Genomic DNA, 57,671 nt, shown 5'->3' with positions numbered 1-57,671 from the left:
GAAGCTGCCGGCGATCAGGTCCAGGGCATCGCGGTCATCCGCCAGTTCACCGGTGACGCTGCTCACCAGGTGGTGCACGTTCGGATAGCTTTCCAGGCTGAACAGTTCCGGCACCCGTACCGAGCCGGTGCGGCAGGTGCGACCGAGGTCATTGCGCAGCAGATCGACAATCATCAGGTTTTCCGCGCGGTCCTTGGGGCTGGCCAGCAGTTCGGCGGCGTTCGCAGCGTCTTGCTCAGGCGTCAGGCCCCGCGGGCGAGTGCCCTTGATCGGGCGGGTTTCCACATGGCCCTGGCTGACTTTGACGAAGCGTTCCGGCGACAGGCTGAGTACGGCATCGCCGTCAGGCAGGCTCTGGAAACCGGAAAAAGGCGTCGGGCACGCTGCGCGCAGCGCGCAGTAAGCGGCCCACGAATCACCCTGGCAGGGTGCGCGAAAGCGTTGGGCGAAATTGACCTGATAACAGTCGCCGGCCTGAATGTACTGCTGGATGCGCTCGATGGCCTGTTGATACTCATCGGCGCTCAACTCGGCAGTCATCGGGGTGAGCAGTTTGAAGGGCGCGACCACTCCCGGCGCAGATTGGCTGAACAGATCGATCAGGCGCTGACGCTCGCTGTCGGGCAGGGTCGGGTGGAACACCAATTGACTGGTCAGCGAAAGGTGATCGCTGATCAATGCCCAGTTGTACAAACCGAAACGTGCGTCAGGCAGCTGCAGGTCGTCACGGGCCTGGCTCGGCAGGCGCTCCAGATGTCGGCCGAAGTCGTAACTCAGGTAGCCGATCAATCCACCGGCAAACGGCAACTCATAAGGTGCTGGCAGGGTGGCTTCGCCCAGGCGTGTCAGGTTATCGCGCAGGCGTTGCAGGAAGGCGTCGCCACTTTCGTCGGGCGATACCGTCAGTTGTTCCAGCGGCCAGGCGCTGAGCAGGTCATAGCGGCCGCGGTCGGCGCTGGGGCGGCCACTGTCGAGCAGCACGGCGCCAGGGGCATGGCGAATCGCCGCGAAATATTCGGCGGGGTTGGCGCGATAGGGCAGCGGGTGTACGGAGCAGGTCAACATGGGCGGGGGAAGTCAGCCATCGAGGCGGGGTGGCGATTGTAGTCCTCTGCAGGACTTGGTCCTAGAGGGATGTCGGAAAGATGCATGTTGATAACGGCCGAAATAAAACTCTGTGGCGAGGGAGCTTGCTCCCGCTCGTCTGCGCAGCAGACGCATGATCCAGCTGGCACACATGGGAGAAGGGGGGGCTGCTGCGCACCCCAGCGGGAGCAAGCTCCCTCGCCACAAAAGATCAGCCTTCGACCGCAGGAATATGTCCAAACATCTCCTGTACAAACGCCACGCGCTCTTCGACCGATTCAGTCACGCCACGAGCCTTGAGGTCTTCCAGCCGCGCCTCGACCGCATGAGTACGCAACGTCAGCCCGCAATCGTTGGCAATCTGGATATTCAGCCCCGGCCGGGCGTTGAGTTCCAGAATCAGCGGGCCTTTTTCCTGGTCCAGGACCATGTCGACACCGATGTAGCCCAAGCCGCACAACTCATAACAACCAGCGGCGAGTTTCATGAAACCGTCCCAGTAGGGCAGTTGCACGCCATCCACTGCGTTCGTGGTGTCCGGGTGTTTGTTGATGATGTTGTTCAGCCAGGTGCCGCGCAGGGTGAGGCCGGTGGCCAGGTCCACGCCGACACCGATGGCGCCCTGGTGCAGGTTGGCTTTGCCGTTGGACTGGCGCGTCGGCAAGCGCAACATGGCCATCACCGGGTAGCCCATCAAAACAATGATGCGAATGTCCGGCACGCCTTCGTAACTGATGCTCTTGAAGATCTGGTCCGGGATCACGCGGTATTCGATCAGCGCCCGGTCGCGGTGCCCGCCCAGGGAGTACAGGCCGGTCAGGATGCTGGAAATCTGATGCTCGATTTCTTCATGGCTGATGATCCGGCCGGACACCGTGCGATAACGCCCTTCAAAGCGGTCGGCGATGACCAGGATGCCATCGCCGCCAGCGCCCTGGGCCGGTTTGATCACGAAGTCGCTGCGCCCGCCGATGATCTCTTCGAGATTGTCGATTTCCTTCTCGGTGGAGATCACGCCATACAACTCGGGCACGTGGATGCCGGCGGCGATGGCGCGTTCCTTGGTGATGATCTTGTCATCGACGATTGGGTACAGGCTGCGCTTGTTGTACTTGAGCACGTAGTCTGCGTTGCGTCGATTGATCCCCATGATGCCCCGAGCTTCCAGGGCCTTCCAGGTCTTCCAGAAGCCGAACATCACGCATCAGCCTTTTTCAGGAAGGCCTTGAAACGCACGAGTTCGGTCAGGCGATAACCGCGATAACGACCCATGGCCAGCATGAAACCCACCAGGATCAGCAGGATCGCCGGGAACGTGAACACGAAGTACACCAGTTCCGGCACGGTCATGATCAGGTGCGCCAGAGACGCGGCGAACAGCGTACCGATGGCCACTTTCATGGCATGGCCACCGCCGCGCTCTTCCCAGGTGATCGACAGGCGTTCGATGGTCATGGTCAGGATCACCATCGGGAACAGCGCCACCGACAAGCCGCGTTCCAGGCCGAGTTTATGGCTGAACAGGCTGATCGCCGCAATCAGCACCACCACGAACGTCAGCACCACCGACAGCCTCGGCAGCATTTGCAGTTTCAGGTGTTCAAGGTAGGAGCGCAGCGACAGGCCCAGCGCCGTGATGATGGTAAACAGCATGATACCGAAGCCGAGCTGGGTTTCGCGGAAGGCCAGGGCGATCAGCACCGGGGTGAAGGTGCCCAGGGTCTGGATGCCGATCAGGTTGCGCAGGATCAGGATCACCAGCACGCCGATCGGGATCATCACCATGATCATGAAGGTCTGCTGGGTTTGCAGCGGCAGGCCGTACAGCGAATATTCGAGGAAGTTGGCGTCGGTGTTTTCGTCGGTCAGCTTGGCCAGGCGAATGGCGTTCATTTCGCTGTTGTTCAGGCTGAAGGTCACATTGGCTTTCTTGCCGCCATCGACGGTGATCAGGTTTTCGTCGCCGGTCCACCACAGCAGGCGATCGGTCGGCAGGCCCTGTTCACCGGTTTCCGGGTTGAAGTACATCCAGTCGGTGCCATTGAAACTGCGCAGCCACAGTTCCGGCATTTGCGGCTGGTCGGCCACCAGGCGGATGGTGTGGACCTTCTCGATCGGCACGTGGGCGATGGACAGCAGCAACTCGACGATTTTCGCCTTGTGCGCGGCGGATGGATCACCGGCCAGCAGCAGTTTCACGTTGTCGTCGTTGAGGTTGTTGACCCGCTTGATGGCTTCGCCGACGAAGGTCTCGACGTCGGCCGAGTGTTGGCGAATCGGTGCGAGCAGGGCTTCGGCGGCGATTTTTTCCGGGCCCTCGATGGTCATGCTGTCGCGAAAGGTCGGGCCTTTGATCTTGGCTTTCTCGCCGGAATAACGCTTGGTCAGCACCAGGCGGTAATACAGCGTCTGGTTGCCTTTGGCCCGGCGTGCCGACCAGGTGACCTTGCGGTTGCCGTCGACCCGGTTCACGGCCACGCCGTAGTTATTGGAGATAAAGCTCTCGTTGAGGCTGACGAAGTCGCGGCTCAGCGGAGGCACGAACATCTGAATCTTGACCGGGTCCTTGGCACTGGCGACGAACTCGACCTTGGCGTCGATGTTCCACAGGTCGTCGGTGGCGTCTTCGGTCACCGGGATGCCCAGCACGAAGATCTGATAGGCCGTAACTGAAATGCCCAGCACCACCAGGATGGCGATCAGCAGTTTCAGGTGAAGGGTAAGAGAGCGCATTTGAATTACTCGGCGGTATGAGCGTCGGTGGTGCAGGCAGGTTTGCCGGCAGCATATTTAAGGCTGGGGTCAACCAGTGCATCGAAGCGCTTGAGTGCTTCGGAGCCAATCAGGAGCGGATATTGGAACGCGCTGCGGTCGGTCAGGTTCACTTCGATGCTGCGCAGGGCCGAGCCCATGCAGATGTCCAGTTCGATCACCGGGCGGGCGGTGTACTTCTTGCCTTCCTCCGGGTCGTAGTCGCCGGCCCGGCGCTTGATCTTGCTGACACGGGCCAGCGGGCGTTCGATCGGGTGCGAATGGGCGGCGTCGATGGCCAGGTAAAAGCGCACCCACGACTCGCCGTTGCGTTTGAAACGTTTGATGTCCCGGGCACTCAGGGAAGCGGTTTTCGCTCCGGTGTCGAGTTTGGCCGCCACTTCCAGATCGATGCCATTGAGCGATGCGTACTCATTGAGGCCATACACGGTCTTTTCCCCGGCCATTGCGAAGCCGGGCAGGCAAAGGAAATAAAGGAAGGTGGGGAAGGGCTTGAGTCTCATAAATCCTGGTGCGCAGCGGTCCGACTTGATTCAAGGCCCTGGCATCGCTGCGCAAGCTCCCTCGTATGCCTGGCAGGGTTTTATGACAGGCAGTGCAGATGTGACAAACAAATGCGGGCGGCATTCTAGCACGGTGGTTTGATGGCGCCAGCGCTGGCCGGTGGCTATAACCTTAGGGGGTTGCTTCGTTATGGTGCAGCCGGTTATCAGAAGATTGTCGACAATATCTATTTATCCTTTGACTGATGCGCCTCTATTCGTTAGTTTTTACGGCATTGGCTTACAAGGTGTCGACAATATGCTGGATCAACTCGATCCCCCGGTTTCTACGCAAGACGATACGGAGACGCTTTCCGAGAACGTCTTCCGACGTATTCAGGCGGCTATCGTCAAAGGCGATATCGCGCCGGGCAGCAAAATCTCCGAACCGGAACTGGCGCGCACCTACGGCATCAGCCGCGGCCCGTTGCGCGAGGCCATCCACCGTCTGGAAGGCCAGCGCCTGCTGGTTCGTGTGCCGCATGTCGGCGCACGGGTGGTGTCGCTCAACCACGCCGAACTGATTGAGCTATACGAAATCCGCGAATCCCTGGAAGGCATGGCCTGTCGCCTGGCCGCCGAGCGCATGAGCCTCGAAGAAATCGACGAACTGCGTCGGGTCCTGGAAACCCACGAGCGCGATGAGGCGTTTCAGGCCGGGAGAGGCTACTACCAGCAGGAAGGCGATTTCGACTTCCATTACCGAATCATCCAGGGCAGCGGCAACCGCACGCTGACCCAAATGCTCTGCGGCGAGCTGTATCAACTGGTGCGCATGTACCGCATCCAGTTTTCCACCACGCCCAATCGCCCGCACCAGGCGTTTGCCGAGCACCACCGAATTCTCGATGCCATCGCCGACCGTGACGGTGAACTGGCCGAGTTGTTGATGCGCCGTCACATCGGCGCCTCCAAACGCAACATCGCCCGTCATTACCAGGACGGCGCTAACCCGACAGCCAAACGAGGTGAGTCATGAGTTTGAACAAGAGCACTCCAGGCCAGCGTTTCCGCGATGCGGTCGCCAGCGAGCATCCATTGCAAGTGGTCGGCGCGATCAACGCCAACCATGCGCTGCTGGCCAAGCGCGCCGGTTTCAAGGCGATCTACCTGTCGGGTGGCGGGGTGGCTGCAGGCTCCCTCGGCGTGCCGGACCTGGGCATCACCGGCCTGGATGACGTTCTGACCGACGTGCGCCGTATCACCGATGTTTGCGACCTGCCACTGCTGGTGGACGTGGACACCGGTTTCGGTTCCTCGGCGTTCAACGTCGCTCGCACCGTCAAGTCGATGATCAAGTTTGGCGCCGCAGCGATTCACATCGAAGACCAGGTCGGCGCCAAGCGCTGCGGTCACCGTCCTAACAAGGAAATCGTGACCCAGCAGGAAATGGTCGACCGCATCAAGGCGGCCGTCGATGCGCGTACCGATGACAGCTTCGTGATCATGGCCCGTACCGACGCCCTGGCAGTGGAAGGCCTGGAGTCTGCCCTGGATCGCGCCGCCGCGTGCATCGAGGCCGGCGCCGACATGGTGTTCCCGGAAGCCATCACTGAACTTGAAATGTACAAGCTGTTCGCCAGCCGCGTGAAAGCGCCGATCCTGGCCAACATCACCGAGTTCGGCGCGACGCCGCTGTACACCACCGAGCAACTGGCCGCTGCCGACGTATCTCTGGTGCTGTACCCGCTGTCGGCTTTCCGGGCCATGAACAAGGCTGCGGAAAACGTCTACACCGCGATCCGTCGCGATGGCACGCAACAGAACGTCATCGACACCATGCAGACCCGCATGGAGCTTTACGATCGCATCGACTACCACACCTTCGAGCAGAAGCTCGATGCGTTGTTCGCCGCGAAAAAGTAAGTCGAATAACTCCCTAATAAATTCAAGAAATTGGAGGCAGAAATGGCCGAAGCAAAAGTACTCAGTGGCGCCGGGCTCCGTGGCCAGGTAGCCGGGCAAACCGCACTGTCCACCGTGGGTCAGTCGGGTGCCGGTCTGACCTATCGTGGTTATGACGTTCGTGAACTGGCGGCAGACGCTCAGTTCGAAGAAGTTGCCTACCTGTTGCTGTACGGCGAACTGCCGAGCAAGGCGCAACTGAATGCCTACATCACCAAACTGAGCAAGCTGCGTGACCTGCCGCAAGCACTGAAAGAAGTGCTGGAACGCATCCCTGCCGACGCCCATCCGATGGACGTGATGCGCACTGGCTGCTCGTTCCTGGGCAACCTGGAGCCGGAGAACAACTTCTCCGAGCAGCACGACAAGACCGACCGCCTGCTGGCCGCGTTCCCGGCGATCATGACCTACTGGTATCGCTTCAGCCACGAAGGCAAGCGCATCGATTGCGTGAGCGACGAGCAGTCCATCGGCGGCCATTTCCTGCACCTTCTGCACGGCAAGAAGCCGAGCGAGCTGCATGTCAAGGTGATGAACGTTTCGCTGATTCTCTACGCAGAGCACGAGTTCAACGCGTCGACCTTTACCGCCCGTGTCTGCGCATCGACCCTGTCCGACCTGTACTCGTGCATTACCGCAGCCATCGGTTCCCTGCGTGGCCCGCTGCACGGCGGCGCCAACGAAGCGGCGATGGAAATGATCGAGCGTTTCTCGTCGCCGGAAGATGCGATCAAGGGCACCCTCGGCATGCTCGAGCGCAAGGACAAGATCATGGGCTTCGGCCACGCGATCTATAAGGACAACGATCCGCGCAACGAGGTGATCAAGGGCTGGTCGAAAAAACTCGCTGACGAAGTGGGCGACAAGGTGTTGTTCCCTGTGTCCGAGGCCATCGACAAGACCATGTGGGAGCAGAAGAAACTGTTCCCGAACGCCGACTTCTACCATGCCTCGGCGTACCACTTCATGGGCATCCCGACCAAGTTGTTCACACCGATCTTCGTCTGCTCACGCCTGACCGGCTGGGCCGCCCACGTGTACGAACAACGTGCCAACAACCGCATCATCCGTCCAAGCGCCGAGTACACCGGCGTTGAACAGCGCAAGTTCGTACCAATCGAACAACGCTGAATGGTGGAGGTCGGCACCGGGATCTGAAATCAACGCAGATCCCTGTGGGAGCGAGCTTGCTCGCGATGACGGGCTGACATTCAACATCAATGTCGCCAGTTACATCGCTATCGCGAGCAAGCTCGCTCCCACAGTGGATTGTGTTCAATTCAAGTCTGGTGCCAGGCCCCACCTTTTGTAACTACCGTGACCGAGTCCTGACGATGAACACTGAATTCCGCAAATCGCTGCCCGGCAGCCACCTGGATTACTTCGACGTCCGCGCGGCAGTCGAGGCGATCCAGCCTGGCGCCTACGACACCCTGCCGTACACCTCCCGTGTGCTGGCGGAAAACCTTGTGCGTCGCTGCGACCCGGCCACGCTCACCGAATCCCTGAAGCAATTCATCGAACGCAAGCGCGACCTCGACTTCCCGTGGTTCCCGGCCCGCGTGGTGTGCCACGATATTCTCGGCCAGACCGCGCTGGTCGACCTCGCCGGCCTGCGTGACGCCATCGCCCTGCAAGGCGGTGACCCTGCGCAAGTCAACCCGGTGGTGCCGACGCAATTGATCGTCGACCACTCCCTGGCCGTCGAGCGCGGTGGTTTCGATCCAGAGGCGTTCGAGAAGAACCGCGCCATCGAAGACCGTCGCAACGAAGACCGTTTCCACTTCATCAACTGGACCAAGAAGGCGTTCAAGAACGTCGACGTGATCCCGCCGGGCAACGGCATCATGCACCAGATCAACCTGGAGAAAATGTCTCCGGTGATCCAGGTGCGTGACGGTGTGGCCTTCCCTGATACCTGCGTCGGCACCGACAGCCACACCCCGCACGTCGATGCGTTGGGCGTGATCGCCATCGGTGTCGGTGGCCTGGAAGCCGAGAGCGTGATGCTCGGCCGCGCATCGTGGATGCGTCTGCCGGAAAGCGTTGGCGTCGAACTGACTGGCAAGCTGCAGCCGGGCATCACCGCCACCGACATGGTGCTGGCGCTGACCGAGTTCCTGCGCAAGCAGAAAGTCGTTGGCGCGTGGCTGGAGTTCTTCGGTGAAGGCGCCTCGGCGCTGACCCTCGGCGACCGCGCAACCATCTCCAACATGGCCCCGGAATACGGCGCCACCGCGGCGATGTTCTACATCGATCAGCAGACCATCGACTACCTCAAGCTCACCGGCCGTGAAGACGAGCAAGTGCAGCTGGTGGAGAACTACGCCAAGCAGACCGGCCTGTGGGCTGACAGCCTCAAAGGCGCGCAATACGAGCGCGGCCTGACCTTCGACCTTTCCTCGGTCGTGCGCAACATGGCTGGCCCGAGCAACCCGCACGCTCGTGTAGCGGTTTCTGATTTGGCGGCCAAAGGCATCTCCGGCCACTGGGATGATGTGCCGGGTCAAATGCCGGACGGCGCGGTGATAATCGCCGCCATCACCAGCTGCACCAATACCAGCAACCCGCGTAACGTGATCGCCGCCGGCCTGCTGGCGCGCAACGCCAACAAGCTTGGCCTGACCCGCAAGCCATGGGTCAAGTCGTCCCTGGCACCGGGTTCGAAAACCGTCGCGCTGTACCTCGACGAAGCTGGCCTGACCGATGAGCTGGACAAACTTGGCTTCGGCGTCGTCGCCTTCGCCTGCACCACCTGCAACGGCATGTCCGGCGCACTGGACCCGGTGATCCAGCAAGAAATCATTGACCGCGACCTGTACGCCACTGCCGTGTTATCCGGTAACCGCAACTTCGACGGTCGGATTCACCCGTACGCCAAGCAAGCGTTCCTGGCTTCGCCGCCATTGGTGGTTGCTTACGCCATTGCCGGTACCATCCGTTTCGACATCGAAAAAGACGTGCTGGGCGTGGTCGACGGCAAGGAAATCCGCCTGAAAGACATCTGGCCGAGCGACGAAGAAATCGACTCGGTGGTGAAGTCCTCGGTGAAACCTGAGCAGTTCCGTCAGGTGTACATTCCGATGTTCGCCATCCACGAAGACACCGGCCCGAAAGTCGCGCCGCTGTACGACTGGCGTGAAATGAGCACCTACATCCGCCGTCCTCCGTACTGGGAAGGCGCGCTGGCCGGCGCTCGTCCGCTCAAGGGCATGCGCCCTCTGGCGGTACTGCCGGACAACATCACCACCGATCACCTGTCACCGTCCAACGCCATCATGCTCGACAGCGCCGCTGGCGAATACCTGGCGAAAATGGGCCTGCCGGAAGAGGACTTCAACTCTTACGCGACTCACCGTGGTGACCACCTGACCGCGCAGCGTGCGACGTTCGCCAACCCGAAACTGTTCAACGAAATGGTTCAGGAAGACGGCAAGGTCAAGCAAGGTTCGCTGGCCCGCGTCGAGCCGGAAGGCAAAGTAATGCGCATGTGGGAGGCCATCGAAACCTACATGGATCGCAAGCAGCCGCTGATCATCATCGCCGGCGCCGACTACGGTCAGGGTTCGTCCCGCGACTGGGCGGCCAAGGGCGTGCGCCTGGCGGGTGTGGAAGCGATTGCCGCCGAAGGTTTCGAGCGCATTCACCGCACCAACCTGGTGGGCATGGGTGTGTTGCCGATGGAATTCAAGCCGGGCACCAACCGCCACACCCTGGCCATCGACGGCAGCGAAACCTACGACGTGATTGGTGAGCGCACCCCGCGTGCCGAACTGACCCTGGTGATCCATCGCAAGAATGGCGAGCGCGTCGATGTGCCGGTGACCTGCCGCCTCGACACCGCCGAAGAAGTGTCGATCTACGAGGCCGGCGGCGTGTTGCAACGCTTCGCCCAGGACTTCCTCGAAGAATCGGCGGTCGCCGTCTAAAACGCTGCACAGACATGGGACTTTGAGTCCCATGTCTGTTTCTAGATCAGGAGTAACGAGCACCATGGCTCACGCAGCTACTTTTCCAAAGCAAATAAGGATACCCGCCACCTACATGCGCGGCGGCACCAGCAAAGGCGTGTTTTTCAGCCTGAAGGATTTGCCTGAAGCGGCACAGGTCCCTGGCCCGGCCCGCGACGCTTTGCTGTTGCGCGTGATCGGCAGTCCCGACCCGTACGACAAACAAATCGATGGCATGGGCGGCGCGACCTCCAGCACCAGCAAAACCGTGATCCTGTCGAAAAGCATCAAGGCCGATCACGATGTCGATTACCTGTTCGGTCAGGTGTCCATCGATAAGCCCTTCGTGGACTGGAGCGGCAACTGCGGCAACCTGTCCGCGGCGGTCGGTTCGTTCGCCGTCAGCAATGGCCTGGTGGACGCCAGTCGCATCCCGCACAGCGGCGTGGCGGTGGTTCGCGTGTGGCAGGCCAATATCGGCAAGACCATCATCGCCCATGTGCCGATCACCAATGGTGAAGTACAGGAAACCGGTGATTTCGAACTCGACGGCGTGACCTTCCCGGCGGCCGAAGTGCAGGTCGAGTTCCTTGATCCGGCGGCGGATGAAGAGGGCGGCGGCGGTTCGATGTTCCCTACCGGCAATCTGGTGGATGACCTGGAAGTGCCCGGCGTCGGTACCTTCAAGGCGACCATGATCAACGCCGGCATCCCGACAATTTTTATCAATGCCGAAGACATCGGCTACAAAGGCACCGAGTTGCAGGGCGCGATCAATGGCGACCCGAAAGCCTTGCTGATGTTCGAAACCATCCGCGCCTACGGCGCATTGCGCATGGGCCTGATTTCCAACATTGACGAAGCGGCCAAACGTCAACACACGCCAAAAGTGGCCTTCGTGGCCAAGCCGGCGGACTACGTTTCGTCCAGCGGCAAAGCTATTGCGGCAGGCGATGTCGACCTGCTGGTGCGTGCGCTATCCATGGGCAAGCTGCACCACGCAATGATGGGCACGGCGGCAGTGGCGATCGGCACGGCGGCAGCGATCACCGGCACTCTGGTTAACCTCGCAGCAGGTGGCACCGAACGCAACGCGGTGCGCTTCGGCCACCCGTCCGGCACCTTGCGCGTCGGCGCCGAGGCCAGCCAGGTCAACGGCGAGTGGACTGTGAACAAGGCGATCATGAGCCGCAGTGCGCGGGTGTTGATGGAAGGGTTTGTGCGGGTGCCGGGGGATTCTTTCTAAGATCACCCAAACCCTGTGGGAGCGAACTTGCTCGCGATGGGGCCAACTCATTCAATACATGTGTTGGCTGATGCACCGCCATCGCGAGCAAGCTCGCTCCCACAGTGGACTGCATTTCAAGAATAAGAATTTGTCATTGACTGAGAATGCCCTGAACCGAGGTCCCATTAACGACCCACTTCATAGAGTGAATCGAACATGAGCGCCAACGTCGACCTGAACAACCGCCCCGACTACGACAAGGTCCTGCAGGATATTGCCGATTACGTCCTCAACTACAAGATCGAGTCAAAAGAAGCGCTGGATACCGCGCGCAACTGCCTGATCGATACCTTGGGTTGCGGCCTGCTGGCCCTGCGTTTTCCCGAGTGCACCAAGCACTTGGGGCCAGTGGTGGAAGGCACCGTCGTGCCGTTCGGCGCCCGTGTGCCGGGGACCAGTTACCGACTCGATCCGGTGAAGGCGGCGTGGGACATCGGCTGCATTGTGCGCTGGCTCGACTACAACGACACCTGGCTCGCGGCGGAGTGGGGGCATCCGTCGGACAACCTCGGCGGTATTCTCGCGGTAGCCGACCATTTATCACAAAAGCACCTGGCTAATGGCGTGGCACCGCTGACCGTGCGTACAGTGCTTGAAGCGATGATCATGGCCCATGAGATTCAGGGCGTGATCGCGCTGGAAAACTCGTTCAACCGTGTCGGCCTCGATCACGTCATCCTGGTGAAGGTCGCCTCAACCGCAGTCACCGCCAAACTGATGGGCGCCAATCGCGAGCAGTTGTTGTCGGCGTTGTCCCACGCTTTTGCTGACGGTCAAGCGTTGCGCACGTATCGGCATGCACCGAATGCGGGTTCGCGTAAATCCTGGGCGGCGGGGGATGCGTCCAGTCGTGGCGTGCGTTTGGCGGACATAGCGATGCGCGGCGAGATGGGCATTCCCGGTGTGTTGAGTGCCAGGCAGTGGGGGTTTTACGACGTGTTGTTCAGCCATGCCAACAATGATCTGGCACTCAAGCCTGAAGACAAACGTGCTTTCAGTTTTTCGCGGCCGTACGGTAGTTATGTGATGGAAAACGTGTTGTTCAAGATCAGCTTTCCGGCCGAGTTCCATGCACAAACGGCCTGTGAGGCGGCGGTGATCCTGCACCCGCAGGTGCGCAATCGCCTGCATGAAATCGACAGGATCGTCATCACCACTCACGAGTCGGCGATTCGCATCATTTCCAAGGTCGGCCCACTGGCCAATGCCGCTGATCGCGATCACTGCATCCAGTACATGACTGCTGTACCGCTGGCCTTCGGCAATCTGGTTGCCGAGTATTACGAAGATGATTTCCACAAGACACACCCGATCATCGATGTGCTGCGCGACAAAATGGTGATTGTTGAGGAACCGCGTTTCACCCGTGAGTATCTGGAGCCCGACAAGCGCTCCATTGCCAACGCGGTGCAGGTATTTTTCAAGGATGGGTCCAGCACTGAGAACGTGGTAGTGGAGTACCCGATTGGCCATCGTCGGCGTCGGGTGGAAGGCATTCCGTTGCTGGAGGACAAGTTCAGGGCGAACTTGCTGACAAGATTCACCGGGCAGCGCAGTGAGGAGATTTTTTCACTGTGCAAGGATCAGCAGAAGCTTGAGGCAACACCGGTGAACCGGTTTGTGGATTTGTTTGTTATCTAGGAGACCGCGTTATCGTTTAATCGCGAGCAGGCTCGCTCCTACAGGGGATCTGCGGTGGACACAAATCAACTGTGGGAGCGAGCTTGCTTGCGATGAGGCCGAACAGACAATAAAGAACTATTTAAACCGCCGCTCCACACCTTTCTCCACGAGAATTTTCGCGGAGATTTCTTCCACGGAAAAATGCGTGGAGTTGATGTTCGGGATGTTTTCGCGGCGGAACAGGTTTTCCACCTCGCGAACCTCGAACTCGCACTGGGCGTAGCTCGAGTAACGGCTGTTGGGCTTGCGCTCGTTGCGGATCGCGGTGAGGCGGTCCGGGTCGATGGTCAGGCCGAACAGCTTGTGCTGGTGAGCGCGCAGGGCGGATGGCAGTTGCAGGCGTTCCATGTCGTCTTCGGTCAGCGGGTAGTTGGCTGCGCGGATACCGAATTGCATCGCCATGTACAGGCACGTCGGCGTCTTACCACATCGCGACACGCCCACTAGTATCAGGTCGGCCTTGTCGTAATAGTGCGTGCGGGCGCCGTCGTCGTTGTCGAGGGCGAAGTTAACGGCCTCGATACGCTCCATGTAATTGGTGTTGGCGCCGATAGAGTGGGACTTGCCCACGGTGTAGGAAGAATGCTCGGTCAGTTCCTGTTCAAGTGGTGCCAGGAACGTCGAGAAAATGTCGATCATGAAACCATTCGAGGTTGCGAGAATCTCACGAATGTCCTGATTGACGATGGTGTCGAAGATTATCGGACGGAAGCCGTCGGTTTCGGCGGCTTTGTTGATTTGTTGTACCATGGCCCGCGCTTTGTCCACGTTGTCGATGTACGGCCGCGTGACCTTGCTGAAGGTAATGTTTTCGAACTGCGCCAGAAGGCTTTGACCCAGGGTTTCGGCGGTAATGCCGGTACCATCGGAGATAAAGAAAGCAGATCGTTTCATTTGCACCTTGGGCCTTAAGCTAGTAACGAATCTTGGATATGATAGGCGCGATTTGCCGGCCGCCATTGGCCCGCATTCTCACTTATTTTCCAGGTCCAGGCCATATAGCCGGTAAATGCTCACTTAAGCAGCCGGTTTCTGAGCTTTTCCAACACAGTTAGTGGAGAGATCACCTTGGTAGAGTACGTAGTTTCCCTCGACAAGCTCGGCAAAGACGACGTTGAGCACGTGGGGGGCAAGAACGCATCCCTGGGCGAGATGATCAGCAACCTGGCAGGTGCCGGTGTATCGGTGCCCGGTGGCTTCGCCACGACCGCTCAGGCGTATCGTGATTTCCTGGAACTGAGCGGCCTGAATCAGCAGATTCACGACGCGCTCGATGCCCTTGACGTCGATGACGTGAATGCCCTGGCCAAGACCGGTGCCCAGATCCGCCAATGGATCATGGAAGCCGAGTTCCCTGAAAAATTGAATGCCGAAATCCGTACCGCGTTCGCCACGCTGTCCGCCGGCAACCCTGACGTGGCCGTGGCCGTGCGTTCTTCCGCTACCGCTGAAGACTTGCCCGACGCTTCCTTCGCCGGCCAGCAGGAAACCTTCCTGAACATCCGTGGTGTGGAAAACGTCATTCGCGCCGCCAAAGAGGTGTTCGCCTCGCTGTTCAACGACCGTGCCATTTCCTATCGCGTGCACCAGGGCTTCGACCACAAGCTGGTAGCCCTGTCCGCTGGCGTGCAGCGCATGGTCCGTTCCGAAACCGGCACCGCCGGCGTGATGTTCACCCTCGATACCGAATCGGGCTTCCGTGACGTGGTGTTCATCACCGGCGCTTACGGCCTGGGTGAAACCGTCGTACAAGGCGCGGTGAACCCGGATGAGTTCTACGTCCACAAGGGCACGCTGGCTGCCGGTCGCCCGGCGATCCTGCGTCGCAACCTGGGCAGCAAGGCCATCAAGATGATCTACGGCGACGAGGCCAAGGCCGGTCGTTCGGTCAAGACCGTCGACGTGGACAAGGCTGAGCGCGCACGTTTCTGCCTGACCGACGCTGAAGTCAGCGAACTGGCCAAGCAGGCGATGATCATCGAGAAGCACTACAAGTGCCCGATGGACATCGAGTGGGCCAAGGACGGTGACGACGGCAAGCTGTACATCGTGCAGGCCCGTCCGGAAACCGTGAAGAGCCGCACCCAGGCCAACGTCATGGAACGTTACCTGTTGAAAGAAACCGGCACCGTGCTGGTGGAAGGCCGTGCCATTGGCCAGCGCATCGGCGCCGGCAAGGTCCGCATCATCAAGGACGTGTCCGAGATGGACAAGGTCCAGCCAGGCGACGTACTGGTTTCCGACATGACCGACCCGGACTGGGAGCCGGTCATGAAGCGCGCCAGCGCCATCGTCACCAACCGTGGCGGCCGTACGTGCCACGCGGCGATCATCGCCCGTGAGCTGGGTATTCCTGCGGTAGTAGGTTGTGGCAACGCCACCCAGCTGTTGAAAGACGGCCAGGGCGTGACTGTTTCCTGTGCTGAAGGCGACACCGGTTTCATCTTCGAAGGCGAACTGGGCTTCGACATCAAGAAGAACTCCGTGGACGCCATGCCGGATCTGCCGTTCAAGATCATGATGAACGTCGGCAACCCGGACCGCGCCTTCGACTTCGCGCAGCTGCCGAACGCCGGTGTGGGCCTGGCCCGTCTGGAATTTATCATCAACCGCATGATCGGTGTTCACCCGAAAGCGCTGTTGAACTACGACGGTCTGCCGCAGGACATCAAGGACAGCGTCGACAAGCGCATCGCCGGTTACGACGATCCGGTCGGCTTCTATGTCGACAAGCTGGTTGAAGGCATCAGCACCCTGGCCGCTGCGTTCACCCCGAAAAAGGTCATCGTGCGTCTGTCGGACTTCAAGTCCAACGAATACGCCAACCTGATCGGCGGCAAGCTCTACGAGCCGGAAGAAGAAAACCCGATGCTGGGCTTCCGCGGTGCTTCGCGTTACATCAGCGAATCGTTCCGTGACTGCTTCGAGCTCGAATGCCGCGCCCTCAAGCGCGTGCGCAACGAGATGGGCCTGACCAACGTCGAAATCATGGTGCCGTTCGTCCGTACATTGGGCGAAGCTAGCCAAGTGATCGATCTGTTGGCCGAAAATGGCCTGGCCCGCGGCGAGAATGGCCTGCGCATCATCATGATGTGCGAACTGCCGTCCAACGCGATCCTCGCTGAAGAATTCCTCGAGTTCTTCGACGGCTTCTCCATCGGTTCCAACGACCTGACCCAGCTGACCCTGGGCCTGGACCGTGACTCCGGGATCATCGCGCACCTGTTCGACGAGCGTAATCCGGCGGTCAAGAAGCTGCTGGCCAACGCGATTCAGGCCTGCAACAAGGCTGGCAAGTACATCGGCATATGTGGTCAGGGGCCTTCGGACCACCCGGACCTGGCCAAGTGGCTGATGGAGCAGGGCATTGAAAGCGTTTCGTTGAACCCGGACTCCGTACTGGAAACCTGGTTCTTCCTGGCGGAAGGTCAGGCGTAGGCTTGATCCTGTAGGAGCGAGCCTGCTCGCGATGGACTGCAGAACACCGCGTTTTTTTCAGAATGAACGCGTCATCGTTGGCGACCATCGCGAGCAGGCTCGCTCCTACAATGATTGGCAGCGTGGTCGGTGAACGCTGCCTTTAAGATTCAAGCAGGGCGGGCTCCATCTGGATGCCGCCCTTTTTTGTGCAAGAGATTATGCAAAGCAGCAGCAACCTATTTCCTGTCGCCCTGATCAGCGCCGAACGGCGCGGTGATCTGAGCGAAGATGTCTATCGTTTGAAACCCGGTAACAGCCCCGACTTCACCGTCGAACTGGCTGTGACACGCCTTGGCATGGCCGATGGGTCGTCCTCCCGTGGTGTGCCGGTGATCCTGCTACACGGCAGCTTTTCCAATCGCCGGTTCTGGTTTTCTCCCAAGGGCCTGGGGTTGGGTGCTTACCTGGCCCGCCTGGGGTTCGACGTCTGGATTCCGGAAATGCGCGGTCACGGCCTGTCCCAGCGTAACCACGACTACCGCAAGAACCGTGTCGCCGACTACGCACGCTATGACCTGCCGGCCATTGGCGCGTTCGTGCGCGAACAGAGCGGGCAGGTGCCGCACTGGATCGGTCACTCGCTGGGCGGTACTACGTTGGCCGCAGCGTTGGGTGGCGAGTACATCGGTGAGCCGGTCGTGGCCTCGGCGGCGTTTTTCGGTACACAAGTCAGCCGCACCTACTGGCCATTGAAGATTCCGCCGGTGGAGTGGAGTGGTCGCTTCATTCTCAAGCGTTTTGCCCAGTTGTCCGGTTCAAGGCTCAAGCGCGGTCCGGAGGACGAGCCCATCGGCCTGGCCCTGGAAAGCATGCGCTGGTTTGGCTTGTTCGGGCGCTTCGGCGATGCCGACAAGGACTGGTGGGCAGGCCTGGCCGAGGTCAAGTTGCCCGTATTGGCGGTCAGTGCCGCGGGTGATCATCAGGACCCGGCCTGGGCGTGTCGCAAGCTGTTCGAGCAGTTCGGTTCCGAGCACAAGCAATTCATCAATCTGGGGCGCGAGCAGGGCTTCGGCGACAATTTCGGTCACGTGGAAATGCTCGTCAGCAAGGCAGCCCAGGCTGAAGTCTGGCCTTTGGTGACGCGCTGGTTGGCCGATCAGCAGACACCTTTGCCGGGCGCGCAACAGGATTTGGCCGCGGCAATCTGAGCCTGACGCTCTAACAAGGGCATTTCGCTCTGGTCGGCTTGCGGCTAAGATATGACGCATTGAGCTGTTCTGGTCACTTTGCGTGGCTGAGCCATCACTGATGTTCGTGCTGTCTTCCTCTTCACAGGAGTTTCTCGATGATCCATTACCTCACGCCTGACCTGTGCGATGCCTATCCGGAACTGGTGCAGGTGCTGGAACCGATGTTCAGCAATTTCGGCGGCCGTGATTCCTTCGGTGGCGAAATCGTGACCATCAAATGCTTCGAGGACAACTCGCTGGTCAAGGAGCAAGTCGAGCTCAAGGGCGATGGCAAGGTCCTGGTGGTCGATGGCGGGGGCTCTCTGCGCCGTGCGCTGCTGGGTGACATGCTCGCCGAGAAAGCGGCCAAGAATGGCTGGGAAGGCCTGGTGATCTACGGTTGCATCCGTGACGTCGACGTCATCGCGCAAACCGACCTGGGGGTTCAGGCACTGGCCAGCCACCCAATGAAAACCGACAAGCGCGGTATCGGCGATCTCAACGTTGCCGTGACCTTCGCTGGCGTGACCTTCCACCCGGGCCATTACATCTATGCGGACAACAACGGCGTGATCATCTCGCCCAGCCCGCTGAAAATGCCTGAATAAAGCGCGGGTCGACCAAAGGAGTGCGGATGTTCGAGGAAGAAAACGCGCAATGGGGGCTGGTGCATGCCCTGGTACTGGACGGTAAAGGCGGCGCGCGTTCGATTGCCCGGACTGAACTCGATGACTTGCAGCTGCAGGCCCATGAAAGCCTGTGGCTGCACTGGGATCGCAGTCATCCGCAAACCCGGACCTGGTTGCGCAAATCCAGCGGTCTTAGCGAATTCAGCTGTGACCTGTTACTCGAAGAAAACACCCGTCCGCGACTTTTACAGCTTTCCGACAGCGAACTGCTGCTATTTTTGCGCGGGGTCAATCTGAACCCCGGTGCCGAGCCGGAAGACATGGTGTCGGTGCGGATCTTCGGCTCTGCCCAGCGTGTCATTTCCCTGCGTTTGCGTCCGTTGCGTGCCACCGATGAACTGCTGGTGCAACTGTCCGAGGGCAAGGGGCCGAAAACCGCCTCCGAACTCATCCTTTGCATGGCGCAGTACCTCACCAACAAGGTGCAGGATCTGGTCAGCTGTCTCTCGGAAGTGGTCGATGAGGAAGAAGAAAAACTGGATGCCGACGAACGGTATACTCCTGAGCACGGATCGGTTTTGCAGATTCGTCGCCGGGCGGCTGCGTTGAAGCGCTTTCTTGCTCCGCAGCGGGACATTTTCGGGCAGTTGACGCGAATCAAGTTGCCCTGGTTCGTCGAGGATGATGGTGATTACTGGAACGAATTGAACAACAGCCTGACTCGTTATCTTGAAGAGCTGGAATTGACCCGGGAGCGAGTGGGGCTGGTTCTGGAGGCTGAGGACCGTCGCTTGAGCGTGCGCATGAACCGCACGATGTATCGCTTCGGGATCATCACCGGGATCTTTTTGCCGATGAGTTTTCTGACCGGGCTTTTGGGGATCAACGTCGGTGGAATTCCATTCTCTGCCAGCCCTTACGGCTTTCTGATCGCCTGCCTGATGATGGTCTTGGTGGCGCTGGGGCAGTGGTGGTTGTTCCGACGTTTGCGCTGGGTCTGAGGGAAACCATGTGACCCGACCAAATCTGACCGCGTCTCCCACAGACATCACGAGAGGTGCGTATGCACGATCCGTTTGAACAGTCTTTACGCGACATGCTCAACGCCTCACCGTCCACCCGGGACGACGATGCGTGCCTGGGGCGTGTGCTGAAAACCGCCAACCGCCAGGTCGGCGCCGGTGATTTGTTCAGTCTGCTGGGGCGCTGGTTGCCCGCACTGATGATCGCCCTCAACAACGGATCGGCCCATGTCGCGCCGGTATCCCGTCTTCGTAAACCTACTGCTCGCACTGCTGATAAGGCTGATTGAATATGGAACTTGATCTCTGGACTCAGAGCCTCGTCACTGCAATGACTGCGTTGTGGACCAAGGTTGCGAACTTCATTCCGAACCTCTTCGGCGCACTGGTTGTGCTGCTGTTGGGTTTTGTCGTGGCCAAGCTGCTGGACACCTTGCTCTCCAAGTTGCTCGCCAAATTGGGCCTTGACCGCTTGATGGGCGGCACCGGCCTGACCAAATTGCTGTCCCGCGCAGGGTTGCAAGTTCCTATTTCGACCCTGATCGGCAAGATCGTCTATTGGTTCGTTCTGCTTATTTTTCTGGTTTCTGCGGCAGAATCTCTTGGCCTTGAGCGAGTTTCAGCTACGCTGGACATGCTTGCGCTGTATTTGCCGAAGGTATTCGGCGCGGCGCTGGTGTTGCTGGTAGGTGTGCTGCTGGCGCAACTGGCCAACGGACTGGTGCGCGGAGCAGCAGAAGGCGTGGGTCTGGACTATGCTTCAGGGCTTGGGCGGATTGCCCAGGGCTTGGTGATCATCATTAGTATTTCGGTTGCGATCAGCCAGTTGGAGGTCAAGACTGACCTGCTCAACCATGTGATCGTGATTGTGTTGATAACCGTTGGTCTGGCGGTAGCGCTGGCCATGGGGTTGGGAAGCCGGGAAATTGCCGGCCAGATTCTTGCGGGAATCTACGTGCGTGAGCTGTACCAGGTTGGGCAACAAGTGCGGGTTGGCGAGGTCGAAGGCCAGATCGAAGAGATCGGCACGGTTAAAACCACATTGCTGACCGATGAGGGTGAGCTAGTCTCTCTTTCCAATCGGATTCTCCTTGAGCAGCATGTGAGTAGCCGCTAACCCGGCAAACCCTGCTAATGTATGCCGCCGCAAAATGCCTGCTCACGCTGGCAGCGGCGGACATTGACCTGACTGTCGGCCCGACTTGTTTTGAATAAAGCCCAATCGTTATCCATGCGCTACGACCCCCGCGAGCTCTCTGATGAGGAGTTGGTCGCGCGCTCGCATACCGAGCTGTTTCACGTAACACGCGCTTATGAAGAACTGATGCGGCGTTACCAGCGAACATTATTTAACGTGTGCGCACGCTATCTCGGGAACGATCGCGACGCAGACGATGTCTGTCAGGAGGTCATGTTGAAGGTGCTGTATGGCCTGAAGAACTTCGAAGGTAAATCGAAGTTCAAGACATGGCTATATAGCATCACGTACAACGAGTGCATCACACAGTATCGGAAGGAAAGGCGAAAGCGTCGCTTGATGGACGCATTGAGTCTTGACCCCCTCGAGGAAGCGTCCGAAGAAAAGACGCCGAAACCTGAGGAAAAGGGTGGACTTGATCGCTGGTTGGTGTATGTGAACCCGATTGACCGGGAAATTCTGGTGCTACGATTTGTCGCAGAGCTGGAGTTTCAGGAGATCGCAGACATCATGCATATGGGTTTGAGTGCAACAAAAATGCGGTACAAACGCGCTCTAGATAAATTGCGTGAGAAATTTGCAGGCATTGCTGAAACTTAGTTCAGCGCAAATATCTCTTACGTGTAGGCAAGTTCTGTTAGACTTGCCGCCGAGTTGTCCCCCGGTTTGCGGGACTGCTTCACAATCACCAGATGGGGATTTAACGGATGAAACTGAAAAACACCTTGGGCTTGGCCATTGGTACTCTTATTGCCGCTACTTCGTTCGGCGCATTGGCACAAGGCCAAGGCGCAGTTGAAGGCGAGCTCAACTACGGGAAGAAGTACAACGACAGCGTTAACAACGTTGAAGACGGCTACACTCCTGGCGCCTCCATCGGTTACTTCTTGACCGACGACGTATCGTTGAACTTGACCTACAACAATGACGACCACACCCGTTCGAACAACGGTACTGGTAATCAGAAAATCGAAGGCGACCAGTTCGGTCTGAACGCTCAGTACCACTTCAACAACGCTGGCGACGCTCTGCGTCCTTACGTTCAAGGTGGTGTTAAGCACGGCAGCATGACCAACGTAGCCGCTGACGGCCACACCGGTCGTGACCAGTCGACTTTCCTGACTGCTGGCGCTGGCCTGAAGTACTACTTCCTGGAAAACGTCTACGCTCGTGCTGGCGTAGAAGCTGACTACAAGCTGGACAACGGCCGTTGGGACTACATCCCGTCCGTAGGTCTGGGTGTTAACTTCGGTGGCGGCAACAAGCCTGTCGCTGCAGCTCCAGCTCCAGAAGTTTGCTCCGACAGCGACAACGACGGCGTTTGCGACAACGTTGACAAGTGCCCTGACACCCCAGCCAACGTAACTGTTGACGCTGATGGCTGCCCAGCTGTTGCTGAAGTCGTTCGTGTAGAGCTGGACGTGAAGTTCGACTTCGACAAGTCGGTAGTCAAGCCAAACAGCTACGGCGACATCAAGAACCTGGCTGACTTCATGAAGCAGTACCCATCCACCACCACTACTGTTGAAGGTCACACTGACTCCGTCGGTCCTGACGCTTACAACCAGAAACTGTCCGAGCGTCGTGCAAGCGCCGTTAAGCAAGTTCTGACCAACCAGTACGGTGTTGAGTCGTCCCGCGTTCAGTCCGTTGGCTACGGCGAATCCCGCCCAGTTGCTGACAACAAAACTGAAGCTGGTCGCGCTGTTAACCGTCGCGTAGAAGCGCAGGTTGAAGCTCAAGCTAAGTAATTAGCTCGCAGCTCTGAAAAGCCCGGCTCAGGCCGGGCTTTTCTTTGTCTGCGATTTGGTGAAACAGCTGAAACTACGCTGACTGATCCGCCGCCATCACAGGCAAATCATGCTCCCACAGGGATTGAGTTGCACTGGCTGCCACTGCGCCGATCACCAGTATGGCAGGGCTTTTCAGCTGGAATCTGTAGGCCGCTTCATCCATTTCTGTAAGAGTGCTCCGACATTCCCGTTGATGGGGCAAGGAAGCATTTTCAATCATGGCCACGGGCGTATCCGTCGCCATGCCACCGGCCATTAGCTGCTCACGGATTTCACCGAGCTTGGCCACTCCCATGTAAATCACCAATGTCGTTCCGCCTTGAGCCAGTGCCTGCCAGTTCAATTGGCTGTCGTCCTGGGTGTGTGCGGTGACCAGCGTGACACCACGGGCGACACCGCGCAAAGTCAGCGGAATATCGCATTGCGTTGCCCCCGCCAGCCCGGCAGTGATGCCGTTGACCAACTCGGCTTCGACCCCACGCTCACGCAACCACTGCGCTTCTTCACCACCTCGACCGAAAATGCACGGATCTCCGCCCTTGAGCCGGGCCACGCATTTACCCTGCCGGGCATAACGAAGCATCAGGCGATGGATGAACGCTTGCGGGGTGGAGCGGCAGCCACCGCGCTTGCCCACCGGGATGATCCGTGCCCCGGGGCAATGCTCGAGTACCGCGACATTGACCAGGTCATCGATCAGCACCACATCAGCCTCGCGCAAGGCGCGTACCGCTTTCAACGTGAGCAACTCCGGATCACCCGGGCCCGCACCTACCAGCCAGACTTTTGCACTCATAGTGTTTTCCTCACGAGAAGACGGTGATTGGCTGCGCCGTGGCAGCCAGCAGGCGTTTGATTTCCGGAACGCAGGACCCGCATTGCGTGCCGCAACCCAGTTCTTGCTTGAGTCCCTGCAAGTCCAAGCCGCGGCTGATGCCAGCGCAGATCGCGTTCTGGCCGACGTTCTTGCAATTGCACAGGATCTTGTTCGCGTTGACGGGCGCGTCGAGATTGCCCGGTGGTGCGCTCAGCGGCGCAAGCAACCAGCGCCGCAGTTGCTGGTCCGCGCGACCTTCGAGCCACAGCCCCTGCAACCAGTGCTGGGCAAGGGTTTCACCGGCCAATCGAATGGCAGTGATCCGGCCATTTTCGATCCGCACGCGCTTGCCGATGGCCCGTCGAGGGTCGTCGTAAGCCAGCACCGGGCCGTCATCGAGCGCCAGGTTTTTATCGATTTCGCTTAGCAGCTCTGCCGAAGGTGCTGAAGTATTGGCCGCCCGTACAAGCAGGGCAGGGCGCTCGCGACCAACAAGGCTGAGGCTGACGTAGGAAAACGCCTCACAGAGCGGTCGTAGCGTCTCAAAATGCCGTTGAACATCGCCCTCGATCAGTGCGAACAGTTTCCAGGGCAAATCCACCGGATCCAGGCGAACGCCGCTGTGTTTAAGTTCGGGCTGTTTTGACAAAGGATCGAATGCGGGCAGGGTGAGGCTGTTCACCCCGCCCTTGAGAAAACGGTCGCCCCAATGCATCGGCAAAAAGGCCTGGCCCGGGCGCACGCTGTCATCGCTGGCAACCGCGACGACGACGGCGCCGCGTCGGCTTTTCAGGCTGACCAGATCCCCAGGCTGCAGGCGATGGCGGCGCAGTTCGTCCGGGTGCAGGCTCAACTCCGCTTCGTTGACATGGCCGAATAGCTGCGCGGCTGTGCCGGTGCGGCTCATGCCGTGCCATTGATCGCGCAGGCGGCCGGTGATCAGGGTCAGCGGGAAGCGAGCATCCCGTTGCTCTTTGGCGGCGCGATACGGATCGGCCACGAACTTTGCGCGCCCATTGGCAGTGGCAAATATCCCGTCGACGTACAGCCGTGCCGTACCTTCAACGGCACCCACAGGGAAGGGCCATTGCTGCGGGCCGAGACGATCGATCAGTGCATGGCTGATGCCGGACAGATCCAGGTCGCGGCCTTGAGTCAGTTGTTTGTATTCGTCAAAGACCTGAGCGGGATTATCAAATTCAAACAGGCTGGTTTGGCCGGGACGCAGGTGTTTTTCCAGACGTTGTGCGAAATCTACGGTGATTGCCCAGTCCGGCCGCGCCTCACCCGGTGCGACGATTGCCTGGCGTACGTGGGAAATGCGCCGCTCGGAGTTGGTCACGCAACCTTCCTTTTCACCCCAACTGGCAGCGGGCAGCAGAAGGTCGGCGAACTTCGCGGTTTCAGTGGTGCTGAAGGCTTCCTGCAGCACCACGAACGGGCAGGCTTGCAAGGCTGCGCGCACGGCCGTCTGGTCCGGCATGGATTGCGCGGGGTTGGTACAGGCGATCCATAGCGCCTTGATCTTGCCGTTGCGCACTTGCTCAAACAGCTCGATTGCGGTGAGTCCGGGATTTTCCGGCAGTTGCTCGACGCCCCAGTAGGACGCGACTTGCTCACGGTGTTGTGCATTGGCGGCGTCACGGTGGCCGGGCAGCAGGTTGGACAAACTGCCGGTTTCCCGCCCGCCCATGGCATTTGGCTGACCGGTGAGGGAGAAAGGTCCGGCGCCGGGACGACCGATCTGCCCGGTGGCCAGGTGCAGGTTGATCAGTGCACTGTTTTTCGCGCTGCCGGCGGTGGACTGGTTAAGCCCCATGCACCACAGCGACAGAAAGCTCGGTGATGTGCCGATCCACTCGGCACATTGCTGCAATTGCCCGAGGCTGATTCCGCAGAGCTGCGAAACCATTTGCGGCGTGTAGTCACGCACCAGGTTTTTCAGCTCGGCCAGGCCTTCGGTGTGGTCCCGGATGAAGTCACGATCGATCCAGTCTTCCCACAGCAGCAGATGCAAAATCCCATGGAACAGGGCGACATCGGTGCCCGGCAAGATCGCCAGGTGCAGGTCAGCCAGATCGCAGGTGTCTGTACGACGAGGGTCAATGACGATGACCTTCATCTGCGGCCGGCGGGATTTGGCGGCTTCCAGCCGGCGAAACAGCACCGGGTGAGCGTAGGCCATGTTGCTGCCGACGATCATCACGCAATCGCTCAGCTCCAGGTCTTCGTAGCTGCAGGGCGGGGCGTCGGCACCCAGGCTGCGCTTGTAGCCGACCACCGCCGAGGACATGCACAGGCGCGAATTGCTGTCGATGTTGTTGGTGCCTACCAGGGCACGTGCCAGCTTGTTGAAGGCGTAGTAGTCCTCGGTCAACAGTTGCCCGGAAATGTAGAACGCGACGCTGTCCGGGCCATGTTCGGCAATGGTCGCGGCAAACACGCTGGTAGCGTGATCGAGGGCGGTATCCCAATCGGTGCGGTGACGGGCCAGGCCTTTACCGAGACGCAGTTCGGGGTACAGCGCCCGCGCCGTCAAGTCGCCGGTCAGGTGCAGGGTCGAACCCTTGCTGCACAGTTTGCCGAAATTGGCCGGGTGCGCCGGGTCGCCGCTGACGCCGAGGATGCGCTCGCCGTCGTGTTCGATCAGCACGCCACAGCCGACCCCGCAGTAACAGCAGGTGGATGCAGTGATCTGGCGGTCCATCAGCCTGCATCCCGCAGGGCCAGCATCACTCGGCCATTTTCCACCCGGGCGAGATGGTGATGGGCACAGCCGATGTCCGGGGCCAGGGCTTCGCCGCTTTCCAGGTCGATTTGCCAGTTGTGCAACGGGCAGGCCACCCGCTTGCCATAGACCAGGCCTTGGGACAACGGGCCGCCCTTGTGCGGGCAGCGGTCGTCAAGGGCGAACACTTCGTCGTCGCTGGTACGAAAAATCGCGATGTCTCCCTTTGGCCCGGCGATGATCCGCGAGCCCAGGGCATTGATCTCTTCCAGTGCGCAGATATCCAGCCAGTTCATGCCAGCACCTCCAGGTTTTTCACGGGGATGACGTCGAATTCTTTTTTCAGCTGGGGCTGTTCCAGGCGTTCCTTCCACGGGTCCTGTTCGAACGACAGCGAGAACTGCAGGCGATCGTTGAGCGCCTTGCGCCGCTCCGGATCTTCCAGCACGGCTTTCTTGATATGTTCCATGCCGACCCGTTGCAGGTAGTGCACGGTGCGTTCGAGGTAGAAGGCTTCTTCGCGATAGAGCTGCAGGAATGCACCGTTGTATTCGCGCACTTCTTCGGCGGTCTTCAGCTTGACGAAGAACTCCGCGACTTCGGTCTTGATCCCGCCGTTGCCACCGATGTACATCTCCCAGCCGGAGTCCACACCGATAATTCCCACATCCTTGATACCGGCTTCCGAGCAGTTGCGCGGGCAACCGGAGACAGCCAGCTTCACCTTGTGCGGCGACCACATGTTGAACAGGTCATGTTCCAGTTCAATGCCAAGTTGTGTGGAGTTCTGGGTGCCAAAGCGGCAGAACTCGCTGCCGACGCAGGTTTTCACCGTACGGATGGATTTGCCGTAGGCGTGGCCGGACGGCATGTCCAGGTCTTTCCACACCCCCGGCAGGTCTTGCTTGCGGATGCCCAGCAAGTCGATGCGCTGGCCACCGGTGACCTTGACCATCGGCACGTTGTACTTGTCGGCGACGTCGGCAATGCGCCGCAGCTCTGAAGGGTTGGTCACGCCGCCCCACATCCGCGGGACTACAGAGTAGGTACCGTCTTTCTGAATGTTGGCGTGGGCCCTTTCGTTGATCAGGCGCGATTGCGGATCGTCCTTGGCTTCCCCAGGCCAGGTGGAAATCAGGTAGTAGTTGAGCGCCGGCCGGCAGGTGGCGCAGCCGTTGGGTGTGCGCCAGTTCAGGTAGCTCATGGTGCCGGCGATTGTCAGCAGGTGCTGCTCGCGGATGGCCTGGCGGATTTGCCCGTGGTTGAGGTCGCTGCAGCCGCAGATGGCCTTTTCGCTTTTCGGTTTGACGTCCGCGGCGCCGCCCACGGTGTTGATCAGGATCTGTTCGACGAGGCCAGCGCAGGAGCCGCAGGAGCTGGCAGCCTTGGTGTGTTTCTTGACGTCGTCGACACTGAACAGCCCGTGTTCCTGAATGGCCTTGACGATGGTGCCCTTGCACACACCGTTGCAGCCGCAGACTTCGGCGGTTTCGGCCATGCTCATGGCTTTGTCCTGGCCCTGATGTCCTACATCGCCAAGTGCATTTTCACCAAACATCAGATGATCGCGGATCTCGCCGATGGCGTGATTCTCACGGATCTGCCGGAAATACCAGCCGCCATCTGCCGTATCGCCGTACAGGCAGGCACCGACCAGCACGTCATCCTTGATCACCAGTTTCTTGTAGACCCCGCCAATCGGGTCCGAGAGGGTGATGGTCTCGGTGCCTTCACCGCCCATGAAGTCGCCGGCGGAGAACAGGTCGATGCCGGTAACCTTCAATTTGGTCGAGGTCACCGACCCCTTGTAGGTGGCAAAACCCAGTTGGGCGAGGTGGTTGGCGCAGACTTTGGCCTGTTCGAACAGCGGCGCCACCAAGCCATAGGCGATGCCGCGGTGACTGGCACACTCACCGATGGCATAGATCCGTGGGTCGTAGGTTTGCAGTGTGTCGTTGACCAGAATCCCGCGGCTGCACGGAATGCCGGATTTCTCCGCCAGTTCGGTATTGGGGCGAATGCCGGCGGCCATCACGACCAGGTCGGCGGGGATGATGTCGCCGTTCTTGAATTGCACCGATCCGACCCGGCCGTTGCCCGCGTCGTGCAAGGCCTGGGTCTGCTCGCACAGGCGAAAGTGCAGGCCGCGAGATTCCAGCGCGCTTTGCAGTAGCTGGCCGCTGGTCTTGTCCAGTTGCCGTTCCAGCAACCACTCGCCGATATGCACCACGGTCACGTGCATGCCCCGCAGCATCAGGCCATTGGCGGCCTCCAGACCGAGCAGGCCGCCGCCGATCACCACGGCGTGACGGTGGGTTTTCGCGGTGTCGATCATGGCCTGGGTGTCGGCGATGTCACGGTAGCCGATCACGCCCTCAAGGGTGTTGCCGGGAATGGGCAGGATGAAGGGCGTCGAGCCGGTGGCGATCAGCAGGCGATCGTATTCGGCTTCGCTGCCGTCTTCGGCGATGACCCGGCGCTTGACCCGGTCGATCTCCACCACCTTGCGGTTGAGCAGCAGCTTGATGTTGTTTTCCAGGTACCAGTCCAGGTCGTTGAGCACGATCTCTTCGAAGGTCTGTTCACCCGCCAACACCGGCGACAACAGGATGCGGTTGTAGTTGGTGTGCGGTTCGGCGCCGAAGACCGTGATGTCGTACAGCTCAGTGCTCAGTTTGAGCAGCTCTTCCAGGGTTCGGACCCCGGCCATGCCGTTGCCGATCATCACCAGTTTTAGTTTTTTCATCAGGTTCTCCGGGGAGCTCAGGCCTGCCTCATCGGGGTTCAGGCCATGCTCGACAAATTTTGCGCAAACAAAAAAAGGCGTCCCGCTAGTTGCCTAGCGAGGACGCCTTTGTCCTGGTCCCGTTCTCTCGGGAAGTGCAACCTTCGTCGTTGAAGCCTGCGCTGTATGTCTGTTGCAAGAGGTAATGCAGTGGTTATGCCAAGTCGCTCGAATCCCGTGTTTGTTGGCTATTTCCCCGTTCGCAAGGACAGAGCCGTAAGGGAATGCACCGATTCAAGGCGCATTGCCCGTTAATGGAGCGCAACCACCAGCAGCACCAGGTTCAGCAGCAAGGACACCAGCGCCAATGTCCGCCAGACTTTCAGCGGCTCGCGCTCCAGTAAGGGCTTGGGGCGTACGCTCAAGCTGCGGCGTTCGCCCTGTTCCATCAGCAGCAGCCATTCTTCCGCCGTTTCGAAACGCTGGTCGGGGGCCGCTGCCACGGCGCGCTCCAGGCTATGGGCGATCCAGTCCGGCAGGTCGGGCCGGTAGCGGCTGGCGTCGACCGGGAGGCCAAACCTCGGGCGTTGGAACGCTTCGATTTCGCCATAGGGATAGTGCCCGGTGAGCACGAAATACAGGGTCACACCGACGGCATACAAATCCTGCCGTGGCGTCGGTACATCGCCGCGAAAGGCTTCGGGCGCGATGTAACTGGGTGTGCCCGGCAGCGCCCAGGGCAGGTCTTGCGAAAGCCCGGGACAGTAGGCGAGGCCGAAATCCAGCAGGCGCAACTCACCATCGTCCCCCAGCAACAGGTTTTCCGGTTTGATATCGCGATGCAGGATCTGCCGTCGATGCAGCAGGCCGACCGCTCGCAGCAAGCGTTCGGCGATGTCTTGCCACTGGGGCAGCGGCAAGGGGCCGCTTTGTTCATGCCGTTGGGCCAGGGTAGCGCCCGAATACTCACGCATCACGTAGTACAAATGCTGACGCTGACTGGCGGCATGGACTTCAGGAAAATGTCGACCGGCCACGCGTTTGAGAAACCATTCTTCCGACAGTAACGCTTGCCCGGCCTGGTGATCGTCGTGCAAACGCCCCGGCAGGGTTTTCAGCAGCCAGGGTTGTTGCTGGCTGTCGCGAACGCGATAAAGCAGTGATTGCTGGCTCTGTGCGACGATCCCCTCGACCTGCCAGCCTTCGAACGCCTGACCCGGTTTCAGGGCTGGCGGCAGTGGCCATTGCTGTAAGTGCATCAACGCATCGCCAATGCTCGCTTCGCCAAGGGCATCGACCCGCACCAGCAGAGCGCTGGCGTTGTCCTGACTGCCCGCCAGGTGTGCGGCATTGACCAGGGTTTGCGCAGCGCTGTGCAAGTCCGGTTGATCCCGCAGGATCGCGGCAATGGCAGTATCGCCCAGGACGGCCCAGACGCCGTCGCTGAGCAGGACGAAGCTTTCATCGACGCGCAACTCACCGTCGAGAAAGTCCAGCACCAGGTGTTGATCGAGCCCCAGCGCCCGTTTCAGCACATGCTGCATGCCCTGCTGGTCCCAGACGTGATCCTCGCTGATTCGCTGCAATTGGTCGGCGTGCCAGCGATACACCCGGCAATCGCCGACATGGGCCAGGGTAAAACGCCGGCCACGCAGGACCAGCGCACTGAGGGTGGTCAGCAGCGGTTGCCCGCCGCCATTGGCCTGCAACCAGCGGTTTTGCGCCAGCAGCAGACGATCGAGTGCCTGTGCGACGCTCCAGGTTTCCGGCGTAGCGTAGTAATCCAGCGCCAGGGCCTGCAGCGTCGAACGGGCAGCCAGACCGCCATCGACGCATTGGCTGACACCGTCGGCAATCGCGAACAGGTAACCCTTGCTCGCGGCCAGCGCCGGAGCCGGCGTGACCAGGCGCAGGGCGTCCTGGTTTTCCTCGCGAGGACCGATGGCGCTGGCTTCAGCGAAACTCAGTTGCAGGCTCATCGTGGCGTCAGACCCGCGCAGCCGTCACGGCGGCCGAACCCCAGGTGGTTCTCCAGCGACGTTTCACGCCGTGCAGACCGAACCAGGCCAGAACGCCGAGGCTGGCGAACAACCACAGCGCCAGTTGATAGCTGCCGGTGCTTTGCTTGATCGCGCCCATGCCGGCCGCAAGGGCAAACCCGCCGATGCCGCCGGCCATGCCGATCAGGCCGGTCATCACGCCGATTTCCCGGCGAAAGCGCTGGGGCACCAACTGGAATACCGCGCCATTGCCTGCACCCAGACCGAGCATGGTGCAGACGAAAAGCGCCAGTGCGGCGTAGGAACTCGGCAGGTTGAAGCCGACCACGGCAATGCAGATCGCCGCGACGGTGTACATCGCCAACAGGGTCCGAATGCCGCCGAACCGGTCAGCCAGCGCGCCACCCAAGGGACGCATCAGGCTGCCGCCGAACACGCAGGCAGCGGTGTAGTAGCCGGCAGTCACCGGGCTCAAGCCGTATTGGTCGTTAAAGTAACCGGGCAGGGCGCTGGCAAGGCCGATGAAGCCGCCGAACGTCACGCTGTAGAAGAACATGAACCACCAGCTGTCACGATCACCCAGGGCCTTGAAGTAGTCGGCGATGGATTTGGCCTTTGGCCGCTCGGGGGCATTGCGGGCCAGCCAGGCGAAGACGACCAGGGTCAGGATCAACGGAATCAGGGCAAACCCGAACACGTTGCTCCAGCCAAACGCCGCCGCCAGCACCGGGGCGATCAATGCCGCGAGCACTGTGCCTGAGTTACCCGCGCCGGCGATGCCCATGGCCTTGCCTTGGTGCTGTGGTGGATACCACTGCGAGGCCAAGGGCAGGGCGACGGCGAAGGAGGCGCCGGCCATACCGAGGAACAGCCCCAGCACCAAGGCTTGCTCGTAGCTGTGGATCCCGAGTTTCCAAGCGCCGAATAGCGCGCAGATCACGATGACCTGACCGATCAGGCCGGCGGTTTTGGGTGACAGGCGATCAGCCAGCATCCCCATCACGAAGCGCAACACCGCCCCGGCCAGAATCGGCGTGGCGACCACCAGCCCCCGTTGCTGCGTCGTCAGGTGCAGGTCGGCGGCGATCTGTACCGCCAAAGGACCGAGCAGGTACCAGACCATGAAACTCAGGTCGAAATAGAGGAACGCTGCGAACAATGTGGGTGTATGGCCGGATTTCCAGAAGCTTGAATTCATTGCGCACCTCAGCTGTGAAGAGTCTCGAAAGGAGTCATGAGCTTGCAGGTGGGGCGCCGATACGGCCGCACCACCGGCCCCGTGCTGTGGGGCCAAAACGAAAAAACGCCGCCACCCGATCCGCCAAGGGCAAATGAGGTGAGCGACGTCTTTGTCGTAGGTGGGGCAACCGCCGTTGGTTACCTGTAGTGATTACTTAGCGAGATCTGTGCCAACACTGCTTTTGTGGCAGGGTCAACCCAGCAACTCGCTCATGGCAATAATCTGCTCCGCCACTTGAATCAGCTTCTGCTGGCGGCTCATCGCCTGGCGGCGCATCAGCGTGTAGGCCTCTTCCTCGTTGCAGTCCTTCATTTTCATCAGCATTCCCTTGGCCAGTTCGATGCGCTTGCGCTCGGCCAATTGCTGGTCGCGGGCATGCAACTGGGCACGCAAGGCCTGGTCGCTTTCGAAGCGTGCCATTGCCACGTCGAGAATCGGCTGCAGGCGTTGTGCGTGAATGCCTTCGACGATGTAGGCACTGACCCCGGACTTGATCGCCTGGCGCATCACATCGGGGTCGTGTTCGTCCGTGAACATCACAATCGGTCGTGGCTGGTCGCGTGTCACCAGCACCACTTGTTCCATGACATCGCGGCCCGGTGACTCGGTATCGATCAGAATCACATCCGGACGCACCGTTTCGACGCGTTCTGGCAGGTCGATGGTCAAACCGGATTCATCGATCACTTCGAATCCGGCCTCGGTCAGGGCGGCCTTCAGGCGTCCGACTTTCTTGGCGGTGTCGTTGATCAGCAGGATACGCAGCATGTTCGTGGTCTCCTGTCAGCGGCTGGCGGATCGGTGCGAGCTGTCGCTCATGGCGTGCAGTTTGAAACTGCGGGCATAACCGGCCGGGTCCGAACCGTCCCAGATCTTGCCGTCGATCAATTGACTGCTACGCATTTGCTCGGCTGACGAAGCGACGCCGACGGCACGGGCGGCTTCACGGTAGAGGTCCAGTTGCTGGACCTGCCGGGCAACCGCGAGATAGTCCGGATCATCGCGCAACAAGCCCCAGCGGCGGAACTGGGTCATGAACCACATGCCGTCGGACAGGTACGGCAGGTTGACCTCGCCATCGCCGTGAAAGCGCAGCGCGTGCGGGTCTTGCCAGCGCTGGCCAAGGCCGTCGGCGTATTCGCCCAGCAGGCGTGGTTCGATGCAGTCCAGTGGTGCGTCAAGGTACTGCGCGGCACTGAGCAATTGTGCGGTACTGCGGCGATTCTCGGTGCTTTGTTCGATGAAGCGGCTGGCTTCCAGAACCGCCATCACCAACACCCGCGCGGTATTGGGGTATTGCTCGACGAATGCACGGGTGCAGCCGAGGACCTTCTCCGGATGATCGGGCCAGAGGGTCTGGGTCGTGGCCAGGGTGAAACCGAGGTCCTGTTGCACGGCGCTGGCGGACCAGGGTTCGCCGACGCAGAAGCCGTCGATACGCCCGGCCCGCAGGTGCGCGACCATCTGCGGTGGCGGCACCACCACGCTGTCGACATCCAGCAGCGGGTGAATGCCCTGGCTGGCGAGCCAGTAATACAACCACATGGCATGGGTGCCGGTGGGAAACGTCTGGGCGAAGGTGAGTTTTGAGCGAGTTTGGTGCACGTGCCTATCCAGTGCTTCAGGACTGGTCACTCCAAGCGCTTGCAAACCGTGGGACAGATTGATGCTCTGGCCGTTCTGATTCAGGCCCATCAACACGGCCATGTCGGTCGCGGCCACGCCACCGATGCCCAGGTGAACGGCATAAATCAGACCGTAGAGGCTGTGGGCGGCATCGAGTTCGCCGCTGACCAGTTTGTCCCGCAGGTTGGCCCAGGACGACTGCCGCTTGAGGTTCAGGGTCAAGCCGTGGGGCTGGGCAAAGCCCTGGGTGGCGGCGACAACCACCGAGGCGCAGTCGCTCAGGGCCATGAAGCCGAGATTGATTTCGGTTTTTTCCGGGGCATCGCTGCCATTGACCCAGGCTAGAGGGCCGGCTGACGGTTCGTTCATCGCGTGTTCACCTTGCAAAAAAAACGTCGTCCCGAGTTCTTGCATGAGCAGGCCGGGGACGACGCCATTGTCTTTGCACACATTCGGTCGTTGGCATGGGTGCTGGTGCCCAGAGTGGTGCAAGGCATATGCCATCGTCCGTTGATTTGATCACGCGCCTCGCTTGCCGCCCCGTTGCACGGCTATAATCGCCACCTCAATTCGCCGCCAATCGAGTCAAATCCGCCCATGTACACCCTGGCCCGTCAGCTGTTGTTCAAACTCTCCCCGGAAACCTCCCACGATCTGTCCCTGGACCTGATCGGCGCGGGCGGGCGTCTTGGACTCAACGGCTTGCTGTGCAAGGCCCCGGCGAAGGTGCCGGTGAATGTCATGGGCCTGGACTTCCCGAATCCGGTGGGGCTGGCCGCCGGCCTGGACAAGAACGGCGCGGCCATCGATGGTTTCGCCCAACTGGGTTTCGGTTTTGTCGAAATCGGCACTATCACGCCGCGCCCACAGCCTGGCAACCCGAAACCACGCCTGTTCCGTTTGCCGGAAGCCGAGGCGATCATCAACCGCATGGGCTTCAACAACCTCGGCGTCGATCACCTGCTCGCCCGCGTGGCGGCGGCCAAGTACAAGGGCGTGCTGGGCATCAACATCGGCAAGAACTTCGATACACCGGTCGAGCGTGCCGTGGACGACTACCTGATCTGCCTGGACAAGGTCTACGCCCACGCCAGCTATGTGACGGTCAACGTCAGTTCGCCGAACACGCCGGGCCTGCGCAGCCTGCAATTCGGTGACTCTCTCAAGCAGTTGCTGGCCGATCTGGCCGAGCGCCGCGCGGAACTGGCATTGCGTCATGGCAAACATGTACCGCTGGCGATCAAGATCGCGCCGGACATGAGCGACGAAGAAACCGCGCAAGTTGCGCAAGCGCTGATCGAAACCGGGATGGATGCGGTCATTGCGACTAACACCACCCTGAGCCGCGTAGGCGTCGAAGGCATGGAGCATGGCGAAGAAGCCGGCGGTCTGTCCGGCGCACCGGTTCGTGACAAGAGTACCCACACGGTGCAAGTGCTGGCGTCGGAGCTGGGCGGGCGTTTACCGATCATTGCGGCGGGCGGCATTACCGAAGGCAAGCACGCGGCGGAGAAAATCGCTGCAGGCGCGAGCCTGGTGCAGATCTACTCGGGCTTCATCTACAAAGGCCCGGCGCTGATTCGTGAGTCGGTCGACGCAATCGCAGCGCTACGCTAACGAGCTTTTGTGGCGAGGGGGCTTGCCCCCGTCCGACTGCGAAGCAGTCGTGAGCCCTATGATCGCAATGCTATTGATACACCGCATTGTTCGGTTTTAGGGCAGCTTCGCTGCCCAACGGGGGCAAGCCCCCTCGCCACAAAGGTTTGTCGCGGTGTTTCTGGCAGACATAAAAAAGGGCTCCATAAAGGAGCCCCTGGGCCGGAGCCCGCCGTCCGGATGGGACGTGCGTGGTTAATTCAGTACAAAATCAAATTGTCGTGTCGGAGTGTTGTGCCCTGTAATTAGCCGACGGCGTGAAGTTCGTTGAGTCTGTGGATTCCCGCAGTGCCGGTCATACCGTCCCAGTTGTCGCCGCGTCCTTCTCGCCAGCCGTTGATCCAGGCTTGACGTACCGACGGTAGAGTAAATGGGCAAAGCTCACGGGATTTACCACCAACGCCATATTGATATCCGCGCAAAAATGCTCTTTCCAACGGATCACGCTTAAGTCTTCTCATAGGGTGTTGCCCTCACTTGTTGACTGTATTTATCGCGTCGACCTCTATTGAGGTCTGGCAGAAAAACTCTGCCGTTGGTGGCTCGTTGCCGGCGTGACGAGCCAAGGTGTTGGCGTCATTGCGGCGCCAACCTGTATTGAGTTCTAACCAATGCGTCACATCGAGGGAATGATCGTTTTGTCATAAGGACGTAACCGTTCATGTGCTAACGCCATAAGTAACAGAGCGGTGGTAGCGTATTTATTGGCCAAACCCCGGTATGATCGGCCCTGCGCTTGATGATGGGCTTAATCCTTTACTGAGAATGGCTCCCGTTGCCGGGAGGCACTATTCGACGAAGGGTCGACTTATGACATTTTGTTGCATCAACTTTTTTATCTGTCCTTGCATCTAAGCTCATTTAACCCGGGCAGCAGGGGTGGAACGGCACACCTTCGTGCCACGCGGGCGCTCTTCGAGAAAAGCGCCTGATTGAAAACTGGACCGGCAATGCGTTGCCCGGTCACTCAGCTAAAGGTTCTGGAATTCCCATGTCCGATCATTTCGAACTCTTCCTCACTTGCCCAAAAGGCCTTGAAGGCCTGCTCATCGAGGAAGCCGTCGGGCTTGGCCTTGAGGAAGCGCGCGAGCACACCTCTGCCGTACGCGGCATGGCCACCATGGAAACCGCTTATCGCCTGTGCCTGTGGTCGCGCCTGGCCAACCGAGTGCTGCTGGTGCTCAAGCGTTTCCCGATGAAGGACGCCGAAGATTTGTACCACGGCGTGTTGGACATCGAGTGGCAAGACCACATGCTCAATGACGGCACCCTTGCCGTCGAATTCAGCGGCCATGGCTCGGGTATCGACAACACCCACTTCGGCGCGCTGAAGGTCAAGGACGCCATCGTCGACAAACTGCGCACCCCGCAAGGCGATCGTCCGTCCATCGACAAGCTCAACCCGGACCTGCGTATTCACCTGCGCCTGGACCGCGGCGAAGCCATTCTGTCCCTCGACCTGTCGGGCCACAGCCTGCACCAGCGCGGCTATCGCCTGCAGCAAGGTGCGGCACCGCTGAAGGAAAACCTCGCGGCCGCCATCCTGATCCGTTCCGGTTGGCCACGTATCGCGGCCGAAGGCGGCGCACTGGCTGACCCGATGTGCGGTGTCGGCACCTTCCTGGTGGAAGCGGCGATGATCGCCGCCGACATCGCGCCGAACCTGCGTCGCGAGCAGTGGGGCTTCACCGCCTGGCTCGGTCACGTCCCGGCGCTGTGGAAAAAACTGCACGAAGAAGCTTCCGAGCGCGCAGCGGCCGGCCTGGCCAAGACACCATTGTGGATCCGCGGCTACGAAGCCGATCCACGGCTGATTCAACCGGGCCGCAACAACGTCGAGCGTGCCGGCCTGAGCGAGTGGATCAAGATCTACCAGGGCGAAGTCGCGACTTTCGAGCCGCGCCCGGACCAGAACCAGAAAGGCCTGGTGATCTGCAACCCTCCGTACGGCGAGCGTCTGGGCGATGAGGCGAGCCTGCTCTACCTCTACCAGAACCTCGGCGAGCGCCTGCGTCAGGCCTGCCTGAACTGGGAAGCGGCGGTGTTCACCGGCGCGCCGGACCTGGGCAAGCGCATGGGTATCCGCAGCCACAAACAGTATTCGTTCTGGAACGGCGCCTTGCCGTGCAAGCTGCTGCTGATCAAGGTGCTGCCGGACCAGTTCGTCACCGGCGAGCGTCGTACTCCGGAACAGCGCCAGGTCGAGCGCGAGCAAGCCGCCTATGATCAGGCGCCGAACGAACCGCAAGAACGCAAGTTCAACAAAAACGGCAACCCGATCAAACCGACGCCGGCACCGGCTCCGGTGATCGAGCAGCCGCGCCTGAGCGAAGGCGGGCAGATGTTCGCCAACCGCCTGCAAAAGAACCTCAAGGCCCAGGGCAAGTGGGTTAAGCGCGAAGGCATCGACTGCTACCGCGTGTACGATGCCGACATGCCGGAATATTCCATGGCTATCGACCTGTATCACGATTGGGTCCACGTCCAGGAATACGCCGCGCCGAAATCCATCGATCCGGAAAAGGCCTCGGCCCGCATGTTCGATGCCCTGGCAGCCATCCCGCAGGCGTTGAACATCGACAAGAGCCGCGTGGTGGTCAAGCGTCGCGAGCGTCAGAGCGGCACCAAGCAGTACGAGCGCCAGGCGGCACAGGGCAAGTTCGTCGAGGTCAACGAAGGCGGGATCAAACTGCTGGTGAATCTCACCGATTACCTTGATACCGGTCTGTTCCTCGACCACCGGCCGATGCGCATGCGTATCCAGAAAGAGGCGGCCGGCAAACGCTTCCTCAATCTGTACTGCTACACCGCGACGGCCAGTGTGCATGCGGCCAAGGGCGGCGCGCGCAGCACCACCAGCGTCGACCTGTCGAAAACCTATCTGGACTGGGCGCGTCGCAACCTGTCGCTGAACGGTTTTTCCGACAAGAACCGCCTGGAGCAGGGTGATGTGATGGCGTGGCTCGAAGCCAGTCGTGACGAGTACGACCTGATCTTCATCGACCCGCCGACGTTCTCCAACTCCAAGCGCATGGAAGGTGTCTTCGACGTGCAGCGTGACCAGGTGCAACTGATCGACCTGGCCATGGCGCGCTTGGCGCCTGGCGGCGTGTTGTACTTCTCCAACAACTTCCGCAAGTTCGAACTGGAAGCCAATCTCGGCGAGCGTTATGCCGTCGAGGAGATCACTGCCCAGACCATCGATCCGGATTTTTCCCGCAACGCCAAGATCCATCGCGCCTGGAGAATCATGGCTCGTTGACACCTGATGTGACTGGATCCACAGAGCCTTGATTTTCAAAGGCTCTTGGATCCCATCAGTGCTGGTCAAATTAGTGGCTAATAGCTATAACACACCTCAAGGCCAAAGGGCTTTCCCGCACCTGGCGTTTTGAGTTGCGTTCTATGTCGTTGCACGCCGTGCGCCCCAAGATCCTGGGTTTTATCAGCGAAGATGCGTCGGCCTGGTTGGTCGCGTTGCTGGTATTGCTGGTCGGCGGGGTGCTCACCGGGTTGCTGGCGTGGTCGACGCTGAATCTGTTTCACCATCAATTACGGCAACGTTTCCAACTGCTGGCCAGTGAACGTTACAGCCGTATCGAAGAGCGTTTCGAAGATCAGGAGCAGCGCCTCGACGGCCTGCGCCGCTTTTTCGCCAATTCCGATTCGGTGTCCCGAGCGGAGTTCGACGGCTACACCCAACCTTTATTGCTGCGAACCCAGGCGTATTCCTATGCCCAGCGGGTCACTCGTGACGAGCGGGCGGCGTTCGAGCGTCGGGTGCGTGACGAAGGCTTGAGCAGCTTCACCCTGAGAGAACTCAACGCCGACGGCCAATTGCAACTGGCCGGCGAACGAGATGAGTACGTGGCGGTTCTGTATAGCCAGACGCAAAGCAAACTCGGCGCTCCCCTCGGTTACGACTTGCTGGCCCAGCCACTGCGACGTGCCACGCTTGATCGGGCCGATCAGCATGGCGGCATGGCGGTGTCGCAACCGATGCATCTGGTGAGTATCGAGCCGGCTTATGCGCGCGGCGTGCTGCTGGTCGCACCGGTCACGCAGCGCAACGGTCAGGACCACAAAGCCGCGAAGCCCTACGGTTATGTCATGGCCGTGATCAGCATGCGCCAGTTGCTGGCGGACGGACTGCCGGACGCCGGCCATGACTATCTCTCGGTGCGCATCCTCGATTTGTCGATCGAAGACCAGCACGAGGTGCTGTTCGAGTCACCCAACCCACCGGCCATCAGCGAGCTGTCCGCCACGCGCCTGTTGCGCATGGCCGATCATGACTATCAAGTCGATATCCAGCCCAGCGACGCGTTCGTGAAGGCCAACCATTCCTCCGTGACCAGTGTGGTGGTGTTGGGTGGGTTGCTCAGCGTGATGCTCAGTGCCTTGCTGTATGTGTTGGTCAGTCAGCGGCAGCGGGCGTTGAAACTGGTGGAGCAACGCACCCAGGAGCTGCGCGATCGAGAGCAGGAACTGCGGGGTACCCATGGCCAGTTGCGTGGCGTGCTGAATGCCGCCACCCAGGTCGCGATCATCGCCACCGACCTGCGCGGCGTCATCAGCACCTTCAACGCCGGTGCCGAGCAGATGCTTGGCTATTCCAGCGCCGAGGTGGTGGGGCACATGACCCTGGAGAGCCTGCACCTGCCCCGGGAGCTGGTCGCTCGCTCGGCAGAGTTGAGCGCACGCTATGGCAAACCGGTGCCGACCTGCCAGGCGATGCTGGTCGAAGGCGACTCGGAGGGCGACCACGAGGCGCGGGAGTGGACGCTGGTGCGTGGCGATGGCAGCCATTTGATGGTCAACATGCTCGCCACGCCCGTGCTTGACGAGCAAGGCTTGTGGGTAGGGCACCTGGCGGTGTGCATCGACATCACCGAACGCAAACGGGTCCACGAGGCACTCGCGGCGCGGGACCTGTTGTTGAAGAAACTCAGCGCCCATGTGCCTGGTGGCATTTACCAGTTCAAGATGGAGTTCGACGGGCGTTTCAGCGTGATCTATGCCAGCGACGGCATTCGCGAGATCTACGAGCTGGAACCTGATGTGCTGCTGCACAATGCCGAAGCGATCTTCACCCGGATTCACCCCCAGGACACCACCCGTGTCCGTGCCTCGATCCGCGCCTCGGCCGACACCCTCAGCCCGTGGCGCGAGGAATACCGCGTGCAATTGCCGCAACGGGGTCTGCGTTGGGTACGTGGCGAGGCCACGCCGGAGGAACTGCCTGGTGGCGGTGTGCTCTGGCACGGCTACATCTCGGACATTTCTGATATGAAGCGGGTGGAGGAGGAATTGCGCGCGCTGTCTGTCACCGATTCCCTGACCGGTATCCACAACCGCCGTTATTTCCAGGAACGCCTGACCATCGAAATGGCCCGGGTGGAGCGCGGCGGTGGGGATCTGTCGGTGATCATGCTCGATATCGACCATTTCAAGCGCATCAATGACCTGCATGGCCATGCCATCGGTGATCGGGTGTTGCAGGCCGTCTGCCAGCGGATCGGCCACCGGCTGCGTCGCACCGATGTGTTCTGCCGCTTGGGCGGAGAGGAGTTCATGGTGCTGTGCCCGGATATCAGCGGCGAGCATGCCTATGTGTTGGCCCAGCAATTGTGGCAAGGCCTGCGCTGTTCACCCATTGAAGGCGTCGGTACGGTCACCGCCAGTTTCGGGATTGCCAGTTGGCGGGTCGGGGAGGGCGCCGATGCCTTGCTGTTGCGCGCGGATTCGGGGGTCTATGCGGCGAAGCAGGCGGGAAGGGATCGGGTTGAGGAGGAGATGAATTAACCCGGGTTGTACGCGATTAATGTGGGAGCGGGCTTGCTCGCGAAAGCGTCAGTACAGTCAACATTGATGTAACTGACATTCCGTTTTCGCGAGCAAGCTCGCTCCCACAGTTGATCTCTGTAGTTCTCAGGGTCCGGGTTACAACACCGAAGCCGTCTGCGGCAGTTTCGGTTGGCGGTACAGGTCCAGCAGCACCTGATCGAGCACCGACGAGGCGCCGAATGGGGCCTTGTCGTTGAGGATCGCCACCACCGCCCAGGTGTTGCCGTTGACGTCGCGACTGAAACCGGCAATCGCCCGCACGGTGTTCAGGGTGCCGGTCTTGACGTGGGCTTCACCGCGCATGGCAGTGGTCTTCAGGCGTTTGCGCATAGTGCCGTCGGTGCCGGCAATCGGCATCGAACTGATGTACTCGGCGGAATACGGGCTGTGCCACGCAGCTTCGAGCATCGAGGCCATTTCACGGGCGCTGACGCGCTCGGCACGGGACAGGCCAGAGCCGTTCTCCATCACCAGGTGCGGCGCGGTGATGCCCTTTTTCGCCAGCCACTGACGCACGACACGCTGGGCAGCCTTGGCGTCGTCACCATCGGCATCGGTACGGAAGCGTTGGCCGAGACTCAGGAACAACTGCTGGGCCATGGTGTTGTTACTGTACTTGTTGATGTCGCGGATGATTTCCGCCAGGTCCGGCGAGAACGCCCGGGCCAGGACCTTGGCGTCTTTCGGTGTTGGCGCCAGCACATCCTTGCCCTGAATGCTGCCACCCAGTTCCTTCCAGATCGCACGGACGGCGCCGGCGGTGTAGGTCGCGTGGTCGAGCAGCGACAGGTAAGTCTGCGAGCTGCAGCCTTCACCCAGCTGACCGCCGACCGTCACGGTCACGCTGCCGTCAGCCTGTGCAACCGGGTTGTAGCGCACGCCACCGGTGCATTGCTTGGAATTGAGGGCCTTGACCTGGTTGTCGATGCGGATGCTCGCAATCGGCGGCTCCACCGAGACCAGCACCTTGCCCGAGTCATTGCGCGCGACGAAGCGCAGCGCCTTGAGGTTGACCAGCAGCGAGTCGGGCTTGACCAGGAACGGCTTGTTCTCGTCGTTGCCGTCGTCATTGAACTCCGGCAGTTGCGGTTGCACGAAGAAGGTTTTATCCAGCACCAGGTCGCCGGTGACCTGGGTCACGCCATTGGCGCGCAGGTCGCGCATCAGCAGCCAGAGTTTTTCCATGTTCAGCTTCGGATCGCCGCCACCCTTGAGGTAGAGGTTGCCGTTGAGAATGCCGCCACTCAAGGTGCCGTCGGTGTAGAACTCGGTTTTCCACTGGTGGTTCGGGCCGAGCATTTCCAGCGCCGCGTAGGTGGTGACCAGTTTCATGGTCGACGCCGGGTTGACCGACACGTCGGCGTTGAACACCGTCGGGGTGCCGGGGCCGGTGAGCGGGATCATCACCAGCGACAGGGCGTCGTCCTGCAACTTGCTGGCTTTCAAGGCTTTTTCAACGTTGGGCGACAACGCGGTATTGACTGGAGCGGCGGAAACGGAGAAGGCCAGGGGAAGAAGAAAACTGGCCAGCAGCAATGGACGCAAAGATTTGATCATCTGAAATAAAACCCTACAGCCGAGGGAAAATATAAAGAGGGCATGGAGATAAATTCCCTCAATGGTCATGAAAGTGTCGGCATTATGCCCCAAGGTGTCACGGCTTGTGCCGTTCGAGGGCTGTCTGATCGGCTATTTTTTTACCGACGGTAGGCGTGGTGGCCCAGAGAGTCAGGCAATCGGCGGCTTAAACTGCTAAAGTGCCGCCCGTTATTACTTAAGAGGATTGTTCCAATGGCGACTAACCGTTCCCAGCGTCTGCGCAAAAAACTGTGCGTCGATGAATTTCAAGAGCTGGGTTTCGAGCTGAACCTGGATTTCAAAGAAGATTTGGCTGATGAAGCCATTGATGCTTTCCTCGACGCGTTCCTCAAAGAAGCCATGGAAGCCAACGGTCTGGGCTATGTTGGCGGCGACGACTACGGTCTGGTTTGCCTGCAGAAGCGTGGCTCGGTCAGCGCTGAACAGCGCGCTGCCGTTGAAGCCTGGCTCAAAGGCCGCACCGAGTTGACCAGCGTTGAAGTCAGCCCGCTGCTGGACGTCTGGTACCCGGAAAAGCCGATCAATCAGGCTTAAAGGCAGTTGTAAGCCTCAAGCTGCAAGCGGCAAGTTAAATGCGCTTGCAGCTTGCAGCTTGCAGCTTATGGCTGCTTTCTCCAATTCAGAATCACCAACGTCACCACCCCCGCGACAATCCCCCAGAACGCCGAACCGATGGAAAACAGCGTCAGCCCCGATGCCGTGACCATGAAGGTGATCAGCGCCGCTTCACGTTCCTTCACTTCGCTCATGGCGATGCTCAAACCGTTGATGATCGAGCCGAACAGCGCCAGCGCCGCAATCGACAGCACCAGTTCCTTGGGCAGCGCGGCAAACAATGCCGCGAGCGTCGCGCCGAACACACCAGCGATCCCGTAGAAAATCCCGCACCAGACCGCTGCGGTGTAGCGCTTGTTGCGATCCTCATGGGCGTGCGGCCCGGTGCAGATCGCTGCGCTGATCGCCGCCAGGTTGATCCCGTGGGAACCGAACGGTGCCAGCAGCAAACTGGCGATGCCGGTGGTGGTAATCAGCGGCGAGGCGGGCACCGTGTAACCATCGGCGCGCAATACGGCGATGCCGGGCATGTTTTGTGAGGTCATGGCGACGACAAACAGCGGGATGCCGATGCTGATGGTCGCGGCGAGGGAGAAGTGCGGCGTGGTCCAGACCGGCGTGGCCACTTCCAGGTGGAAACCGCTGAAGTCCAGCAGCCCCATGAAGCCTGATAATGCCGTGCCGATCAGCAATGCTGCCAACACCGCGTAGCGCGGCGACAGGCGCTTGACCACCAAATAGCTGACAAACATCCCCAGTACCAGGGCGGTGCGGTGTTGCGCCGCGACGAAAATCTCGCTGCCGATCTTGAACAGGATCCCCGCCAGCAGGGCGGCGGCCAGGGATGCCGGAATCTTTTTCATCAGTCGTTCGAAGCTGCCGGTCAGCCCGCAAATCGTCACCAGCACCGCGCAGGTGATGTAGGCACCAATGGCTTCGCCGTAGCTCACGCCACCCAGGCTGGTGATCAGCAGCGCGGCGCCGGGGGTCGACCAGGCGATGGTGATCGGCGTGCGATAGCGCAGGGACAGGCCAATGGAGCACACCGCCATGCCGATGGAAATCGCCCAGATCCACGAAGAAATCTGCCCGCTGCTCAGGCCGGCCGCTTGCCCGGCCTGGAACATCAGCACCAGGGAGCTGGTGTAGCCGGTCATCATGGCGATGAAGCCGGCGACGATGGCCGAGGGCGAGGTGTCGGCCAGCGGGCGGATTTGCGTGTGGGTGGCGTCGTTCATGACGGGTGTTGTTCCTTGTCTATAAAAGCAGTGAATCCAGCAGGTATTTGTGGCTGACCCAAATGTGTGGCGAGGGAGCTTGCTCCCGCTGGGCTGCGAAGCAGCCCCAATCAAGGCACTGCAGTGTGTCCAATGGAATGCGTCGGCTGATTTTACGACTGCTGCGCAGTCGAGCGGGAGCAAGCTCCCTCGCCACAAAAATGTCTCTCGACAAAAGTTTTGTGTTTTAAGCCTAAACTCAAAAGTAATCAGGCGTTGCGATACAGCCGAGGCAACATTCAGCCGTACAGTCGTGTTGCCACCTTCCATTGTGTACAATTGCAGTGTTTTTTACGCGATACTTGCCAGCGACCCACTGTGCCGTATTACAGTCGCGGTCAATTCGCCGCAGTTCTTCCGACTCGAGTGCCCATGAACGAACAGTTGCAACCCCTAAAGAAACAACCGCGAGCAGGCAAAGCCGGCCGCAGCGGTACCCAGGACGATATTGTCTACGCGCATATTTTCGAGGCCATCCTCGAGCAGCGTCTGGCGCCCGGCACCAAGTTGAGCGAAGAAGCGCTGGGGGAAATTTTTGGGGTCAGCCGCACCATCATTCGCCGCGCCTTGTCGCGCCTGGCCCATGAAGGCGTGGTGTTGCTGCGTCCGAATCGCGGCGCCGTGGTCGCCAGCCCTAGCGTCGAAGAAGCCCGCCAGGTGTTCATGGCCCGCCGTCTGGTGGAGCGAGCGATCACCGAGCTGGCGGTTCAGCACGCGACCGCCGAGCAGATTGCCGAATTGCGCCAGATGGTCAACGACGAACGCGACAGCTTCTCCCGTGGCGATCGTGGTGCCGGCATCCGCCTGTCGGGTGAGTTCCACCTGAAGCTGGCCGAAGCGGCGAAAAACGCGCCGCTGATCAGTTTCCAGCGCAGCCTGGTGTCCCAGACGTCGCTGATCATCGCCCAGTATGAAAGCGGCAACCGTTCCCACTGCTCCTACGACGAGCACACCCAGTTGATCGACGCCATCGAGAAGCGCGACGCTGAGCTGGCGGTGAACCTGATGATGCATCACATGGACCACATCGACAGCAAGCTCAACCTCGACGAGGAAAGTGCTTCGGATGATCTGCATGCGGTGTTCTCGCATTTGTTGCAGACCAAGAAGCCTGGGCGTTCGCCGGCGAAAATCTGATAGACCGAGTCGCTGCTTTCGCGAGCAGGCTCGCTCCTACAGGGGATCACATTTCAAATGTAGGAGTGAGCCTGCTCGCGATGACGATCTGACAGGCAACAAAAATCCCCCGGGCTGAAAAGCGCCGGGGGATTTTTTATGCCCGCAAAAGAACTTAGCGCTGATGCACCAGATTCCCCGCCGCATAAGTCTGCTGAACAGTCCGGTCATCTCCCAGGGTCATCAATACAAACAACGTCTCGGCGATGTTGTTGGCCTGCTTCAGGCGATAGCCCAGCAGCGGCGTGGCGTTGTAGTCCAGCACCAGGAAGTCGGCGTCGGTGCCCGGTTGCAGGGTGCCGATCTTGTCCTCCAGGCGCAGTGCGCGGGCGCCGCCGAGGGTGGCCAGGTACAGCGACTTGAACGGGCTCAGGCGCGCACCTTGCAGTTGCATGACCTTGTAAGCTTCGTTGAGGGTTTGCAGCAGCGAGAAACTGGTGCCGCCGCCCACATCGGTGCCGATGCCGACATTGAGCTTGTGCTTCTCGGCCATCGGCAGGTTGAACAGGCCGCTGCCGAGGAAGAAGTTCGAAGTCGGGCAGAAGGAGATGGCCGAACCGGTTTCTGCCAGACGCGCGCACTCGTCATCGCACAGGTGCACACCGTGGGCGAACACCGAGCGCTCGCCGAGCAACTGGTAGTGATCGTAGACGTCCAGGTAGCCCTTGCGCTCCGGGAACAGCTCCTTGACCCACTCGATTTCCTTGAGGTTTTCGCTGATGTGGGTCTGCATGTACAGATCCGGGTATTCGGTCAGCAACTGGCCAGCCAGGGTCAGCTGTTCCGGGGTGCTGGTCGGTGCGAAGCGTGGGGTGACCGCGTAGTGCAGGCGACCCTTGCCGTGCCAGCGCTCGATCAGCGCCTTGCTTTCGACGTAGCTGGATTCGGCGGTGTCGGTCAGGTAGTCCGGGGCGTTGCGGTCCATCATCACCTTGCCGGCGATCATCCGAAGGTCGAGCTGCTCGGCGGCTTCGAAGAACGAGTTCACCGATTGCGGGTGCACGCTGCCGAATACCAGCGCAGTGGTGGTGCCGTTGCGCAGCAGTTCCTTGATGAAAATATCCGCGACCTGGTCGGCGTGGGCCTTGTCGGCGAACTGGCTTTCGCACGGGAAGGTGTAGGTGTTGAGCCAGTCCAGCAACTGCTCGCCATAGGCGCCGACCATGCCGGTTTGCGGCAGGTGGATGTGGGTGTCGATGAAACCGGGGGTGATCAGCGCGTCCTGGTAGTGGGTGATTTCGACATCAGCCGGCAGGGTCGGCAGCAGTTCGCTGGCGTGGCCCAGGGCGCTGATCTGGCCGTTATCCACAACCAGCAAGCCGTCTTCGAAATACTCGTAGGAGGCTTCGATGCCCACGACGGCTGGGTCGGCGATGCTGTGCAGGATGGCGGCGCGGTAAGCTTTGCGAGTCAAAGGCATGTGAGTTCTCAATGTCAGGCTTGTCAGTTCGAGGCGGCTTGCTTCGAAGCGTGGCTGCGGCGTGAGGCGGGCAGCAGTTTGGCAATAGGCTCGGCGCTGGACGTCTGCTGGCCGAAGTTTGCGTTGTAGGTGGCGATGATTTCGCCGGCGATGGAGATGGCGATTTCCACAGGCAACTTGCCTTTGACTTCGCCGATGCCCATCGGGCAGCGCATGCGTTGCACGACGCTGTGGTCGAAACCGCGGTCGCGCAGGCGATGTTCGAACTTCACCCGTTTGGTCTTCGAACCGATCAGGCCGAAGTAGGCGAAGTCGTTGCGCTTGAGGATCGCTGCGGTCAGTTCGAGGTCGAGTTGATGGTTGTGGGTCATCACGATGCAATAGCTGCCGGCCGGCAGATCATCGATTTCATCCACCGGTTCTTCGCTGACGATCTTGCGCACGCCATGGGGGATCTGCTCGGGGAATTCATCTTCCCGCGAATCGATCCAGCGCACCCTGCAGGGCAGGCTGGCCAGCAGCGGCACCAAAGCGCGGCCGACGTGGCCGGCACCGAACACGGCGATCTGCGCTTGAACCTGGCCCATCGGTTCGAACAGCAAAACAGTTGCACCACCGCAGCACTGGCCGAGGCTGGCACCGAGGCTGAAGCGCTCCAGATGGGTGTCCTGCTTGCCGCTGGCGAGCATCTCGCGGGCGATCTTCATGGCCTTGTATTCCAGGTGCCCGCCACCGATGGTGTCGAAGCTCTGGTTCGCGCTGATGACCATCTTCGAGCCAGCGTTGCGCGGCGTCGAGCCGAGCTCTTCGATGATGGTGACCAGCACGCAGGGCTCACCCCGGTTTTGCAAGTCGGCGAGGGCGTCGATCCAGTTATACATAAACACCTCAACATCTCTGTTGTCTGTTCCGGCCTCATCGCGAGGAGGGCTCACTCCTACATTTGGAATGCATTCCTCTGTAGGAGTGAGCCTGCTCGCGATGGGCGCGCCTCGGACTTTAAAGCGAAGCCAACTCGGTCTCAGCCTCGACAGCCTTCGCCGCCTTCAGCTGGCGCATCTGCTCGCAGCCCCACAACACTCGCTCCGGGGTCGCCGGTGCGTCGATTTTCGGTTGATGTTTGTAGTCACCAAGGCTCGCCACGGCGTCCTTGATCGCACACCACGAGGCGATGCCGAGCATGAACGGCGGCTCGCCCACGGCCTTGGAGTGGAACACCGTGTCTTCCGGGTTCTTGCGGTTTTCCACCAGCTTCACCCGCAGGTCCAGCGGCATGTCCGCCACGGCCGGGATCTTGTAGCTGGCCGGGCCGTTGGTCATCAGCTTGCCCTTGTTGTTCCACACCAGCTCTTCCATGGTCAGCCAGCCCATGCCCTGGATGAAACCGCCCTCGACCTGACCGATGTCGATGGCCGGGTTCAGCGAGGCGCCGACGTCGTGGAGGATGTCGGTGCGCAGCATCTTGTATTCGCCGGTCAGGGTGTCAACCAGCACTTCGCAGCACGCCGCGCCAAAGGCGAAGTAGTAGAACGGACGGCCGCGCGCCTGGCTGCGGTCGTAGTAGATTTTCGGGGTCTTGTAGAAGCCGGTGCTCGATAGCGACACCTGGGCGAAGTACGCCTGCTGGATCAACGCTTCGAAGGTCAGGATGTGATCGCGGACCCGCACGTGGCCGTTGTGGAACTCCACGTCTTCTTCGCTGACCTTGTACTGACGAGCGGCGAATTCCACCAGACGTTGCTTGATGGTTTCGGCAGCGTTCTGCGCGGCCTTGCCGTTCAGGTCGGCACCGCTGGAAGCGGCGGTCGGCGAGGTGTTCGGTACTTTGTCGGTGTTGGTCGCGGTGATCTGCACACGGTCCATTTCCACCTGGAACACTTCAGCCACGACCTGCGCGACCTTGGTGTTCAGGCCCTGGCCCATTTCGGTGCCGCCGTGGTTGAGGTGGATGCTGCCGTCGGTGTAGACGTGTACCAGCGCGCCGGCCTGGTTGAGGAAGCTGGCGGTGAAGGAAATGCCGAATTTCACCGGGGTCAGCGCCAGGCCTTTTTTCAGGATCGGACTGTTGGCGTTGTAGCGACGGATCGCTTCGCGACGTTCGGCGTACTGGCTGCTTTCTTCCAGTTCCGCAGTCATCTCTTCGAGCATGTTGTGCTCGACGGTCTGGTAGTAGTGGGTGACGTTGCGCTCGGTCTTGCCGTAGTAGTTGGCCTTGCGCACGGCCAAAGGATCCAGGGCCAGATGGCGAGAGATGGCGTCCATCACTTCTTCGATGGCGACCATGCCTTGGGGGCCGCCGAAACCACGGTAGGCGGTGTTCGACGCAGTGTTGGTCTTGCAGCGGTGACCGTTGATGGTCGCATCGCCCAGGTAGTACGAGTTGTCCGAATGGAACATCGCGCGGTCGACGATCGACGCCGACAGGTCAGGGGAGCAACCGCAGTTGCCGGCCAGTTCCAGGTTGATGCCGTGCAGGCGGCCGGTGCTGTCGAAGCCGACGTCGTACTCGACATAGAACGGGTGACGCTTGCCGGTCATCAGCATGTCTTCGACCCGCGGCAGACGCATCTTGGTCGGCTGGCCGGTGAGGTGTGCGATCACCGCGCACAGGCATGCCGGGCTCGCCGCCTGGGTTTCCTTGCCGCCGAAACCGCCGCCCATGCGGCGCATGTCGACAACGATCTTGTTCATCGATACGTCCAGCACTTCGGCCACCAGTTTCTGCACTTCGGTGGGGTTTTGTGTGGAGCAGTAGACGATCATGCCGCCGTCTTCGGTCGGCATCACCGAAGAGATCTGGGTTTCCAGGTAGAAGTGTTCCTGGCCGCCGATGTGCAGCGTGCCCTGGATGCGATGTTCGGCAGTGGCCAGTGCCGTGGCCGAATCGCCGCGCTGATGGGTGTGGCTGTCGAGTACGAAGTGGCGCTTGCGCAGGGCTTCGACCACGTCCAGCACAGGTTCCAGGTCTTCGTATTCGATGATCGCGGCCATGGCCGCCTTGCGCGCGGTTTCCAGGTCTTTCGCCGCCACGGCGATCACCGGTTGACCGACGAACTGCACGGTGTCGATGGCCAGCAGCGGATCGCCCGGCAGCAACGGGCCGATGTCTTTCAGGCCCGGCACGTCTTCGTGGGTGATGGCGATGCGCACGCCTTCGAAGGCGTAGCAGGGCGAGGTGTCGATGCTGATGATCCGCGCGTGGGCACGGTCCGACATGCGCGCATAAACGTGCAGCTGGTTCGGAAACTCCAGGCGATCGTCGATGTACTGCGCTTCACCGGCCACATGCTTGGCGGCGCTGTCGTGCTTGACGCTGCGGCCGACACCGGTGGTCAGGTCCTTGGCGAACAGTTCAGCCAATTCGGCTTGGGTCTTCTCTACGGCGTGATGATTAGACATAAGCGGTCACCCGAGTCTCGATGTGCGGTGTTTGCAGTTCGATGAAGTATTTGCGCAGCAGGTTCTGCGCGCTGAGCAGGCGATATTCCTTGCTGGCGCGGAAGTCCGAGAGCGGCGTGAAGTCTTCTGCCAGGGCAGCGCAGGCGCGTTCAACGGTGGCGTTGTTGAATGGCGAGCCGAGCAATGCGGCCTCGCAGGCAGCAGCGCGTTTCGGGATGGCCGCCATGCCGCCGAAGGCGACGCGGGCTTCAGCGACTACGCCGTTTTCCAGGCGAATGTTGAAGGCGGCGCACACGGCGGAAATGTCATCGTCCAGGCGCTTGGAGATCTTGTAGGCGCGGAACAGTTTTTCGACGCTGGCGCGGGGCACGATGATTTTCTCGATGAACTCGCTTTCCTGGCGCGCAGTGACGCGGTAATCGATGAAGTAATCTTCCAGTGCCAGGGTGCGGCGGGTTTCGCCTTTGCACAGCACGATTTGCGCGCCGAGGGCGATCAGCAGGGGCGGCGAGTCACCAATCGGCGAGGCGTTGCCGATGTTGCCGCCCAGGGTGCCCTGGTTGCGGATCTGCAAGGAGGCGAAGCGGTGCAGCAATTCACCGAAGTCCGGGTACTCGGCATTCAAGGCCTCGTAGCAGTCGGAGAGGGAGGTGGCGGCGCCGATTTCCAGGCGATCGTCAAAACGTTCGATGCGCTTCATCTCGGCGACGTTGCCGACGTAGATCATCACCGGCAGGGTGCGGTGGAACTGCGTGACTTCCAGCGCCAGATCGGTACCGCCGGCCAGCAGGCGGGCCTGTGGATAAGCGTCGTAGAGGTCGGCCAGGTCGGCCACGGTCAGCGGCACCAGGCAGCGTTTGTCGCCGCTGTTGAGTTCGCCGATATCGGTCGGGGCAATGGCTTTCAGGCGCGCAATGGTGTCGGCCTCGCGGGCGTCGAACTGGTCCGGCTGCTTGCCACAGCAGGATTGCTCGGCGGCTTCCAGGATTGGCCGGTAGCCGGTACAACGGCAGAGATTGCCGGCCAGTGCTTCGTGGGCCTTGGCATGATCCGGTGCATCACTGTTCTTTTGCAGGGCAAACAGCGACATCACGAAACCGGGGGTGCAGAAGCCGCATTGCGAACCGTGGCACTCGACCATGGCTTTCTGCACGCTGTGCAGTTCACCCTTGTGCTTTAGGTCTTCGACGCTGATCAGCTGTTTGCCGTGCAGGGACGACACGAAGGTCAGGCACGAGTTGAGGCTGCGATAGCGAATGTGTTCGCGGCCGTCGTCATCCGTCTGCAATTCGCCGACCACCACGGTGCAGGCGCCGCAGTCACCGCTGGCGCAGCCTTCTTTGGTGCCGGGCTTGCCCACATGGTCGCGCAGATAATTGAGCACGGTCAGGTTCGGGTCCAGGGCGTGCTCGCTACGGAGTTCCTGGTTTAGTAAAAACTGGATCACGGAAGGCCTCGCAGACTCATTATTGTTGTTAACCGATAGGAACTGAATTTAGCAGGTCTGACTTTTCGGTCAATGATTTTCTGACTTAAAGGTCAGGAAATTGCAATTTGTCGATTAACCACCTGTTCCTTAATTATTGTCGCTGGTTCCATAGCCTGCCTTTTTGCTTGAATTTGCTTGAATCGTGCCAAAAAACCTCCGGGTGGGCACTCCGCCCTGATGCAGCAATTGCGCTACACTGCGCCGCTTGTACAGATCAAAGAGTTTGAAGGACAACCATGACGTTCAAGGCGCCGGACAGCCTCGCCGAGCAAATCGCTCACCACCTCGCCGAACGCATCATTCGCGGCGAAATGAAGCCCGGGGAGCGCATCCAGGAACAGAAGGTCACGCTGGCCCTCAATGTCAGTCGTGGTTCGGTCCGCGAGGCCTTGCTGATCCTCGAGCGTCGGCACCTGATCGCGATCCTGCCGCGACGTGGCGCCCACGTCACCGAGCTCACGCCGCACAAGGTGCAGAGCCTGTGCACGCTGATGAGCGAACTCTATATTCTGCTCGGTAACTCGGTGGCCAGTGGCTGGAAAACCCAAGCCGACATGGCGCCGTTCGTGCAGATCCAGCAACGCCTGACAGCCAGCTACGAGCGTCAGGACATCCGCACTTTCGTCGACGACAGCTTCAATGTGATGCGCGCCGCGTATCCGTTCGCCAACAACCCGTACTTGCAGGAAACCGTCGAGAATCTGCAGCCGGCCATGAGCCGTGCGTATTTCCTCGCGCTGGACCAGCGCAAAGCGTCGATGAGTGAATTCCTCGAACTGTTCGAGCGCTTGCTCGCAGCCGTGCTGGCCCGTGACTTTGCGCAGATTCGCGTGGTGCTGACGGCTTATGCCCAGCGCAGTTGCGATCTGGTGATCTCTGCCCTGACGGACGCCTGAGCGTGCGGCTCAAGTGCATCAAGCTGGCGGGGTTCAAGTCCTTCGTCGACCCGACCACGGTAAACTTCCCCAGTAACATGGCGGCGGTGGTCGGGCCCAATGGCTGCGGCAAATCGAACATCATCGACGCCGTGCGCTGGGTGATGGGCGAGAGTTCGGCGAAGAACCTGCGCGGCGAATCGATGACCGACGTCATCTTCAACGGCTCCACCAGCCGAAAGCCAGTGAGCCAGGCGAGCATCGAACTGGTGTTCGACAACTCCGACGGCACCTTGCTCGGGGAATACGCCGCCTACGCGGAAATTTCCATTCGCCGCAAAGTGACCCGCGACAGCCAGACCACCTATTACCTCAACGGCACCAAATGCCGGCGCCGCGACATCACCGATATCTTCCTCGGCACCGGCCTTGGCCCGCGCAGCTACTCGATCATCGAGCAGGGGATGATCTCCAAGCTGATCGAGTCCAAGCCCGAAGACCTGCGTAATTTCATCGAAGAAGCCGCAGGCATCTCCAAGTACAAGGAGCGCCGGCGCGAGACGGAAAACCGCATCCGCCGCACCCACGAAAACCTTGAGCGCCTGACCGACCTTCGCGAAGAGCTTGAGCGTCAGCTCGAACGCTTGCACCGCCAGGCCGAGGCCGCCAAGAAGTATCAGGAATACAAGGGCGAGGAGCGTCAGCTCAAGGCCCAGCTGTCGGCCCTGCGCTGGCAGGCGCTGAACGATCAGGTCGGCCAGCGTGAAGCGATCATCGGTAACCAGGAAGTTTCTTTCGAAGCCCTGGTGGCCGAACAGCGTAATGCCGACGCAAGCATCGAGCGCCTGCGTGACGGGCACCACGATCTCTCGGAACGCTTCAACCTGGTGCAGGGGCGCTTTTACTCGGTCGGTGGCGACATTGCCCGGGTCGAGCAGAGCATCCAGCACGGTCAGCAGCGTTTGCGCCAGTTGCAGGAAGACCTGAAAGAGGCCGAGCGCGCACGCCTGGAAACCGAATCGCACCTGGGCCACGACCGCACGCTGCTGCTGACCCTCGGCGAAGAGCTGGACATGCTCAACCCGGAGCAGGAAGTCACCAGCGCCGCCGCCGAAGAGGCTGCTGCCGCGCTGGAAGAGTCCGAAACCACCATGCACGGCTGGCAAGAGCAGTGGGATACGTTCAACCTCACCGCCGCCGAGCCGCGCCGTCAGGCCGAAGTGCAGCAGTCGCGGATCCAGCAGCTGGAAACCAGCCTCGAGCGCCTGGCCGATCGCCAGAAGCGTCTAGGCGAAGAACGCGCCTTGCTCTCGGCGGACCCGGAAGACGCGGCGATCATGGCGCTCAGCGAGCAGCTCGCCGAATCCGAAGCGACACTTGAGGATTTGCAGACCAGCGAAGAAGCCCAGGTCGAAAAGCTTGAGCAGTTGCGTCAGGAATTGCAGCAAGCGCTGACCGCGCAGCAGCAGGCGCAAGGCGATTTGCAGCGCCTCAACGGTCGGCTGGCTTCGCTCGAAGCTTTGCAGCAAGCCGCGCTCGATCCGGGTACCGGCACCGCCGAATGGCTGCGCGAACAGAATCTTGCGAATCGCCCGCGCCTGGCCGAAGGCCTGAAGGTTGAGGCCGGTTGGGAGCTGGCGGTGGAAACCGTGCTCGGCGCCGATCTACAAGCGGTGCTGGTGGACGACTTCAACGATTTCGATCTGTCGGGCTTTGCCCAGGGCGACTTGCGCTTGCTCAGCCCGTCCAGCGATGGCGTACGGGTGCCGGGCAGTTTGCTGGACAAGGTCGAGGCGCAGCTCGATCTGTCGCCATGGCTGGGGCAGGTCAGTCCGGTGGACAGTCTCGAACAGGCCTTGGCCTTGCGGAGCCAATTGGCTGCCGGGCAGAGCCTGATCAGCCGTGACGGTTACTGGATCGGTCGGCATTTCCTGCGGGTGCGTCGGGCCAGTGAAGCGGAAAGCGGCGTGCTCGCCCGTGGTCAGGAAATCCAGCAACTGGGCCTTGAGCGTGAAGAGCGCGAAGCCGCCGTCGAAACCCTGGAAACCCGTCTGCAGAATCTCAGGGCGCAGCAGCGTCAGCAGGAAAACGGTCGCGAGCATTTGCGCCGTTTGCTCCAGGACGAAGCGCGTCAGCAAGGTGAATTGAAGGCTCAATTGTCCGCCGGCAAAGCTAAGGCCGAACAATTGACCCTGCGTCGTACCCGCCTCGACGAAGAGCTTGTCGAACTCGATGAGCAGCGAGCGCTGGAACACGAAAATATCGGTGAGGCGCGCCTGCAATTGCAGGAAGCCCTCGACAGCATGGCGCTGGACACCGAGCAGCGTGAGTTGCTGCTGGCCCAGCGCGACAGCCTGCGCGAACGCCTGGACCGGGCGCGCCAGGAAGCGCGGCAGCACAAGGATCACGCCCATCAGCTGGCGGTGCGTCTGGGTTCGCTCAAGGCCCAGCACGATTCAACGCGTCAGGCGCTGGAGCGTCTGGAGATGCAATCCGAGCGGCTGACTGAAAAACGCGAGCAACTGAGCCTCAATCTGGAGGAGGGCGAAGCTCCGTTGGAAGAGCTGCGTTTGAAGCTCGAGGAATTGCTCGACAAGCGCATGACCGTCGACGAAGAGCTCAAGACCGCGCAGATCGCCCTCGAAGACGCCGACCGCGAACTGCGCGACGCCGAGAAGCGCCGCAGCCAGGCCGAACAGCAATCCCAGTTGATTCGCAGTCAGCTCGAAACCCAGCGCATGGAATGGCAAGCCCTGACCGTGCGCCGCAAGACCTTGCAGGACCAATTGCTGGAAGACGGCTACGATCTCCACGGCGTACTCGCGACGTTGACCGCCGAGGCCAGCGAGAAGGACGCCGAGGAAGAACTCGAGCGCATCGCCGCGAGGATTCAGCGTCTGGGCGCGATCAACCTGGCGGCCATCGATGAGTACCAGCAACAATCGGAACGTAAACGTTATCTGGATGCGCAGAACGACGATCTGGTGGAAGCGCTCGATACTCTTGAGAACGTGATTCGCAAGATCGACAAGGAAACCCGTAACCGTTTCAAGGATACCTTTGATCAGATCAATGGCGGTTTACAGGCGCTTTTCCCAAAAGTTTTCGGTGGAGGTCGCGCGTATTTGGAACTGACGGGCGAAGATTTACTCGATACAGGGGTAACAATCATGGCGCAGCCGCCCGGAAAGAAGAACAGCACCATCCATTTGCTCTCCGGCGGCGAAAAAGCCCTGACCGCATTGGCCCTGGTTTTTGCGATCTTCAAATTGAACCCGGCGCCGTTCTGCATGCTCGATGAGGTTGACGCGCCACTGGATGACGCTAACGTTGGACGCTACGCGCGATTGGTAAAAGAGATGTCACAGACAGTGCAGTTCATCTATATCACCCACAACAAGATCGCCATGGAAATGGCCGAACAACTGATGGGTGTGACGATGCACGAACCCGGTTGTTCACGTCTGGTGGCGGTGGATGTCGAGGAGGCGATGGCGATGGTGGATGCCTGAGTCGTGGTTGTAGGAAAGAGGGTTTACGGTATGTAGGACTCTTTTCCTGGCTTCGACTTGCTGGCCAATCGACATATTCGCGTCAGCCAACGTGGTAGACGGTGTAAAGTTGCCTTTGGTCGTGCTAGTTTAATGTCAATTTTTCGTATACGTGGGCAAAACGCCTGTCAGAACATAGAGTTGGCGCCACGTTTTAAAGCGGTTTGCAGGTTGTAAACCCCTTATTTTTCAGCATTTTTTATAGAGGCACGGGATTACATGGAAATCGGTCTGCGCGAGTGGCTGATCGTCATCGGCATTATTGTCATTGCCGGTATTCTTTTCGATGGCTGGCGCCGTATGCGCGGCGGCAAGGGAAAACTGAAGTTCCGTCTTGATCGAAGTCTGTCCAATCTGCCGGACGAGGACAGCGGCTCCAGCGCCGAGCTGCTGGGCCCGCCGCGCGTGCTGGACACGCATAAAGAGCCGCAACTGGACGAGCACGATCTGCCGTCGGTGAGCATGCCGGCCCGCGAGCCTCGCGAGTCGGGCTCCAAGCGCGGCAAGCGTGGCCACAGCGAGCCTTCCCAGGGAGACATGAACCTCAGCCTGGATCTGGACGGCGGCCCGAGCTTCAGCAGCCGCGACGGCGATTTCCCGGATGACACCAAGTCCGCGCCAGCGGTCAACGACAAAGATCAGCCACAAGCGGAAGAAGTGCTTGTGATCAGCGTGATCTGCCGCGACGCTGCCGGCTTCAAGGGCCCGGCGCTGTTGCAGAACATTCTGGAGAGCGGTTTGCGTTTCGGCGAGATGGATATTTTCCACCGTCACGAAAGCATGGCCGGCAACGGTGAAGTGCTGTTCTCCATGGCCAACGCCGTCAAGCCTGGCGTATTCGATCTGGACGACATCGACCACTTCAGCACCCCGGCAGTGAGCTTCTTCCTCGGTCTGCCAGGCCCTCGCCATCCGAAGCAAGCCTTCGACGTGATGGTGGCAGCGGCGCGTAAATTGTCCCAGGAGCTCAACGGTGAGCTGAAAGACGACCAGCGCAGCGTACTGACCGCCCAGACGATCGAGCACTACCGTCAGCGAATCGTCGAGTTCGAACGCCGCGCCCTGACCCAGAAACGTTGATTGAAATGGTTGTTCCCGCGCGGTGCGCGGGATAATCGGCAAACAGATTGAGCAGCCTCGGCTGCTCTTTTGCTTGTGCGCCAGGCATGGCGCG

At 60.3% G+C, this 57,671-nt stretch carries 42 protein-coding genes (1 of these 42 running past the window's edge); 22 read left to right on the top strand and 20 right to left on the bottom strand.

The features are described 5' to 3' along the window. The 4 genes from pabB to rloA all read right to left on the bottom strand — a co-directional run. On the bottom strand, positions 1-1,065 hold the 5' portion of the coding sequence (gene pabB, locus VC35_RS23655) for an aminodeoxychorismate synthase component I (protein ID WP_046042913.1). It extends 279 nt beyond the left edge of the window; only the first 1,065 of its 1,344 coding nucleotides appear in the window; it begins with the start codon at positions 1,063-1,065; the stop codon falls past the left edge of the window. A gap of 232 nt (positions 1,066-1,297) precedes the next feature. Continuing rightward, the gene (locus VC35_RS23650; RefSeq protein ID WP_046042910.1) at positions 1,298-2,284 is read right to left on the bottom strand and encodes an alpha-L-glutamate ligase-like protein; all 987 of its coding nucleotides are present in this window, start codon (positions 2,282-2,284) and stop codon (positions 1,298-1,300) included. Next, positions 2,284-3,819, bottom strand: coding sequence for an osmotic stress tolerance membrane protein RloB (gene rloB / locus VC35_RS23645; protein WP_046042908.1), 1,536 nt, complete (start codon positions 3,817-3,819; stop codon positions 2,284-2,286). The genes VC35_RS23650 and rloB overlap by 1 nt, the downstream gene beginning before the upstream one ends. 5 nt (positions 3,820-3,824) lie before the next feature. Then, on the bottom strand, positions 3,825-4,361 hold the full coding sequence (rloA, locus tag VC35_RS23640; protein WP_046042906.1) for a retropepsin-like aspartic peptidase RloA: 537 nt from the start codon (positions 4,359-4,361) through the stop codon (positions 3,825-3,827). 298 nt (positions 4,362-4,659) lie between these two features. On the opposite strand from rloA, the gene VC35_RS23635 reads away from it, so the two are divergent. From VC35_RS23635 to prpD, 6 genes are all read left to right on the top strand, one after another. Further along, complete coding sequence (locus VC35_RS23635; protein WP_008048579.1) at positions 4,660-5,379, top strand: GntR family transcriptional regulator; 720 nt, start codon at positions 4,660-4,662, stop codon at positions 5,377-5,379. Beyond that, positions 5,376-6,266, top strand: coding sequence for a methylisocitrate lyase (prpB, locus tag VC35_RS23630; protein WP_008061726.1), 891 nt, complete (start codon positions 5,376-5,378; stop codon positions 6,264-6,266). The genes VC35_RS23635 and prpB overlap by 4 nt, the downstream gene beginning before the upstream one ends. Positions 6,267-6,308: 42 nt before the next feature. After that, entirely contained in the window at positions 6,309-7,436 is a 1,128-nt protein-coding gene (prpC, locus tag VC35_RS23625) for a bifunctional 2-methylcitrate synthase/citrate synthase (protein ID WP_046042905.1), read from the top strand. Between the two features lie 203 nt (positions 7,437-7,639). Beyond that, complete coding sequence (acnD, locus tag VC35_RS23620; RefSeq protein WP_046042904.1) at positions 7,640-10,234, top strand: Fe/S-dependent 2-methylisocitrate dehydratase AcnD; 2,595 nt, start codon at positions 7,640-7,642, stop codon at positions 10,232-10,234. Positions 10,235-10,298: 64 nt separating this feature from the next. Next, positions 10,299-11,501, top strand: a complete 1,203-nt coding sequence (prpF, locus tag VC35_RS23615; protein WP_046042903.1) for a 2-methylaconitate cis-trans isomerase PrpF — start codon at positions 10,299-10,301, stop codon at positions 11,499-11,501. 198 nt (positions 11,502-11,699) lie between these two features. Next, positions 11,700-13,184 carry a 2-methylcitrate dehydratase gene (prpD, locus tag VC35_RS23610; RefSeq protein ID WP_046042901.1) on the top strand — a complete coding sequence of 495 codons (1,485 nt, stop codon included), beginning with the start codon at positions 11,700-11,702 and terminating at the stop codon, positions 13,182-13,184. A gap of 117 nt (positions 13,185-13,301) precedes the next feature. Here prpD and ppsR read toward each other — a convergent pair whose 3' ends face one another. Further along, a complete protein-coding gene (ppsR, locus tag VC35_RS23605) occupies positions 13,302-14,120 on the bottom strand; it encodes a posphoenolpyruvate synthetase regulatory kinase/phosphorylase PpsR (protein WP_008048584.1) in 819 nt (272 codons plus the stop codon). A 228-nt stretch (positions 14,121-14,348) separates the two neighbouring features. On the opposite strand from ppsR, the gene ppsA reads away from it, so the two are divergent. The 8 genes from ppsA to VC35_RS23565 all read left to right on the top strand — a co-directional run bounded on the left by ppsA (position 14,349) and on the right by VC35_RS23565 (position 22,475). Continuing rightward, on the top strand, positions 14,349-16,664 hold the full coding sequence (ppsA, locus tag VC35_RS23600; RefSeq protein ID WP_311132824.1) for a phosphoenolpyruvate synthase: 2,316 nt from the start codon (positions 14,349-14,351) through the stop codon (positions 16,662-16,664). A gap of 200 nt (positions 16,665-16,864) precedes the next feature. Next, the gene (locus VC35_RS23595) at positions 16,865-17,854 is read left to right on the top strand and encodes an alpha/beta fold hydrolase (protein WP_046042898.1); all 990 of its coding nucleotides are present in this window, start codon (positions 16,865-16,867) and stop codon (positions 17,852-17,854) included. A gap of 140 nt (positions 17,855-17,994) precedes the next feature. Further along, positions 17,995-18,483, top strand: a complete 489-nt coding sequence (gene rraA / locus VC35_RS23590) for a ribonuclease E activity regulator RraA (RefSeq protein ID WP_172435379.1) — start codon at positions 17,995-17,997, stop codon at positions 18,481-18,483. Between the two features lie 26 nt (positions 18,484-18,509). After that, positions 18,510-19,505 carry a zinc transporter ZntB gene (locus VC35_RS23585; RefSeq protein ID WP_046042896.1) on the top strand — a complete coding sequence of 332 codons (996 nt, stop codon included), beginning with the start codon at positions 18,510-18,512 and terminating at the stop codon, positions 19,503-19,505. A 62-nt stretch (positions 19,506-19,567) separates the two neighbouring features. After that, positions 19,568-19,816 (top strand): hypothetical protein, encoded by a 249-nt coding sequence (locus tag VC35_RS23580; RefSeq protein WP_008017601.1) that lies wholly within the window; start codon positions 19,568-19,570, stop codon positions 19,814-19,816. 2 nt (positions 19,817-19,818) lie between these two features. After that, positions 19,819-20,643 carry a mechanosensitive ion channel family protein gene (locus VC35_RS23575; protein WP_008048604.1) on the top strand — a complete coding sequence of 275 codons (825 nt, stop codon included), beginning with the start codon at positions 19,819-19,821 and terminating at the stop codon, positions 20,641-20,643. 90 nt (positions 20,644-20,733) lie between these two features. Continuing rightward, the gene (gene sigX, locus VC35_RS23570; protein WP_015096065.1) at positions 20,734-21,324 is read left to right on the top strand and encodes an RNA polymerase sigma factor SigX; all 591 of its coding nucleotides are present in this window, start codon (positions 20,734-20,736) and stop codon (positions 21,322-21,324) included. 107 nt (positions 21,325-21,431) lie between these two features. Then, positions 21,432-22,475 carry an OmpA family protein gene (locus tag VC35_RS23565; RefSeq protein WP_046042894.1) on the top strand — a complete coding sequence of 348 codons (1,044 nt, stop codon included), beginning with the start codon at positions 21,432-21,434 and terminating at the stop codon, positions 22,473-22,475. A 73-nt stretch (positions 22,476-22,548) separates the two neighbouring features. Here VC35_RS23565 and cobA read toward each other — a convergent pair whose 3' ends face one another. The 8 genes from cobA to VC35_RS23525 form a co-directional block, all read right to left on the bottom strand. After that, positions 22,549-23,313, bottom strand: coding sequence for a uroporphyrinogen-III C-methyltransferase (gene cobA / locus VC35_RS23560; protein ID WP_046042893.1), 765 nt, complete (start codon positions 23,311-23,313; stop codon positions 22,549-22,551). A gap of 10 nt (positions 23,314-23,323) precedes the next feature. Further along, positions 23,324-26,041 (bottom strand): nitrate reductase, encoded by a 2,718-nt coding sequence (locus VC35_RS23555; protein WP_046042891.1) that lies wholly within the window; start codon positions 26,039-26,041, stop codon positions 23,324-23,326. Then, entirely contained in the window at positions 26,041-26,358 is a 318-nt protein-coding gene (nirD, locus tag VC35_RS23550; protein ID WP_046042889.1) for a nitrite reductase small subunit NirD, read from the bottom strand. The genes VC35_RS23555 and nirD overlap by 1 nt, the downstream gene beginning before the upstream one ends. Further along, positions 26,355-28,808, bottom strand: coding sequence for a nitrite reductase large subunit NirB (gene nirB, locus VC35_RS23545; RefSeq protein WP_046042887.1), 2,454 nt, complete (start codon positions 28,806-28,808; stop codon positions 26,355-26,357). The genes nirD and nirB overlap by 4 nt, the downstream gene beginning before the upstream one ends. 290 nt (positions 28,809-29,098) lie before the next feature. Then, positions 29,099-30,766: a bifunctional protein-serine/threonine kinase/phosphatase gene (locus tag VC35_RS23540; RefSeq protein ID WP_046042885.1), complete on the bottom strand. Its 1,668-nt coding sequence runs from the start codon at positions 30,764-30,766 to the stop codon at positions 29,099-29,101. A 7-nt stretch (positions 30,767-30,773) separates the two neighbouring features. Then, a complete protein-coding gene (locus VC35_RS23535; protein WP_046042884.1) occupies positions 30,774-31,985 on the bottom strand; it encodes a nitrate/nitrite transporter in 1,212 nt (403 codons plus the stop codon). Positions 31,986-32,219: 234 nt separating this feature from the next. Then, positions 32,220-32,795, bottom strand: a complete 576-nt coding sequence (locus tag VC35_RS23530) for an ANTAR domain-containing response regulator (RefSeq protein WP_046042882.1) — start codon at positions 32,793-32,795, stop codon at positions 32,220-32,222. A 15-nt stretch (positions 32,796-32,810) separates the two neighbouring features. After that, positions 32,811-34,022, bottom strand: coding sequence for a CmpA/NrtA family ABC transporter substrate-binding protein (locus VC35_RS23525; RefSeq protein WP_046042960.1), 1,212 nt, complete (start codon positions 34,020-34,022; stop codon positions 32,811-32,813). Positions 34,023-34,250: 228 nt separating this feature from the next. Between VC35_RS23525 and VC35_RS23520 the strand changes: the two genes are divergently transcribed. Beyond that, a complete protein-coding gene (locus VC35_RS23520; protein WP_046042881.1) occupies positions 34,251-35,270 on the top strand; it encodes a quinone-dependent dihydroorotate dehydrogenase in 1,020 nt (339 codons plus the stop codon). A gap of 284 nt (positions 35,271-35,554) precedes the next feature. On the opposite strand, the gene rmf is transcribed toward VC35_RS23520, so the two are convergent. Further along, the gene (gene rmf, locus VC35_RS29215; RefSeq protein WP_003223300.1) at positions 35,555-35,770 is read right to left on the bottom strand and encodes a ribosome modulation factor; all 216 of its coding nucleotides are present in this window, start codon (positions 35,768-35,770) and stop codon (positions 35,555-35,557) included. A gap of 530 nt (positions 35,771-36,300) precedes the next feature. On the opposite strand from rmf, the gene rlmKL reads away from it, so the two are divergent. Continuing rightward, positions 36,301-38,571, top strand: a complete 2,271-nt coding sequence (rlmKL, locus tag VC35_RS23515) for a bifunctional 23S rRNA (guanine(2069)-N(7))-methyltransferase RlmK/23S rRNA (guanine(2445)-N(2))-methyltransferase RlmL (protein WP_046042880.1) — start codon at positions 36,301-36,303, stop codon at positions 38,569-38,571. 143 nt (positions 38,572-38,714) lie between these two features. Continuing rightward, a complete protein-coding gene (locus VC35_RS23510; RefSeq protein WP_046042879.1) occupies positions 38,715-41,114 on the top strand; it encodes a sensor domain-containing diguanylate cyclase in 2,400 nt (799 codons plus the stop codon). Positions 41,115-41,252: 138 nt separating this feature from the next. Here VC35_RS23510 and dacB read toward each other — a convergent pair whose 3' ends face one another. Then, on the bottom strand, positions 41,253-42,713 hold the full coding sequence (dacB, locus tag VC35_RS23505) for a D-alanyl-D-alanine carboxypeptidase/D-alanyl-D-alanine endopeptidase (protein ID WP_046042878.1): 1,461 nt from the start codon (positions 42,711-42,713) through the stop codon (positions 41,253-41,255). Positions 42,714-42,947: 234 nt separating this feature from the next. On the opposite strand from dacB, the gene VC35_RS23500 reads away from it, so the two are divergent. Next, positions 42,948-43,289: a YggL family protein gene (locus VC35_RS23500; RefSeq protein ID WP_046042876.1), complete on the top strand. Its 342-nt coding sequence runs from the start codon at positions 42,948-42,950 to the stop codon at positions 43,287-43,289. Between the two features lie 65 nt (positions 43,290-43,354). Here the strand turns inward: VC35_RS23500 and VC35_RS23495 are convergent, their stop codons facing one another. Further along, a complete protein-coding gene (locus tag VC35_RS23495) occupies positions 43,355-44,548 on the bottom strand; it encodes a benzoate/H(+) symporter BenE family transporter (protein WP_046042874.1) in 1,194 nt (397 codons plus the stop codon). Positions 44,549-44,959: 411 nt separating this feature from the next. Here VC35_RS23495 and VC35_RS23490 point away from each other — a divergent pair, with 411 nt between their 5' ends. Beyond that, positions 44,960-45,724 carry a GntR family transcriptional regulator gene (locus VC35_RS23490; RefSeq protein ID WP_007971481.1) on the top strand — a complete coding sequence of 255 codons (765 nt, stop codon included), beginning with the start codon at positions 44,960-44,962 and terminating at the stop codon, positions 45,722-45,724. 154 nt (positions 45,725-45,878) lie between these two features. Here VC35_RS23490 and guaD read toward each other — a convergent pair whose 3' ends face one another. From guaD to xdhA, 4 genes are all read right to left on the bottom strand, one after another. Then, positions 45,879-47,183, bottom strand: coding sequence for a guanine deaminase (gene guaD / locus VC35_RS23485; protein WP_046042873.1), 1,305 nt, complete (start codon positions 47,181-47,183; stop codon positions 45,879-45,881). A gap of 23 nt (positions 47,184-47,206) precedes the next feature. Next, positions 47,207-48,064 (bottom strand): xanthine dehydrogenase accessory protein XdhC, encoded by an 858-nt coding sequence (gene xdhC, locus VC35_RS23480; protein WP_046042872.1) that lies wholly within the window; start codon positions 48,062-48,064, stop codon positions 47,207-47,209. Between the two features lie 118 nt (positions 48,065-48,182). Beyond that, positions 48,183-50,582 carry a xanthine dehydrogenase molybdopterin binding subunit gene (xdhB, locus tag VC35_RS23475; RefSeq protein ID WP_046042871.1) on the bottom strand — a complete coding sequence of 800 codons (2,400 nt, stop codon included), beginning with the start codon at positions 50,580-50,582 and terminating at the stop codon, positions 48,183-48,185. Then, entirely contained in the window at positions 50,575-52,029 is a 1,455-nt protein-coding gene (xdhA, locus tag VC35_RS23470) for a xanthine dehydrogenase small subunit (protein ID WP_046042870.1), read from the bottom strand. The genes xdhB and xdhA overlap by 8 nt, the downstream gene beginning before the upstream one ends. A 278-nt stretch (positions 52,030-52,307) precedes the next feature. Between xdhA and VC35_RS23465 the strand changes: the two genes are divergently transcribed. From VC35_RS23465 to zipA, 3 genes are all read left to right on the top strand, one after another. Next, positions 52,308-52,967, top strand: a complete 660-nt coding sequence (locus VC35_RS23465; RefSeq protein WP_046042869.1) for a GntR family transcriptional regulator — start codon at positions 52,308-52,310, stop codon at positions 52,965-52,967. Between the two features lie 2 nt (positions 52,968-52,969). Beyond that, the gene (gene smc / locus VC35_RS23460) at positions 52,970-56,458 is read left to right on the top strand and encodes a chromosome segregation protein SMC (RefSeq protein WP_046042868.1); all 3,489 of its coding nucleotides are present in this window, start codon (positions 52,970-52,972) and stop codon (positions 56,456-56,458) included. 258 nt (positions 56,459-56,716) lie between these two features. Beyond that, a complete protein-coding gene (zipA, locus tag VC35_RS23455) occupies positions 56,717-57,577 on the top strand; it encodes a cell division protein ZipA (protein ID WP_046042866.1) in 861 nt (286 codons plus the stop codon). Positions 57,578-57,671: the final 94 nt, after the last annotated feature.

Origin of the sequence: Pseudomonas fluorescens, assembly GCF_000967965.1 — a bacterium.
In the GTDB taxonomy this organism is placed as follows: domain Bacteria; phylum Pseudomonadota; class Gammaproteobacteria; order Pseudomonadales; family Pseudomonadaceae; genus Aquipseudomonas; species Aquipseudomonas grandcourensis.
This window is presented reverse-complemented; position numbering and strand designations above follow the sequence as displayed.

Coding starts and splice junctions, on each gene's coding strand:
- rloB (WP_046042908.1), bottom strand. CDS start 3,819: ATGCGCTCTCTTACCCTTCACCTGAAACTGCTGATCGCCATCCTGGTG.
- zipA (WP_046042866.1), top strand. CDS start 56,717: ATGGAAATCGGTCTGCGCGAGTGGCTGATCGTCATCGGCATTATTGTC.
- prpB (WP_008061726.1), top strand. CDS start 5,376: ATGAGTTTGAACAAGAGCACTCCAGGCCAGCGTTTCCGCGATGCGGTC.
- VC35_RS23495 (WP_046042874.1), bottom strand. CDS start 44,548: ATGAACGACGCCACCCACACGCAAATCCGCCCGCTGGCCGACACCTCG.
- prpC (WP_046042905.1), top strand. CDS start 6,309: ATGGCCGAAGCAAAAGTACTCAGTGGCGCCGGGCTCCGTGGCCAGGTA.
- guaD (WP_046042873.1), bottom strand. CDS start 47,183: ATGCCTTTGACTCGCAAAGCTTACCGCGCCGCCATCCTGCACAGCATC.
- VC35_RS23540 (WP_046042885.1), bottom strand. CDS start 30,766: ATGAGCCTGCAACTGAGTTTCGCTGAAGCCAGCGCCATCGGTCCTCGC.
- VC35_RS23555 (WP_046042891.1), bottom strand. CDS start 26,041: ATGGACCGCCAGATCACTGCATCCACCTGCTGTTACTGCGGGGTCGGC.
- VC35_RS23535 (WP_046042884.1), bottom strand. CDS start 31,985: ATGAATTCAAGCTTCTGGAAATCCGGCCATACACCCACATTGTTCGCA.
- ppsR (WP_008048584.1), bottom strand. CDS start 14,120: ATGAAACGATCTGCTTTCTTTATCTCCGATGGTACCGGCATTACCGCC.
- VC35_RS23465 (WP_046042869.1), top strand. CDS start 52,308: ATGACGTTCAAGGCGCCGGACAGCCTCGCCGAGCAAATCGCTCACCAC.
- xdhB (WP_046042871.1), bottom strand. CDS start 50,582: ATGTCTAATCATCACGCCGTAGAGAAGACCCAAGCCGAATTGGCTGAA.
- VC35_RS23595 (WP_046042898.1), top strand. CDS start 16,865: ATGCAAAGCAGCAGCAACCTATTTCCTGTCGCCCTGATCAGCGCCGAA.
- dacB (WP_046042878.1), bottom strand. CDS start 42,713: ATGATCAAATCTTTGCGTCCATTGCTGCTGGCCAGTTTTCTTCTTCCC.
- prpD (WP_046042901.1), top strand. CDS start 11,700: ATGAGCGCCAACGTCGACCTGAACAACCGCCCCGACTACGACAAGGTC.
- VC35_RS23575 (WP_008048604.1), top strand. CDS start 19,819: ATGGAACTTGATCTCTGGACTCAGAGCCTCGTCACTGCAATGACTGCG.
- nirB (WP_046042887.1), bottom strand. CDS start 28,808: ATGAAAAAACTAAAACTGGTGATGATCGGCAACGGCATGGCCGGGGTC.
- VC35_RS23565 (WP_046042894.1), top strand. CDS start 21,432: ATGAAACTGAAAAACACCTTGGGCTTGGCCATTGGTACTCTTATTGCC.
- nirD (WP_046042889.1), bottom strand. CDS start 26,358: ATGAACTGGCTGGATATCTGCGCACTGGAAGAGATCAATGCCCTGGGC.
- cobA (WP_046042893.1), bottom strand. CDS start 23,313: ATGAGTGCAAAAGTCTGGCTGGTAGGTGCGGGCCCGGGTGATCCGGAG.
- VC35_RS23650 (WP_046042910.1), bottom strand. CDS start 2,284: ATGTTCGGCTTCTGGAAGACCTGGAAGGCCCTGGAAGCTCGGGGCATC.
- rloA (WP_046042906.1), bottom strand. CDS start 4,361: ATGAGACTCAAGCCCTTCCCCACCTTCCTTTATTTCCTTTGCCTGCCC.
- VC35_RS23530 (WP_046042882.1), bottom strand. CDS start 32,795: ATGCTGCGTATCCTGCTGATCAACGACACCGCCAAGAAAGTCGGACGC.
- VC35_RS23585 (WP_046042896.1), top strand. CDS start 18,510: ATGTTCGAGGAAGAAAACGCGCAATGGGGGCTGGTGCATGCCCTGGTA.
- VC35_RS23510 (WP_046042879.1), top strand. CDS start 38,715: ATGTCGTTGCACGCCGTGCGCCCCAAGATCCTGGGTTTTATCAGCGAA.
- prpF (WP_046042903.1), top strand. CDS start 10,299: ATGGCTCACGCAGCTACTTTTCCAAAGCAAATAAGGATACCCGCCACC.
- VC35_RS23500 (WP_046042876.1), top strand. CDS start 42,948: ATGGCGACTAACCGTTCCCAGCGTCTGCGCAAAAAACTGTGCGTCGAT.
- VC35_RS23525 (WP_046042960.1), bottom strand. CDS start 34,022: ATGAACGAACCGTCAGCCGGCCCTCTAGCCTGGGTCAATGGCAGCGAT.
- rmf (WP_003223300.1), bottom strand. CDS start 35,770: ATGAGAAGACTTAAGCGTGATCCGTTGGAAAGAGCATTTTTGCGCGGA.
- VC35_RS23520 (WP_046042881.1), top strand. CDS start 34,251: ATGTACACCCTGGCCCGTCAGCTGTTGTTCAAACTCTCCCCGGAAACC.
- acnD (WP_046042904.1), top strand. CDS start 7,640: ATGAACACTGAATTCCGCAAATCGCTGCCCGGCAGCCACCTGGATTAC.
- rlmKL (WP_046042880.1), top strand. CDS start 36,301: ATGTCCGATCATTTCGAACTCTTCCTCACTTGCCCAAAAGGCCTTGAA.
- VC35_RS23580 (WP_008017601.1), top strand. CDS start 19,568: ATGCACGATCCGTTTGAACAGTCTTTACGCGACATGCTCAACGCCTCA.
- VC35_RS23490 (WP_007971481.1), top strand. CDS start 44,960: ATGAACGAACAGTTGCAACCCCTAAAGAAACAACCGCGAGCAGGCAAA.
- VC35_RS23635 (WP_008048579.1), top strand. CDS start 4,660: ATGCTGGATCAACTCGATCCCCCGGTTTCTACGCAAGACGATACGGAG.
- xdhC (WP_046042872.1), bottom strand. CDS start 48,064: ATGTATAACTGGATCGACGCCCTCGCCGACTTGCAAAACCGGGGTGAG.